A 41,050-nucleotide genomic window follows, 5' to 3' on the forward strand; every position below is an offset into this window, starting at 1 on the left:
TGAACAACTTGAGGCTTTTTTGTGTTTATGGATTTCGCTTTAGGTGAAGGCTGTAAGCTTTACGCTAACTCAAAACTATGTTTTATAAAACAAGAAGCTTCTAGTCAGTTAATAAGAAGCTTGCTTTCATCCAACAAGAAGCTTCTAATTAGTCAACGAGAAGCTTCTTCTTAATAAAAAGGAAGCTTCCTTTTTCAACTAACTTAAAATTTACTACTTATAACTCGAAAATACCCCTATTTCCCTCAAGTGGATATTTTAACTTCTACTTCTATTCCTGTAAGTCTTAAATCTTATGTCTTATAAATTATAACTTATCACTCAAAACTTACAACTTACAACCCGCGTTAGGGATAGTAGTGGAAATCCTTTTGTAGAAATTGGATTTTCCTGTAATCACTTCCAATTTATTCTACAAAAGATTGCAACGGATAGCCCGACCGAGCGATTTACATTAGTTGTGTTTGTATTCTTTTGATTATTCTATGAATAATATAAATGGAAGGCAAGGAGCGAGGAACGACCAAATTTATTATCTTTACTCAAAACCTATACATTATGGAGGAAAATCATTATGATAATCAATTGTTACCAAAGGAAAGTTGGTTTAAACGTAATTGGAAATGGATAGTGCCTATTGACTGTTTGTCGTTTGTGATTTTATTTTTTGGATTGTTAATTGGAGGCGCTTTTTGGGGTTTTAGCAAGTTAACTTCGGATAGTGATGTAACGAAACATGCAATCAATATTATTAATCAAAATCCTGAAGTTCAACAAAAATTGGGGACTGATATAAAAACGGATGGAATGTTTAGTGGAAATATTTCTGTTTCGAATAATACTGGAGAAGCCAATATTTTTGATCCGATAAAAGGTACAAAAGGTTCTGGTACTGCAATTATTGTAGGACAGAAAGAATTTGATAAATGGAATTATGAAAAGATCGCTGTTCAGGTTGATGATACTGGAGAGGTGATCGAAATAAATAGAGTAAAAGAATAAGCTAACGAATTAGTTAGCTTTTTTTTGTTTTACATTATTGATAAAGATTTAATTGTTTATTCAAAATAATAATTTTACTTTTGATTAACATTTGGTGCGAACTTAACCGTTCGGTAACAGGGAATCAGGTGAAAATCCTGAACAGACCCGCTGCTGTAAGCTCCATATTTTTTTTAGATATATATATCCACTTTTCGTAGAATGGGAAGGATTTCTAAAAAAGGAGTAAGTCAGAAGACCTACCAAAATGATAAATGTTGAATGCTTTCGGGGACTAAAGCATGAAGTTCAAATTTTGAATAGGTTCGTCCTTTCAATACTTCTTCATACACTCTCGTTAGCAACAATTGATTATTGCTAAATGAGAAATCTAAAAACTATAATTAGTTGTTGCAGCTTGATTTTGCTTTCATGTCGCATTGCCTCTGCGCAAATTATTCATGATAGTATTTTAGAGCTTCAGCAAGTTAATATTTTAAAAAATAATGTAAAAGCCGTTGTTCCTGTTCAGGAATTGAAAGGAGCGGAACTAGAGGCATTAAATAGCCATTCTGTGGCAGATGCTGTTCGTTTTTTTGCAGGAGTGCAAATTAAAGATTACGGTGGAGTTGGAGGTCTAAAAACTATTGATGTTCGTGGGATGGGATCTCAACATGTTGCAGTTTTTTATGATGGAATTCAACTTGGAAATGCGCAGAATGGAATTGTCGATTTAGGGAAATTTTCTTTAGATGACATGGAAGTGATTTCTTTATATAATGGTCAAAAAAGTAATATTTTTCAATCAGCGAAAGATTATGCTTCAGCTTCTGCTATTTATCTTCAAACCAAAAAACCTGTTTTCATTGGTGATAAAAAAACGAATGCTACACTTCGTTATAAGATAGGTTCGATTCAATTAATCAATCCTTCTATTCGTATTGAACAAAAAATTACCGATAGGTTATCAGCTGTTATGAGTGCTGAATATGTTAAAACGAATGGTGTATATAAATTCCGTTATCAACGCAAAAATTTGGATGGAACAACTGCATACGATACAGTTTTGAAACGTAGAGATGGACAAGTTGATGCAAAACGTTTGGAATTAGGATTTATCGGAAAAGGAAATCAATCGAATTGGAATGTAAAAGGATATTTGTATGATTCGGATCGAGGAATTCCTGCTGCAATTGTGCGTGGTCGATTTGATGGACGTGGACAAACTTTGGTTGATAGAAATTATTTTGTTCAAGGTAAATATGAGAAACGATTCAGAAATTTTCAATCGAAGATAAACGCAAAGTTTGCTTACGATTTCACCCATTATACAGATACAGTTTCGACAGTAAAAATAGAAAATAAGTACACACAACGCGAGTTTTATGTGTCTTGGGCGAATCTTTATTCGATTACAGATAATTGGGATGTGAATGTTGCAACAGATTATCAGTTTAATAATATGGGAGCAGATTTAAAGAATTTTTCTTTTCCTACTCGTCATACAAATCTTGTTGCGTTCGCGTCTACTTATCGTCTTGGACGTTTGAGTTTACAAGGAAGTTTATTTGGAACTTTTGTAAAAGAATCAGTAGAAATGAACACAAGTGCGCCTGATAAAAATATATGGACGCCAACGATTATCGCCAATTATCAACCATTCAAATCTCACGATTTTAATATCAGAGCGTTTTATAAACGTATTTTTAGAATGCCAACGTTCAATGATTTGTATTATACTAGTATTGGTTATTCTAATCTTCGACCAGAATATTCAACTCAATATAATGTTGGTTTTACTTATTCTAAATCAACTCCAAATTTCTTCAAAAATATTACGTTTCAAGCCGATGCTTTTTACAATGAAGTAACTGATAAAATTGTTGCTGCGCCTTCGGGAAGTTTGTTTCGTTTCACGATGCTCAATTTGGATGAAGTTAGAATAAAAGGGTTGGATGTTAAAATTCGATCAACATTTCAATTAGGAGAAATAGAGGTTTCGCCAATGCTTAACTATGGTTTTTTGCAAGCGTTAGATTATTCGAATCCGAAGAAAAGTTACTACAAAAATCAAATTCCATATACACCAAAACATAGTGGTTCTTTTGTTTTAGCGGCTTCTTATAAAACATGGAATTTTAATTACAGTTTTATTTATGTGGGAGAACGTTACAATGTTCATCAAGATAACATCAAAACAAATCGTCTTAATCCTTGGTTTACAAATGATTTAGGGATACATAAAGAGTTTAGGTTGAATCAAAGTCTATTCAAAGTTTCTTTTGAATTAAATAATATTTTGAATCAACAATATGATGTGGTTTTAAATTATCCAATGCCAGGAAGACAATTCAAGCTAATATTAAGCGCAAACTTATGAGAAATTTCAAACAATTATTCGTCTGTTTTTTAACAGCAATTACTTTTTATGCTTGTCAGCAAGATACTTATTTGATCGAGAAAGAGGAAGAAGGTGTAACCGATCCCGAAAAAACAGATGTCGTTGGTTTTTATTTACTAAACGAAGGAAAAATGGGAAGTAATATGGCTACGGTAGATTATATGGATTTTACAACAGGAACCTATAATAGAAATATATATGCAACCGTAAATCCTACTATGGTAAAGGAATTGGGAGATGTTGGGAATGATATCAAAATTTATGGAAATAAGTTATATGCGGTTATCAACGTATCAAATTTTATCGAAGTAATGGATGTAAGAACAGCCAAACATCTGGGAACAATTCCTTTAGAAAATGGTCGTTACATCACGTTTGCAAATGGGAAAGCTTATGCATCTTCGTATGCTGGTCCTGTTACAATCGATCCGAAAGCTCCTTTGGGAAAAGTGGTCGAAATAGATACGATTAATTTATCGGTTACGCGACAAGTGACCGTAGGTTATCAGCCAGAAGAATTAGAAGTTGTTGGGAATAATTTGTATGTAGCAAACTCAGGAGGATATCAAGTTCCTGAATATGATAAAACGATTTCTGTGATTGATTTATCAACGTTTAAAGAAACTAAAAAAATTGATGTTGAAGTAAACCTTCATCGTTTAAAAAAAGATGCAGATGGCGATTTATATGTGACTTCTCGTGGTGATTATTACAACGTTCCATCAAATCTATATGTGTTGGATAGTAAAACGCATCAAATCAAAAAGAAATTTGATATTCCTGTTTCTAACTTTACGATTGTTGATAACAAACTCTATTATTATTCAAACGAATTTAGTTACACAACTTTCGAATACACAAAAACTTATGGTGTAATTGATACCAAAACAGAAGAAGTTATTAACAAAACATTGGTCAATGATCCTGTTATTAATGAAATCGAAACGCCTTACGGAATTGCTGTAAATCCTCAAACCAAAGATCTTTTTCTAACCGATGTCGGAAATTATGTTTCGATGGGTTACATCTATTGTTTTGATAAAAATGGTGCTTTTAAATGGAAAACTGCTGCTGGAAATATTCCTGCTCACTTTGCTTTTGTCTATAAATAAAATTTACATATGAAATATTCTAAAATCTTACTAACCGCACTAAGTTTTGCTTTGATACAAAGCTGTAGTGATGATGAAAACATTATCGAGACAAATCCTGATAATGCTACTTTACAAGCATCTTATGATGCAATACGTTTAAAAATTGTTTCAATTGAACCAACTATTGCAGGTTTCGAGAATGCAACATATACATGGAAACTTGGCAATGAAATTATAGGAAATGAGAAAACTTTAGGTTTCGTTTCTGATAAAGTTGGTGCTTATGATTTGACATTAGAAATAAAATCAGGAACTACATCTAAAACAGTTAAAACGAAGGTTAATGTTACACAAGAATCAGCAACTTATAGTAAATACATTTCTCAAGTCTTTGATTTTTTACCTTCAGTTGGGCAATTTACCAATAAACTTCCTCTCTTTGAAGCAGGTAATACACAAGCAGAAATGACGACTAAAGCAGGCAAAGAATTGATAGGAAAAGAAACGGGTATGATTTCTTTAGGAGGATACGGAGGATATGTGGTATTTGGTTTTGACCATACAATTATGAACCAACCAAACAAACGCGATTTTAAAGTTTTAGGAAATGGTTTTGCTGGATCTTCTGAACCTGGAATTGTGATGGTAGCATATGATAAAAATAAAAATGGAAAACCAGATGACGATGAATGGTACGAAATCGCAGGAAGTGAGTACACGAATCCAAATACAATAAAAAATTATAGTATTTCTTATCAAAAACCAACTGAAGAAGATAAAATACCTAATCCTGAATATGTAAAATGGATAGATAATCAAGGAAATTCAGGTTATAAAACTAAAAATAGTTATCATAAGCAATCATATTATCCATTGTGGTTTGGTTCGGATCAGTTAAAATTTACAGGTACACTTTTACCTAATAATTATACCGAAAACAATGGAATTTGGAAAGGAAAACAATACTCATATGGTTATGTAGACAATGCACCAAATAACAGCGAAGATTCAAATATTGATATTGATTGGGCTGTTGATAAAAATGGTAATCCTGTTAAATTATTAGGAATCGATTTTATCAAAGTTTACACAGCAACTAATCAAGAAGCAGGTTGGTTAGGCGAAATTTCAACAGAAGTAATGGGTGCTTACGATTTACATCTATAATTAACACTAAATATTTTTTATAAACCGTCGAGTTGTTACGATGATGAGACGGTTTTTTTACAATTATTTCATCAATATGAAGACTATAAATTTACAATTTTCAAAAAAACTTTTTTTTAATCTATTAATCATCGGGTCATCTATCACATTTTTGTCATCATGTAATGATGATGATTATAAAAATGAGGTAGTTGAGTTAAAAAAATACCAAACGTTAGATGTTTCTAAGTTCGATCTTTCGAAAGGAATTTCAACTTCTGGAGGTAAAATTTGGGAAGGAACATATAAAGAAGATACAGATTTAATTTTAGGAATTTTCAAACTAAAGCATACTGCTTGGCCCGAATATTTAACATGGATGGGATTCACGGTTTCTAATAGTAATGATAATTCTGATCAAATAAAGAATGAAGGAGGTTGGTTAGATAATCAATGGGGAACAATGGCAAAAGGTGGTGCTGACGGACAAGGAACACCTTTTTTGGTTTCTTTTGCAGATCATAAACCATCAGAAAAAGTTTTGAAATATGGAGAAGAAGTTAAGATTGACAGATTTTCTAGTGTAGTAGAAATTTTGGATATGGCGAATAAATATAAAGCCAAAAGTGTAAAATTAGCGATTAGTCCTTGGTCTTACTATGGAATTATGAACGGGGATGCTTATGCAAGAAAATTTGAAAAAGGAGATTATTTCGCTATTCATATTTATGGAGTTTCGGCTAATAAGCAATTAACAACAGAAAAACCTGTGACACATTACTTTGTTGATTTCAGAAATGGAGTAAATAACATTTCAACAACTTGGCAAGATGTTGATCTTTCGTCTTTAGGAGAAGTCAAGTATTTAATGTTTTTCTTAGAAACAACCGATGTAGGAAATTGGGGAGCAAATACAGCATTATACTTTACAATGGATAAATTAAAAGTAGAAAAAATTCAATAGATCTCATTTCTAAATATTTTTATCCGAGGCTGTCATTTTTGGATGATGGTTTCGGATTTCTAAAAAACAAACAATACATGAGAAAATTTTTACTTTCGATTTTTACAATTGCTGCATTTCAAACAAGTTTTGCACAAACAAAAGAATATACAAATGGTGTTTTTATTCTGAATGAAGATTGGTTTGGTCATACAAATGGATCAATTAATTTTATGAATCTAGATTATTCTATCGATTATAATATTTACAAAACTGTGAATACCAATGAAGAATTAGGAGTTACGCCTCCTTTTGCAACAATTTATGGTGATAATTTTTACATTGTTTCGAAACAAGGAAATCGTTTAGTTGTTGCAGATTCGAAAACTTTACAGAAAAAAGCCAGTTTTGAAACAATTGGTGGAGACGGAAGAAGTTTTGTAGGTGTTGATGCTAAAACAGGATATGTAGGAACTTCAAGTGGACTTTATTTGTTTGATATTGAAAACTTGAAATTAGGATCTTTAATTGAAGGTGCTGATAAATTTGGTGCTTTAGCAAATATTATTCGAACTTCTACTTATGTTTTTGCCGTAACTCAAAAGGGTGGAATATTAGTAATTGATCCAAACACTCACAAAATTAAGCAAACGATTGCTGGAAGTTTTATTTCTGTAGTTCAATCTAAAGATGGAAATGTTTGGGGAGCATTGGCAAATAAATTGGTTAAAATAAATCCTGTGACTTTAGAAACAACAGAAATCTTGATTCCAACGAAAACAATTCCGAATACTTGGGGAGCGTGGAATGCAGGAAGTTTTTGTGCATCAACAAAAGAAAATATGATTTACTTTTTCCCAGGTTCTGGTTGGTCTGTTAGTCCTACAATTGTAAAATATGATGTGGATAAAAATGAATTCAATGAGAATTTTGCTACAATTCCTAGTCAAGATACAAATCCTAAACAAATGCCTTATGGAGCAGGTTTGCGTGTAGATCCACGAACAGATGAGTTAATCATCATAACTACAACATCTCAATATAATAAGCACTGGATTCATAAATTTGATAATAAAGGAAATTTAACGAAAACAATTCCTTTGACTGATTATTATTGGTTCCAATCTTTACCTGTTTTTCCAGATAATGCAGCACCAATTATTAATGATTTAGAAACAACTTATCATATCAATACAGCAACAACAATTGATTTGAAAGATAAAGTTTCTGATCAAGATAATTTATCAGCAGCGATTGTAAAAGATTTAGAAATCATTGAAAATGATGATGTAGCAGAAATTTCGATTAATGAAAAAGATGAATTAGTCATTAATCCATTAAAAAATGGAACAGCTAAAATTAAACTTTCTTTCAATTCGAATGGAAAAGTTGTTTCACAGAACATCACAATTTCATCAGCTGTTTTAGGAATAAGTGATCTGAATAAATCATCAATTAATGTTTATCCAAATCCTGTTAACAATGTATTGTTTATCGAAACAAATGAAGCTTCAAAAGCTGAAATTTTCGCTATTACAGGAACTAAATTGACAGAGAAAACACTTCAAAAAGGGAAAAATCAATTAGATGTTTCTTCTTTACCAAAAGGTGTTTACATCATAAAAGTTAACAATTCTACTTTCAAAGTAATCAAAAAGTAGTGTGTTATTTATTTGTGGAAAAAAGGTTGAGCATTGCTCAACCTTTTGTTTTTTATTAAATATTGATCCCGTACGTATTTTTTATTTCAGCCATCACAAAAGAACTGTGTGTACTTCCGATGCTTTCTAAAGCGCCCAATTTATTGAAAACAAAATCTTGATATTGCTTCATATCCAAAACTTGTACTTTTAAGATAAAATCATATTCACCCGAAATATTATAACATTCCACCACTTCATCAATCAACAAAATATCTTCCACAAGTTTATTCCCAATCGTGCGATCATGTTGTTTTAGCTTGATGCTGCAAAAAACCATAAAGCCTTTGTTCAGCTTTTCCGCATCTAAAACCGCTCTATAATTTTTGATATAACCTTGTTGTTCCAACCTTTTTATACGTTCAAAAACGGGCGAAGGAGATAAATTAACTAAAGCAGCAATTGCTTTTACTGTCAATTTTGAGTCTTTTTGTAGAATTCTTAATAATTCTAAATCGGTTTGATCTAATGTTTCCATCCAAATAATATTCTTTTCAACACAATATTTTATTGTTGTTTAAGTGTTTTGTTTTGTAAAATTAATCATAATAGGTTGTATAATCTTATTTTTTCAAGTTTTAGAATCGTTTATTTTGTCTTGTTACATTTGTAAAGAAATAAACAACAAATTATTGGGGAATCGTGTGAGAATCACGAGCTGTCGCGCAACTGTAAGTAATGCAAATTACAAGTCAGATTACCAATAGAAACAAAAGATGATACTTTCGCGATTTGAAGTCAGTCTGTCAAAATAGGTTACTATTTATCAACTCGCGTTTGTGTTTTTGAACATTAAAAAACAATCAAAATGCAAACACAAATTTTAGGTTATCCAAGAATTGGGGCTAACCGTGAACTAAAAAAAGCCTGCGAAAATTATTGGGCAGGTAAGATTGAACTACAAGCTTTATTGCAAACAAGCCGTATAATTACCAAACAAAATTGGGCATTGCAACAAGCTGCTGGAATTGATTTAATTCCGTGTAACGACTTTTCTTTTTATGATCAAGTTTTAGATTCTACGTTATCAGTTGGTGCAATTCCAGCGCGTTTCAATACGGTTGCGTTAAATAAAAAGAACACAGAATTAGACTTGTATTTTGCGATGGCAAGAGGTTATCAAAAAGATAATTTAGATATTACAGCGATGGAAATGACAAAATGGTTTGATACCAACTATCATTATATCGTTCCGGAATTTGTAAAAAATCAAGAATTTAAATATTTCTCAAACTCAATTGTAAACGAATTTATCGCTGCAAAAAAAGAAGGTTTTAATCCAAAAACTGTTTTAATTGGACCGATTACGTATTTATTATTAGGAAAAGAAAAAGAAGAGGGATTTGATCGAATTGATTTAATTCAGAATTTATTGCCAGTTTACTTTGAAATTATTCATGATTTAATCAATCATGGAGCAAATACAATTCAGTTCGACGAACCTTTTTTAGCTTTAGATTTAGACGAAAAATCGAAAACAGCTTATCAAGAAGTTTACAAAAAAATAAGAAAAGAATTTCCTCAACTTACAATTCAGGTCGCAACTTATTTTGATGGATTGAAAGATAATACAGCTTTAGCAATCAATTTACCAATTGATATTTTGCATCTTGATTTGGTTCGTGACGAAAATCAAATCGATGAAATATTGAATCTAATTCCTTCTCAATTAAAACTTTCTTTAGGTTTAGTTGATGGTCGAAATATTTGGAAAAATGATTTTCAAAAATCGCTTTCAACCATAGAAAAAGTTGTGAACAAAATTGGAGAAAAACGTGTTATTATTTCAACATCTTGTTCATTATTACATTCGCCTTGTGATTTAGATTTAGAAACAAACGAAAAAAATCTTCCGACAACAATCAAAGATTGGTTTGCATTTGCGAAGCAAAAATTAGAAGAAGTTGCTTTCTTAAAAAATTATTTTTCAAACCCGAATGACGAAAAATTGATTCAACAATATGAAGCGAATCAATTCTCTATTAATAATAGAAAAAATTCTCAATTAATTCATCAAACTCAAGTTAAAGAACGAGTAAATGCAATAAAAGATGAAGATTATAATCGTACAAATAGTTTTGGACAACGAAAAATTGTGCAACAAAATGTATTGAATCTTCCGCCTTTCCCAACGACAACAATCGGATCTTTTCCACAAACACAAGAGGTGAGAAGTTGGCGTGCGAAATATAAAAAAGGAGAATTATCTGCCGAAGAATATGATACTTTATTGAAACAAGAAACCAAGCGTACGATAGAGTGGCAAGAGGAAATTGGCATTGATGTTTTGGTGCATGGTGAATATGAGCGCAACGATATGGTGGAATATTTTGGTGAAAAATTAGCCGGATTTGTCTTCTCTAAAAATGGTTGGGTTCAGAGTTATGGAACGCGTTGTGTAAAACCGCCTATTATTTTTGGTGATGTTTATCGCCCAGTTCCAATGACGGTTTATTGGTCGAAATATGCGCAATCTATCACAGAACAAAAAGTAAAAGGAATGTTGACTGGTCCAGTTACGATTTTGCAATGGTCTTTTGTTCGCGATGATCAACCAAGATCTACGACGTGTAAACAAATTGCATTGGCGATTCGTGATGAAGTTTCAGATTTAGAAAAAGCTGGAATTAAAATTATTCAGATTGATGAACCTGCAATTCGAGAAGGTTTACCATTGAGAAAAGATGAATGGCAAAATTATTTGAAATGGACGGTTGATTCGTTCAAATTAGCTTCAAGTAATGTTGATGATTCTACTCAAATTCATACGCATATGTGTTATTCAGAATTCAACGATATTATTCAAAATATTGCTGATTTAGATGCGGATGTTATTACAATTGAATGTTCGAGAAGTCAAATGGAATTATTAAATGCTTTTTCAGATTTCAATTATCCAAATGATATCGGACCTGGAGTTTATGATATTCATTCGCCTCGAGTTCCGTCGAAAGAAGAAATGGTTGATTTGATAGAGAAAGCGGCAAAAGTTATTCCGGCAGATCAATTATGGGTGAATCCTGATTGTGGACTAAAAACGCGTCATTGGGAAGAAACCGAAAAAGCTTTGATTGAAATGGTTGCGGCGACAAAAGAATTAAGAAAAATATATACGCCAAAAGCGATTTAAGCTTAACATCCTACTTTTATGACTTAAGTAGTGTAGTGTTATTTATTTGTGAAGAAAGGTTGAGCAACGCTCAACCTTTTGTGTTTTAATAATAATTTATCGTTCGTTTTACAACATATTTCAATTCTCCATTAGTTGAAATAGAGGCTTTTATCCAATTATTTTTCGAATCATATTCATACGAAACTTGATAAGAAGTTAAAACTACTTGTCCATTTCGGAAGGATTGTTTTTTAAAGTTGACAATTTCATTTTTCGAATCAAAATCAGCTTGATAAGTCAACGTTTTATTGGTGTCAAATGATTGTAATTTCGAAATATTTCCATTCTCAAAAAACATTATTTTGCTCGAATTTCCAGCAATTTCTTCCTGAAAAATAGGTGTTTCTTTATCGTAAATGTAATACGATTTTCGTCCTTTTTTTCCATCAAAAGAAGTCATTTCGTCTAAAACCAATAAACCGTTTTTGTTATACGTTAAATTATTTTCACTAATCGTAGAACCTTCCACTTTTGTCGTGATTTTATCCAACTTGTTCGAATAATTAAAAATCGTTACATAACTCGATTTTGACGATTTTCCTTCTATCTTTTCTGTCAAGTTTATCAACCGATTTTTATTGTCATAAACAAAGTCTTTGTCAGAAGCAATTCGTTTTGGATCTTCACCATTGTTAATAACTGTATTCGTCTGTTTATCAATAAAATTAGAGTTATTGTAGTCGTAATTAACATAGTTATAAACAGCTAATTTTCCTTGATAATCTAAATAATTTGTTCGCTTTATTAACAATCCTTTTTGATTAAATTCTAACGAAATTTGATTGTAAAACTCATTCTCCAAAAAAGGTAAAGTTGTGGTATTTCCTTTTGCGTCCGTTGCAGTTGAAGTCACTTTTTCGACCTTTCCTTTCAGATTAAAATCAGCTAAAGTTGTTTTAACTTCATAATCATTCGTCGAAATTTTTTGTGCAAAACTACATGTCGAAACAAGAATTGTACATAAAAGTATAATAGGATGTTTCATGATTAATTATTTCTTCAATTCATACCAAAAGCAATCCAAATCCCACATGTCAAGATGAAAAGTTTCAGTGACTTCGAAACCTATTTTTTCCAAGACATTTCGAGAAGCTTTATTATCAACATGCGTTATTGCGTTTAGTTTAATATGTGACATATTTTTTCTGTAAAAGTCCATGCAAGCTTCGGCAGCTTCAGTTGCATAACCTTTTCCCCAAGTTTCTTTTCTGTAACGATATCCGATATCAATAAAATCGAATTTATTATTCATCGATTCGCTTTCTATAATATATTTAAAACCAGTCCAACCAATCATTTTACCTGTTTCTTTTTCAACAACAGCAAGACGACCATGTCCAAGTTCTTCATATTGTTTTTGGATATCTTCAATAATTTCTTTTGTTTCTTCAATGGTTTGAATAGGTTCTGCCTTTAGAAATTCATGAACTTCTGGTTGAGAATCCATCTCATAAAAATCTTGCAAATCATCCATCGTAATTGGACGTATGATTAAACGCTCCGTTTCGAGTGTTGGTAAATATTTCATTGAGTTATAGTTTTGATTAAATATAGTATAAAATATAAAATCCTCGTAATTGCGAGGATTTTATCTATATTCTCAATACTAAAATCTAGTTTCTAAAATCTTTTTTTATCCAACGATATTAATGATTTTTCCAGGAACAATAATGATGTTTTTTGGCGTACGATCACCCAATTGTTTGATGGTACGTTCGTCATTCATTACAATTTCTTGAATTTCATCTTTCGATAACGACAAAGGTAATTCTAACAAAAATTTCATTTTACCATTGAATGAAACTGGATATTCTTTAGCATCTGCAATCAACCATTTTTCTTCGAAAACAGGGAAGTCTGCATGCGCAACTGACGTTTCATGTCCTAATTTTGACCACAATTCTTCTGCAATATGCGGTGCATAAGGAGAAATAATAATTGCTAAAGGCTCTAAAATTGCACGTTTAGTTGTTTTTAATTTTCCTAATTCGTTTACCGCAATCATAAAAGTAGAAACCGATGTATTAAAAGAGAAATTGTTTACATCTTCGTCCACTTTTTTGATGGTTTGATGCAACACTTTCATTTCTTCTTTTGTTGATTTATCTTCCGAAACAAAAAATGTTTCTTCTGTTCCTGAATGATATAATCTCCAGAATTTTTTCAAGAATGAATAAACTCCAGATAAACCTTGTGTATTCCATGGTTTAGACTGTTCAACAGGACCTAAAAACATTTCGTATAAACGTAAAGAATCTGCTCCATATTGATTACAAATATCATCAGGATTTAAGACATTGAATTTAGATTTTGACATCTTTTCAACTTCGCGTTCTGTGATGTATTTACCATCTTCTAAAATAAATTCAGCTGTAGCATAATCTTCGCGCCACGCTTTGAATTTTTCTGTATCTAATTCATCTCCTCCATCTTTCAACATGTTAACATCGACGTGGATTGGAGTTGTTTCGTGTTGATCTTTTAAACCTTTCGAAACAAATGTATTTGTACCATTAATACGGTAAGCAAACGCACTCATTCCCAAAATCATTCCTTGGTTAATCAGTTTTTTTGCATATTCATCTGTAGGAACGAATCCTTTATCAAACAAGAATTTTTGCCAAAAACGAGAATATAATAAGTGACCAGTAGCATGCTCAGATCCACCAATGTATAAATCTACATTTTGCCAATAATCAACAGCTTCTTTAGATACAAAATCGTTGTCGTTTTTTGCATCCATATAACGTAACCAATACCAAGAAGAACCTGCCCAACCTGGCATTGTATTTAGTTCTATTGGGAAAATAGTTTCGTTGTTGATTAAAGTATTATCTACAACTTGATTAGTTGTTGTATCAAAAGCCCATTTTGTTGCACGCCCTAATGGTGGCTCACCTTCAGATGTTGGTAAATATTCGTCCACTTCAGGTAAAATAATTGGTAAAGCTTCTGTAGGAATTGTGTAAGGCATTCCATCTTTGAAATAAACCGGAACTGGTTCTCCCCAATATCTTTGACGAGAGAAAACAGCTTCGCGTAAACGGAAGTTTGTTTTTCCTTTTCCGAAACCTTTTTCTTCTAAAGCTTCAATTGCTTTTGCAACAGCTTGTTTATAATCTAATCCGTTTAAGAAATCAGAATCTTGTAATTCGAATCCACCTTTTTCTGTAAAAGCAGCTTCAGAAATATCTTGATCTTTGAAAATATTAATAATTGGTAAATTGAAATGATTTGCAAAAGCAAAATCACGTTCATCACCAGCAGGAACAGCCATTACAGCTCCAGTTCCATAAGAAGCCAATACGTAATCACCAATCCAAATCGGAATTTGTTTTCCTGTAAATGGATGAATGGCGTAAGCCCCGGTAAATTCTCCTGTAATATTTTTAGCATCCGCTAAACGATCACGTTCAGAACGTTTTGAAGTATAATCGACATAAGCATCAACTTTTGCTTTGTGCTCTGCTGTTGTAATTTGAGAAACTAAAGGATGCTCTGGCGCTAATGTTACATAAGAAACACCAAAAACAGTATCAGGACGAGTAGTAAAAACTTCAATTTTGTCATCGTTTCCTACAACATCAAAAAAGATTGATGCACCTTGCGATTTACCAATCCAGTTTTTTTGTGATTCTTTGATTGGATCTGGCCAATCTAATTTATCCAAACCAATTAATAAACGATCAGCGTAAGCCGTGATACGCATCATCCATTGTGTCATTTTTTTGCGCACAACAGGGAATCCTCCACGCTCAGATAATCCGTTAATTACTTCGTCATTCGCTAAAACAGTTCCTAAATCTGGACACCAGTTTACTTCTGCTTCTGCTAAGAAAGTTAAACGATATTTTAATAAAATTGTTTGTTGTTCTTTTTCAGAATAGGCATTCCATTGATCTGCCGTAAAGATTTCGATATCATCATCTGCCACAGCATTTACACTTGCATTACCCTCAGTTTTGAATGTTTCAACTAATTTTGAAATGGATTCAGCTTTATCGGTTGAATTATCATAATATGAATCAAATAATTGATTGAAAATCCATTGTGTCCATTTATAATATTCAGGTTCCGAAGTTCTGATTTCGCGATCCCAATCGTATCCCAAACCAATTTTTTTCATTTGGTTCTCGTAACCAGCAATCACATTTCCTTGTTTATCAATACCACCTTCGATATTCGTTGTTGTTGTAATCGCAGGATGTTGACCAGTTTGAATCGCATATTGTTCCGCAGGCAAACCAAAAGAATCGTAACCCATTGGGTGTAAAACGTTGAAACCCTTTAATTTTTTGTATCGAGAATAAATATCAGACGCAATGTATCCAAGTGGATGACCTACGTGTAATCCTGCTCCAGAAGGGTAAGGAAACATGTCTAATACGTAAAATTTAGGTTTTTCTGATTGATTTTCAGCTTTGAACGTCTTGTCTTCAATCCAAAATTTTTGCCATTTTGGTTCGATTTCATTCGGATTATATTGCATTATTGGAAGTTATATTAAAATTAAATGTATGCAAATTTACATTTTTTATGTATCTTTTAGAATAGAATGGCGATATTTGTACATTAACAATCAACAACTAAACCTAATCCATGAAAAAAGAATTGATATTATATTGGTATCCTTATTTTTTTTTACTGTCCTTATTTTTTCTGTTCGTCATTTTGTAAATACGACACGTATTTTTGTGGGGTACGAAGATGGTTTTAATCCTATTAATATCAAATGGAATTTTGATAAAAAGGATTCAACACTTCGTGTAAAAGATCCTATTTATGTCAGAAATGATTACTATTTGATTGATTACAAAGACAAAGCATTCTTAAAAAAAGATACTGTTCTTTATGCAGAACTTTTTGAGGATTCGTTAGCTGTAAAAGGAAATGTATTGAATTTGAAACCTCCTTATTTTTTGTGGAAAGAGGCAAAAAACGACACGTTGAAAGTTTTTAAACAAAACATTACCTTGAAGTTTACGAAGAAGCAAAAATAATATTAAGCTTTTTGTAAATAGAACGAAAAAGTAGAGCCTTTTCCTATTTTACTTGTCACATAAATTTTCTGTTTATGGGCTTCTAAAATATGTTTTACAATTGCCAAACCTAATCCAGACCCGCCATTATTACGATTTCGAGATTTATCAATTCGGTAAAAACGCTCAAAAATTCGGTCAATGTCTTCCTGTTTTATCCCAACTCCTTGATCTTTTATTGAGATTTGAATTTTATCATCATATTCTTCAAAATCGATGTCAATTTCTGTATTTGGATTTGAATAATTGATGGCATTTACAATCAAATTGATTAAAACTTGTTGTATTTTCTGAATATCACCTACTACTTTTATCGGTTGATGAATAGGATAATTTAGTGAAATTTTGATGTTATTTTTTTCAGCTTTAATTTCTAATAAATCGATCACATCTTGGACAAGTGCCGTCAAATTGAAAACTGTAAACTCAATATTAATTCGTCCACGTTCAAGTTCTGCAATCATGTCCAAATCTTTGACCAAATAAATCAATCGATCAACAGATTTATTGATTCGATTTAAGTATTTATCGCGAATAGATTCGTCTTCAACTCCACCTTCTATCAGCGTTAACAAATAACCTTGTACCGAAAAGAGAGGCGTTTTTAATTCATGTGAAATATTTCCAAGAAAATCTCTTCTGTAATTTTCTCGCTCATGCAAAACATCAATCTCTTTGGATTGATCTTCTGTAATGGTAGAAATTTTTTGAGAAAGTTCTTCAAAATCCATTGTACTGGATTGAAATTGTGGAATATTTTTCGAGATTTCAGTAAAATCTTTTCTTCGTTGATTTTTTAAAGAAAACCAATAAAATATTGATAATCCAATCAATAAAAGAAGCATTAAACTGATGAAAAACAGTTTTTCTTGGAGAATAAAATTAATATTTCCAAACCATAAAAAAGAGAACAAAACAAATCCTAAAGCCAAGAATAATGTACTGAGAAAGGCAAATAGAAAAATGTTTTGAACTTTGAAAGTTGAAGCCATTACGAGCTTTTAGTCATTTATTTTGTATCCAATTCCTTTGATTGTTGAGAAACGATCGTTCCCAAATTTTTCGCGTAATTTGCGCATATGTACGTCAATTGTACGTCCACCAACTACAACTTCATTTCCCCAAACTTTCTCCAAAATTTCTTCACGTTTGAAAACACGTTCTGGATTTGAAGCCAACAAAGCAATCAATTCAAATTCTTTTCGAGGTAACAAAAAGTCTTGTCCTTGGTAATTTACTTTATATGTTTCGCGGTTAATCTCGAAATTATTCAATTTGATGAATTCGTCTTTTGGCGCTTCGTTAGGTTGCTTTAATTTCAATAAAGCATTTAGTTTACTAATTAAAACTTTTGGTTTGATAGGCTTTAAGATATAATCATTTGCACCAGCATCATAGCCAGCTAATTGAGAAAAATCTTCGGCGCGAGCAGAAAGAAAAACGACCAAAGTATCTTGAAAAGAATCTAATTTTCTCAACTCTGCACACATTTCCATTCCGTCCATTTGTGGCATCATTACATCTAATAGAATCAAATCTGGGCGAAAAATTTTGGCTTGTTTCAAACCTTCTAGTCCGTTTTGAGCTGTTTCTACTTCAAAACCTTCTTTTTTTAAGTTGTAACCAATAAATTCTAAGATATCTGGTTCGTCGTCAACTAATAAAATTTTAATGTTCTTCATAATTGTTTGTAATAACTAAATAAAATTAGTCGATGTAAAATTAAGCTTAAATTTTAGGAGAAATTAGGTAAAAACATTTCTTAACATTCATTTAAAGTTACGATAATTTCATAACAATTACCTAACAAAATCTTTACAATTTCTAAAAATGTTTTTCATTGGATTGCAGCAACTTTGCCATCAAACAAACACGAATTATACAATCGCAATGAAACGCAATTTAACTTTACTTTTATTATTAGGTTCGGCAGCACTTTTTGCACAGACTAATATTAAATTAGAAGGAACTTTATTTGATCAAAAAACAAACCAACCACTTTCTGAAAAAACTTTTGTGGTTGAAGGATTAAATATTCAAGCAAAAACAGACGATAAAGGTCACTACGAAATTTCTGTTCCAGATGATACCTACCAATTAGACATTAAAGTAGACGGTTATCAATCTGTTTCTCAAAATTTATCAGATTCGAATACATTAAATATTTATTTGCAACCAGAAGATTTTAAAGATGGAAAAATTGATTTATCAACTGCTGTTGTAACAGGAGTAAGGAGTAAGGCAGCAGAGTCTAACTTGTTGAATATGCAAAAAAAGTCAACAGAGATTGTAGAACGTGTTGGTGCAGCGCAATTAGAGAAACAAGGTGTAGGAGATATTGCGACAGCGGTAACAAAAGCATCTGGAACTATTCGTCAAGAAGGAACTGGGATTATTTTTGTTCGTGGTTTAGGAGATCGTTTCAATTCAACAACTTTGAACGGATTTGCAATTCCGTCTGATGATCCTGAAAATAAGAATATTGATTTAGGTATTTTCAAAACAAATATGGTCGATTATATTTCACTTGAAAAATCATTCTATCCACGTATGGTTGGAGATTTTGCTGGTGCTAATATTGATATTGTATCCAAAGAATATACTGGTAAACCATATGTAAAAGTTGGTATGAGTACTTCGGTTAATTTGCAAACAATTGATAACAATAATTTCAAATTACAAGATGGACCTAATTTTTATGGATTCAAAAAAATTGAATTACCAACAAAAATAAATCCTGTAAAACAATATGCATTTGATACAAGTTGGGATTTTAAGAAAGGAAAAAATCCGTTTAATACTGGTATCGATTTAGAAGCTGGTGGAAATGTGAAAATTGGTAGAGAAGGACGTTTATCTATTTATGGATATGTAGGATTTGATAACAATTATATTTACAGAGAAGGTCAAGAAAATGTTGTTTCTGCTGTAGGGAGTTATATTAAACAATTGAATGTTGAACGCTCTACTTATTCTACAAATACAAATGGATTATTAAATTTAATTTACCGAGTTAATCCAAATCATAAATTGATGTTTACATCAAATGTGATTCATTCTTCTGATCAAGATTTCCGAATCTTCAATGGATATTTAATGGATACTGCTGAGAATGGTAAAGGATTAATTCATCGTGCAGATAATAAAGTCACAACAGTTTATGCAAATCAATTATTCGGAGAACATAAATTGAATAAAGATTGGAATGTGAATTGGGGAGGGTCAATCAATTATATAAGAAGTGATCGTCCTAATCGTATGCAAAATACAATGTTTTTTAACGAAAGAGTAGATGCATATACATTAACAATCAATTCTCCTGGTGATAACCATCGTTATTTTGATAAATTGACAGGTTACGATTATCAAGGAAAAATAGATGTTTCAAAAAAATGGGATCGTTTGAAAGTAAATGCAGGAGGTTACGGAATATTGAAACACCGAGATTTTAAAGCGAATCAAATTAACTTACGTGCAAAAAGTAGTATTCAAATAGTTGATCCAAATAATCTTGATGCCTTTTTTAATGTAACAAATTTCAATAATGGATTAATTGAATTGTCAACTTTACGTGGTTTAGGAACTTCAAATATATCAAATTTACTTCAACCTCTAAAATATACATCAGAACAAAGAATCTATTCTGGTTATATCAATGCAGAATATGAATTGTCGGATCGATTTTTAATTCAAATTGGTTTAAGAAATGATAATATCAATTTAAAAGTTGATTGGAACACAAATGTGGGACAATTAGTGGGGAATGTTGATAAAGATTACAATAAAATTTTACCAGCGGTTAATATGAAGTATGGTTTAACGGATAATCAAAATTTACGTTTTTCAGCCTCTAAGACTTATACTTTACCATTAGAAAAAGAAATGGCACCTTTTGCTTATGATGATGTTACAAACACAACATATGGTCAACCTAAAATATATCCAACAGATAATTACAATGCAGAATTGAAATGGGAAATGTTTCCTACTAAAGAAGAAGTGTTCTCTATAACTGCTTTTGGTAAATATATTCAGAATCCAATTTCAAGAGTTAACGTAGCTTCTGCCTCTGCAAGTGATTTAACTTATGTAAACACAGGTGATTATGGATATGTGTATGGTGCTGAATTAGAATTTAGAAAAAACCTTTTCAATTTTTCTAATGACTCAAAACTATATACAATCTTAAATGCTGCTGTTTTAGACTCTAAACAACAATTAGATTTTGATAAAGTAAGTAAAGAAACAGGTTTAGCTACTGCTTTTACAAATAAAGAAGAACAAATGATGGGAGCATCTCGTTTTTCTGGAAATGCGAGCCTTGGTTATTCTGCTAATTTAGGAGGTAAAAAGAAACTAGATGCAATGGTAGTCTACGGTTATGTTGGTAAAAATGTTTTTGCTGTAGGTACACAAGAAAGAGGTTCTCAAATACAGAAAGCGGTTAATTTATTAGATGTTAATCTACGATTTAATTTAAGCGATAAAACTTCAATCAATTTATACGGGAAAAATTTATTGAATCCAAATTATACAATTGAACAAGAAAATAAAGGAACAAACTACATTTTAAATAATTATAACAGAGGTATTCAAGTAGGTGTAGGATTCTCACATACTTTATAATCTATTACAAACAACAAAACAAACAACAAAACAAAATACAAATGAAAAAAGCAATTTTTAAAGCAATTTTTTGCGCTACTTTACTTTCGTCGACTGCGTTCGTAACTTCTTGTAGTAACAATGACGATGATGATACAGAAACTCAAGCACAAGAGTTAACTCCAGATAATTTTAAAGGAACAATTAAATCTGGTCAAAATTTAACATTAGATGCATCAAAAACATACTACTTAACAGGTATTGTAACAGTAGAAGAAGGTGCTACACTTACTATTCCTGCTGGTACTAAATTTACTGCAACAGGTGGTACATCTGCTTATATCATTGTTTATAGAGGAGGTAAAATTTATGCAAATGGTACAGCTTCTAATCCAGTTGTTTTTCAAGGAATTAATCATACTCCAGGAGAATGGGGAGGTTTAGTAATTTTGGGTAAAGCAACATCTAATCGTAGTGCATCAGGTGAGTCTACTTCAGAGTTAGGAGAAAAAATATATGGAGGAAAAGAGAATTCGGATAATTCAGGTTCTTTAACATATGTAATCATTAAAGATTCTGGAGCTAAATTCAATGATCAAAAAGAGTTTAATGGACTTTCTTTATTTGGTGTTGGTAGCGGAACTAAAATAGATAATATTTATATTGAAAATGGAGGTGATGATGGAATTGAGTTCTTTGGAGGTTCTGTAAATGCCTCTAATATTATTGTAAATGGAGTTGGAGACGATTCTTTTGACTGGACAGAAGGTTGGTCAGGTACAGGAACTAACTGGTATGCAAAAAGAAGACCAACTGCAATTGGTGGAGAGCCTGGTAATAGAGGAATAGAAGCAGATAATCAAGACACAAATCCAGATGCTACACCAATATCTAATCCAACATTAAAAAATATTACTGTAGTAGGTAGTAAAGATGGTGCAGAATCTCAAGGCGCAAAATTAAGAGCAGGTACTAATGGAAATATTGACAACTTAGTTATTGCAAATTTTGTTACAGGTTTAGATATCGAAACAGATCGATCAGTTAACTGGTTTAATGCTAAAGGTAAGTTAACAAATGTACGTTTCGTAAATGTAGATACTAAATCTAAAGGAAAAAATACTGCAGGAGCTACAGTTGATGTATCTGGAGCATTTACAGAAAATAATGCAGCAACTGGAGCAGGTAATGGTGCAGAAATTCCAACATGGGCTGCTTGGTCAGGAATTAAATAATCCATATAAAGAAAAAACTTTTCTTATAAAAAAGTTCTTCGTGTTTGTAAATCGCTTTTTTGGACTCTCCAAAGAAGCGATTTTCTTCTATTATAACTATTTTATTTTAAGTCATTAAAAATAGTTATTTAGAAAAATTCCACGTAAGCTAAACTATTTGTACATTTGCAGAACAATAACAGTTGATAACAATGGCATTAACAGAACAACAATTAGATTCGATTGGAGAAAAATTGGTTGAAAAATTCAAAACAGTTTACGATCCTGAGATTCCAGTTGATATATATGAATTGGGATTGGTTTACGATGCACAGGTGAATGCAGATGGTGAAGTAAAAGTTACCATGACCCTTACATCTCCAAACTGTCCTGTGGCTGAAAGTTTACCTGTAGAGGTAGAACAGCGCGTAGAAGAGATAGAATATGTAACGAAATGTTATGTAGAAATTACGTTCGATCCACCTTGGGATAGAGATATGATGAGCGAAGAAGCAAAATTCGAATTAGGAATGTTATAACTTAACATTCCTAATTTTTTTTGTATCTTAATCCAACAAATTCAAAACACTAAAATTTATGGGATATTTAGGCGTGATCGTTTTTCTTGGAATTATTTTCCTTTTTTTATTCGTCTTTACAGTAAAACAACAAACTTCAGTTGTAATCGAGCGTTTCGGGAAATTTAATAGTATTCGTAATCCAGGATTGCAATTCAAAATTCCGATTGTTGACAGAATTGCTGGAAAAATGTCTCTTAAAATTCAACAATTAGATGTTGTTGTCGAAACGAAGACAAAAGATGATGTATTTGTTCGATTGAAAGTTTCTGTTCAATATCAAGTCATCAAAACTCAAGTTTATGATGCATTTTACAAATTAGATAATCCTTATACACAAATAACTTCTTTCGTTTTTGATGTTGTTCGAGCTGAGGTTCCAAAACTTCGTTTGGATGATGTTTTCGAGAAGAAAGATGACATAGCAGTTGCTGTAAAAAGTGAATTGCAGGAAGCAATGAATTCGTATGGATATGAAATTGTTAAAACATTAGTTACAGATATTGATCCAGATGAGCAAGTAAAACATGCGATGAATCGTATTAATGCTGCCGAACGTGAAAAATTAGCAGCGCAATATGAAGGTGATGCTGCACGTATTTTGATTGTAGAAAAAGCAAGAGCGGAAGCAGAATCGAAGCGTTTGCAAGGACAAGGTATTGCGGATCAACGTCGTGAAATTGCAAAAGGTTTATTGGAATCTGTTGATGTGTTAAATGGAGCGGGAATTACGTCGCAAGAGGCTTCTGCGCTTATTGTAGTAACACAACATTATGATACCTTGCAAGCTATTGGAGAGAAATCTGGAAGCAAGTTAGTTTTATTACCAAATTCGCCAACTGCCGCTTCGGAAATGCTGAATACAATGGTTACTTCGTTTACAGCAGCACATGAATTGAATGAGCATCAAATAACAAAAGAAGACAATCCAACTCAACGAAAAAATAAACCAAGTCAAGGTGATTCGTTTACTTTTCCAGAACATCCTTAGAAAATTTTTTTAATGACAATTAACGATTTAAATAATCAATTTATAAGAATTGACGATTTTAATACGAATTATATCTCTTTAAATTTTGAGAATATTAATTATCGTTTTGATTTTCTTGGTAAAAAGGAAGCTTTCTTAAAAGAAAAAAATGAATGTAAGTTATTGTTGTTTTCTGATCATCCATTATTAATTGATTACAATGAAAGTTTTTTAGAAATTTTCTTAAATTCAAAACCACAAAACATAGATTTTTTTCTAGAAAATATAGAGAGGATTATTCATAATAGAGTTCTAGGCTTTCGAAAATTAAAAGATTATTTAAACAAATCAAATTTAGATTTTGAAACTTTTTTAAAGAATATAAATGAAGGAAATGGTAAATTTCTAAATGCTCCATTTTCAATAATTAATGAGATAGAGAAATTTTTTATTGAAAATAACATCAAATTTAAAACTTTTGGAGAGCCGAAAAAGTTTGAAAATCAGCTATTAATTTTAGATAATCAATATGTTATTGCAACTGAATTTAAACTAAAATAAAACAAAAGCCACTTCATCGAAGTGGCTTTCTAATATCTCAATACTTATATCTAAAATCTAAGTCTATCCAACTTGAACACCGTTTGGCGTTTCTTCTTCTGGATTTACAAATGTTAATTTTCCGTCTGCTTTATCAGCGAATAATAACATTCCGTTCGATTCGATTCCACGAATTTTACGAGGTACTAAATTAGCTAAAACCATCGCTTGTTTTCCTACGATTTCTTCTAACGTAAAATGTTCTGCAATACCAGAAACAATTGTACGAACGTCCATTCCTGTATCAACTTTTAGTTCGAATAATTTGTCTGCTTTTTCAACTTTTTTCGCTTCTAAAATAGTTCCGATACGGATATCCATTTTTTGGAAATCATCAAAAGAAATCAATTCTTTTTGAGGCTCTGCGTTTGGATTTGTCATATTATTTTTGACTTTACTTTCGTTTAATTTATTGATTTGTGCTTCGATTGCTTCGTCCTCAATTTTTGCAAAAATTAATTCAGACTGTCCCAATCGATGTCCAGCTTTTACAAATTCGTCAGTTGATTCTAAATCATCCCAACTCATTTTTTCTACGTTCATCATTGCTAATATTTTCTCAGAAGTGAATGGAATAAATGGTTCTCCTAATTGTCCTAATGCAGCAGCAATTTGCGTCGAAGCATACATAATTCCTTTTACAGCTTCTGGATCATCACCTTTTTTCCAAGGTTCTTTCGCTTGTAAAAATTGATTCCCAAGACGAGCTAAATTCATATATTCTGTTAAAGCAGCACGGAATTCATACTTTTCTAAATGATCACCAATGCGTTTTGCAAAATATTTGATTTCAGTTAATTCTTCAAATTCAATTGTTTTTGCAGGAACAATTCCTTCGTAATATTTGTGAGAAAGAACCATTACGCGGTTGATAAAGTTTCCTAAAATTCCAACTAATTCAGAATTATTTTTAGTTTGGAAATCTTTCCACGTAAAGTTATTGTCTTTATTTTCAGGCATATTCGCCGTCAACACATAACGTAATGTATCTTGTTGATTTGGAAAATCTTCTAAATATTCGTGTGCCCAAACTGCCCAATTACGAGAAGTTGATATTTTATCATCTTCTAAATTCAAGAATTCGTTTGCAGGAACATTGTCTGGCATAATGTAATCGCCATGCGCTTTCATCATAGTTGGGAAAATGATACAGTGGAAAACGATATTGTCCTTTCCGATGAAATGAACCAATTTCGTTTCTTCATTTTGCCAATAATCTTTCCAATTTTTACCGTTTTTCTCTGCCCATTCTTGCGTGAAAGAAATATAACCAATTGGCGCATCGAACCAAACATACATTACTTTTCCTTCAGCACCTTCAACTGGAACAGGAATTCCCCAGTTCAAATCGCGTGTCATTGCACGAGGTTTCAAACCATCGTCTAACCAAGATTTTACTTGACCATAAACACTCGATTTCCAATCATTTTTGTGACCTTCTAAAATCCATTTTGATAAGAAATCTTGGTACTGATCTAATGGCAAATACCAGTTTTTTGTTTCTTTTCTGATTGGCGTATTTCCAGATAAAGCAGAACGAGGATTAATCAATTCTTCTGGGCTTAATGTAGAGCCACATTTTTCACATTGATCGCCGTAAGCATCAGGATTTCCACATTTCGGACATTCACCACGAATGTATCGATCCGCTAAAAATTCGTGCGCATCTTCATCGTAAAATTGTTCCGTAACATCTTCTGTAAACTTGTTGTTATCATACAACGTTTTGAAGAAATCTTGAGCAACTTCTCTGTGTTTATCTGATGTTGTACGAGAATAAATATCGAACGTCACACCAAAATTAGTCAATGTATTTTTGATATTTTCGTGATAACGATCAACAATGTCTTGAGGCGTAACGCCTTCTTTTTTGGCTCGAATTGTAATTGGAATACCATGTTCGTCAGAACCTCCAATAAACGCTACATCTTTTCCTTTTCTTCGTAAAAAACGCGCATAAATATCAGAAGGAACGTAAACACCTGCCATGTGACCAATGTGCAATGGTCCGTTAGCATAAGGTAAAGCCGCTGTAATTGTATATCTTTTTGGTTGACTCATTTGCTTAAAATCTATAAGCGACAAAGATACGATTTGTTGTTTGTTTTGTTAAAACCTTTTTCTAATTTTATAAGGTTAATCAATTGATGAAGGAATGAATATAAGGAAAGAAGAGAAAAGTGATTATGAACAAGTTTTTAAATTGATTGAAAAGGCATTTGAAAATGAAGAATATAGTGATCATCGTGAACAATTTTTAGTTGAACGATTACGAAATTCTGATGGTTTTGTTCCTGATTTGTCTTTGGTATGTGAAATGAACGAAATGATTGTTGGTTATATTTTATTGACAAAGATTAAAATTAATCATTCAAATTTTTCTTACGATTCTTTAGCACTTGCTCCTGTAGCGGTTTTACCTAATTATCAAGGAAATGGAATTGGTGGTCATTTAATAGCATTTGCTCATAATAAAGCGAAAGAATTAGGTTTTGAATCTGTTATTTTATTAGGTCATCCAACTTATTATCCTAAATTTGGTTACAGAAAAGCATCTGATTTTGATATTCAGTTACCTTTTGATGTTCCAGATGAGAACTGCATGGCAATTGAGTTGATTGAAGAAGCTCTAAAAAATGTGAATGGAATGGTAGAATATCCGAAAGAATTCTATCAATAAAAAATATTTCCTATGGAAGAAAACGCTGTTGTAACGCCAGATGAGGTGGTAACTGATACAATTACGAACTTATTTACGTATGTTAATTATTTTTTAGTTGCAGCGCTTGTTGTGTTGTTAACCTATATGACGATTCGAGACTATAAGAAAAAACAACGCGAAAAGAAATTGGCACAAGAGCGTGAAGCGTACAACAATCAGTTTGATAACGAAGACGAAAAAGAGGAATTATAACTAATAAAAATAGCCACTCAATTTTGAGTGGCTATTTTGTTTATATCAATTTAATTATTGACCTTCTTCATCAGGAATTTCATAGTTTTCGCCTACGCTTTCACTACCACTTCCTTCGATAATTGGACCTGGATCATACATTTCATCATATTGATGGAATCCGTATGTATTCGAACAATCCCAATGTTTTTCAATGTCTTTAGGTTTGTCAAATTTATCTCCAACTGTTACCCCAAATTTACCTCCTTCTTTGTAAACGCCTTGCATATAATAAGCCCAAATTGGCATAGCTGTATTGGCTCCTTGCCCTGTGGCTGTACTCGCAAAGTGAGCAAATCGGTCTTCTGCACCAACCCAAACTCCAGTAACTAAATTTGGTGTTAATCCCATAAACCAACCATCAGAGTTTTCGTTTGTTGTACCTGTTTTACCAGCAATTTCGGCAGTCATTCCGTAGCGATTTCTTAATCTCGCACCAGAACCTCTGTCTATAACACCTTTCATCAAATCAATCATAGTGTACGCTACGTTTTCATTAACAACTTCTCGTGTTTGAGGTGTATAATCTTTGATAACTTTTCCTTGTTTATCTTCTATTCTTAAGATTAATTGGGGTTTAATGTAAATACCACCATTAGCAAAAGCACTCATCGCACCAACCATTTCATATAAAGATAAGTCAGCAGAACCTAATGCAATTGTAGGATCTTTTACGATAGGAGATTCAACTCCAAGGTCCCGAGCCATTTGAATTACAGGTTCTTCACCTGTTTGCATAATCAAACGGGCAGCGACAATATTTGTTGAATAAGCTAATGCAGTTCTTAAATCTTGAGATCCACCATATTTACCGTTAGCATTTCGAGGAGACCATTTTCCTGGTATTCTCTCATTAGAAACAGTATGACAAGGTGTTAATCCTAATTGATTAATTGCTGTTGCATAAACAAACGGTTTGAACGTAGAACCTACCTGACGACGCGCTTGTTTTACGTGGTCAAATTTGAAATAATTCCAATCGATTCCTCCAACCCAAGCTTTGATTGTTCCATCTTTTGGATCCATTGACATCAAACCAGCTTGTAAAATATGTTTGTGATATTCGATTGAATCCATCAATGTTTTCCCTTTTTTGTACTGAATTCCGTTCCATGTAAAGAACTGAACAGAGTCGCGAGGGGTATTGAAAACAGTTTCGATTTCAGCTTCAGATTTTCCTTCGGCTTTCATCTTTTTATACAAATCTGTACGAGCCATTGCTTGCTTAAAGATTTGTGTTCTTTTTGCAGCAGAAATATTATAGAATGGTGCTAAACTACGTCCGCGTTGCTCACCAAAGAATTGGTCTTGTAAAACTTTTAATTGTTTTTTAACCGCTTCTTCAGCTAAATTTTGCATTCTTGAGTCTAACGTTACATAGATTTTTAAACCATCTTTTTCAAGGTTATAAGATTTTCCTGTTTCTTTCTCATAATCAACCATCCATTGTTGAATTTCCTTTCTCAAAGCAGATTTGAAATATGCTGAATGTGATTCATCATGTTTCATAATATCTTGTTTATCTGTAACCAAAGGCGCATTTTGCGCGGCTTCTCCTTCAGCTTGAGAAATTTTGTTGTATTTCATCATTTGCTTTAAGACAAGATTTCTTTGCTTTTTAGAAACTTCAGGATATTTTACAGGATTATACGCAACAGGATTTTGAAACATCGAAACCAATGTTGCAGCTTCATCTAAATTTAATTCTTTCGTTGTTTTGTTGAAATAAACTTTAGAAGCAGATTCAATTCCTTTTGCATTATAAATAAAGTCGAACTTATTGAAATACATTGCAATAATTTCTTCTTTTGTGTACAATTTTTCTAACTGAACAGAAGTTACCCATTCTTTTAATTTCTGTAAAACACGTTTTACTTTATTAGAAGAAGGATCTTTTGTGTACAATTGTTTTGCTAACTGCTGTGTAATTGTAGAACCACCTCCAGATTCTCCTCCAGAAGTAATTGCACGAGCTGCTGCTTTTATGTCTACACCTGAGTGATCAAAGAAACGAACGTCCTCTTTTGCTAACAATGCGTCAACTAAATGTGGAGGTAAATCTTTGTAATCGACTGGTGTTCTGCGTTCTGCTTCGAAACGATCTAACAAAACACCATCAGAAGAAATAATTTCTGATGAAACATAAATATCAGGATTTTCTAAATCGCGTACATTGGGAATTTCACCTAACCATCCGTTAGATGTAGCCCAAAAGATTCCGAAAATTCCTAATACGGCACAAAAAAACAGTACCCAAATGGTAACGATTATTTTTTTGGCTAATGAAAAGCTATTGAACTTCTTTTTTGCTTTAGAAGTTGTGCTTGTTTTAGAATTTTTATTGTTTTCCATTCTGTATTATTCAGCTTTATCAACAATCAAACTAATGTCTTCGATTCCTTTCAAATTTTTTGTTCGCATACCTTGCCAAACTTTTAGTTGATAGCGACCAGAGTCTTTTATTGGTAAATTTTCGCGATAAACCAACATCATTTCTTTTGTTGTCATTCCTTTACCAATCCAGCTTCCATCGGGATTTGCAATATAATACTGTAAAGTATCAATCATTTCATTTCCTTTAGGATCGATGAATTTCGTGAACAAATATAAGTTACTATATTCATACGACGTATTATTTCTTAACACAAATCCAATGTTAACAGCCGAAGGTTTAGGATCTTTTACATCAAACGTAAAGGTTTGAGGTTGATTATTCTTCCATTCGTCTTTCACATCTTTTGTGTCTTGATAATAATGTTTAGCCTCGCAACTAAACAATAAAAAGACTAAAATAAAAAGCAAACTACTGTTGCGTATCATCTGGTTTTGGCCCACGATTAAATCTTTTTTTATTTCGATTCTTCGATTTATTTGGATTCGGTTGAGAATTATTTGCTTGATTCTCGTCCTTAGTTTTCGGTTTTTGCTCAGCATTTTGATTATTTTGCTGAGGTTGTTTTTTTGGTTGTTGAGTTGACTGATTAGCCTGATTTGTTTGATTATTTTGTTGGCTATTATTGCTCGGATTATTCGGTTTTCGCTTTTGTTGATTGCGATTGCGATTATTTCCTTGCGGCTTTTGCTGATCAGTATTTGGTTGAGCTTGTTGCTCTTTCGCTTGAGTTGGCTGTTGCTTCTCTTTTGGCTGATTTTGTTGTTGCTGATTCTGATTAGGATTCGAATTTTTGTTCGGTCTATTTTGATTATTCTTTTTAGACTGATTTGGATTCTTTCCTTGTTTATTTTCAGGACGATTTGCTTTATCTTTCGTCTCGTTAGGCTGTTTTTGTTTTGCCTTCTGAGGTTTCAGATTATTAGCATTCGCCGCAACTTTTTCGTTTCCAGAATTTTGATTATTCTTAATTCTTTTACGTTTTTTGTTCTGTTTTTCTTTACGTTCAAAACGTTCTAAAGAATCTTCACCAATTACATCTGTAAAATCTGGTTTCGATTCTTCTACATTTTTAGCTAAATCCTCTAAAGGTTCAGTTTTTTGACCTTTTGCAGTGATTGCTAAAAACTCTTGAATATCGTCTACCGAAAATTTGTACCAAACAATTCCGCCTTTGTCATAAGCAAACCACATTTCTTTCTTGAAAACGTCGATTTTAACACAATGTGCCCAACCTTTTTCAGTCTCGAAACGGCTTTCCATTGATGGAAAACTATTTAATGCATCTAAATATGAATCCAATTCAAAATTTAAACAACATTTTAATTTACCACATTGTCCAGCTAACTTTTGCGAGTTAATTGACAATTGTTGATAACGTGCTGCAGCAGTGCTCACAGAGCGGAAATCTGTTAACCAAGTAGAACAACATAATTCGCGTCCACAAGATCCAATTCCACCAACTTTTGCTGCTTCTTGACGATATCCGATTTGTTTCATTTCAATTCTTACGCCAAATTTCCCAGCGTATTCTTTGATTAGTTGTCTGAAATCTACACGTCCTTCTGCTGTATAATAAAATGTAACTTTCGCTCCATCTCCTTGGTACTCAACATCACAAATTTTCATTTCCAAATTAAGGTTTTTCGCCATAATTCGAGAATCAACCATTGTTTGTTTTTCTCTATCACGAAACTCTACCCAAGTTTCTATATCTTTTTGGTTCGCTTTGCGATAAACCTTCTTGACATCTTCCGCAGTCCACGAAAGATTCTTTTTTTTCATCTGGATTCTAACAAGCTCACCCGTAAGTGTAACAACCCCAATATCATGACCAGGTGTTCCTTCAACAGCGATTACATCGCCAATATTTAGAGATATGTTGTTTTCGTTTTTATAATAAAACTTTCGATCGTTTTTGAAACGAACTTCCACAAAATTGAACTTTTCTTGTCCATTTGGAAGTTGCATATTCGATAACCAATCAAAAACTGATAATTTTCCACAACCATCAGTGCCACAAGCACCATTATTGTTACATCCTTTCGGAAGGCCATTAGAAGTTCCACAAGATCCACATCCCATGCTTCTATAATTTTTTTAAATGACAACACAAAGGTATGAAAATATTTTTCTGAATTTGTGAAATCATTTCGGTTATGAAATTGATTTTAAATTGAATCAAAAACTTCTGAAAATGAATAGGTTTGATCTAATCTAACCCCTTTTTCTGTTAATTTTAACGTAGCTAATTCGTTGACATGGTCATGTTCAAAAAACAAAATATATTCATTTTCGACTGCTTTTTGTAAAAACGTTCCTTTTTCTTCAACTGTTATTAAAGGTCGTGTATCAAACCCAATTACATAAATTAATGGAATATGCCCTACAGTTGGGATTAAATCTGCGATATAAACTATTTTTTTGCTTTTATATGTAATGATTGGTAACATTTGCTTTTCGGTATGTCCATCCACAAATAAAATATCAAAACCAAGTGGAGAATTTTCTAAAATTGATCCATTTTGAGGCAAATCAATCAAATTAAGTTGTCCACTTTCTTGTAGAGGTAAAATATTTTCTTTCAGGAAAGACGCTTTTTCACGTGGATTTGGATTTACTGCCCAATCCCAATGATTCGCATTCGACCAAAATTTTGCGTTTTTGAATGAAGCTTCTAAATAATCTTTCTCTTTGTTGTATTGAATTGCGCCACCACAATGATCAAAATGCAAATGCGTCAAGAAAATATCTGTAATATCATCGCGATGAAAACCATGTTTGGCTAAAGAGTTATCTAAAGTAGCATCGCCCCATAAATAATAAAAACCAAAGAATTTTGCATCTTGTTTAGTTCCGATTCCTGTATCAATCAATATTAATCGTTTACCATCTTCGATTAATAGACATCTCATCGCAAGGTCGATTAAATTTCTATCATCAGCAGGATTGGTTTTATTCCAAATCGATTTTGGTACAATTCCGAACATGGCACCGCCATCTAATTTAAAATTTCCTGTTTCTATTGTATATAATTTCATTTTTATGTGGTTTTATTTTGTTGAATTTTCGTTTTACGAAGATAAAAAATAGAATATTATTTAAAATAAATATCTATTATAGAATTGAACGACTTAAATTTGCAAAAATTTTGATACAATGGCAAAAGAAGTTCGTGTAAGATTTGCGCCAAGTCCAACAGGTGCGTTACACATCGGAGGAGTCCGTACTGCGTTATACAATTATCTTTTCGCAAAACATAATAACGGAAAATTCTTATTAAGAATAGAGGATACAGACCAAACACGTTATGTGGAAGGTGCTGAACAATATATTATCGATTCGTTGAAATGGTTAGGCTTAACTCCTGATGAAGGTGTTGGTTTTGGTGGAGATTTAGGTTCTTACCGTCAATCAGAGCGTAAAGAAATCTACAAACAATATGTAGACGAATTATTAGCTTCTGGAAATGCATATTATGCGTTTGATACAGCAGAAGAATTAGATGCTGCGCGTGTAAAAGCAGAAGAAAATAAAGAAACATTTATTTATAACTGGTCGACAAGAGGAAAGTTAAAAAACTCTTTATCGTTGACGGAAGATGAAACAAAAGCTTTAATTGGGAATGGAACTCCTTATGTAATTCGTTTCAAAATTGATGATTCTCGTACAGTTTTATTGGATGATATGATTCGTGGAAAAATAACGATTGATGCATCAACTTTAGATGATAAAGTTTTGTTTAAATCTGATGGAATGCCAACGTATCACTTAGCAAATATTGTGGACGATCATTTGATGGGAATTTCTCACGTAATTCGTGGAGAAGAATGGTTACCATCAATGGCTTTGCACGAATTATTGTATGATGCATTTGGTTGGGAAGCACCTCGTTTCGCACATTTACCATTAATCTTAAAACCAGAAGGAAAAGGAAAATTAAGTAAACGTGATGGAGACAAACACGGATTTCCAGTTTTCCCAATGGAATGGAAAACAGAAGAAGGAATTGCAAAAGGATACAAACAAGAAGGTTATTTCCCAGATGCAGTATTGAATATGTTAGCTTTATTGGGATGGAATTCTGGAACTGATCAAGAGATTTTTACAATGGAAGAATTGATTCAATTATTTTCATTAGAAAAAGTTTCAAAATCGGGTGCACGTTTTTCTCCGGAAAAAGCAACTTGGTTCAATCATCAATATTTACAACAAAAATCTGTTGAAGAATTATTACCATCTTTCGAAGAAGTTTTAAAAGAAAATGGAATCGAAGCGAATCCAGCTTTAGATGCAAAAGTGGTTGAATTGTTAAAAGAAAGAGCAAACTTTGTAAAAGATATTTACGAACAAGGTCAATTCTTTTATATAGCTCCTTCTACTTACGATGAAAAAGCAGCTAAAAAAGCTTGGAAAGATGATTCTAAAGAGATTTTAGGAAAATTTGTTGAAGTTTTAAATTCATCAGAATTTACTTCAGAAGTTTTACACGATGCAATGGCAGAATTTGTTACAACGCAAGAAATTGGATTTGGAAAAATCGGAATGCCTTTACGTCTTAGTTTAGTTGGTGCTTTACAAGGACCAGATGTTCCTGTAATTATGGCAACTTTAGGAAAAGAGGAAACGATTGCACGTATCAACAAAGCGATTGAAGTTTTAGGATAAAATTATTTCTATCATAAATAAAAAAGCCATTTGCAATGCAAATGGCTTTTCTGTTATAAATTGATTTTGACTTCGTCTAATTGATTAAGTTCTTCTTGAGAGAATATTCGATAATTGACTTTAAATGTTTTGCCAAGCGGAACTTCTAACGAAAAACCTCCTGCGCCAATCGCATCAATAACATCTAATTCGAAATGAGCATGTTTCCAATATTCGAACAAATCTTTGTCAATCCAAAATTCAACTCCATCAATTTCTCCAATGCAAACATCTTTGTATCGAAGATAAAATTCTCCTTTTCTGAAACATTGCGGTTGCGTTCCTTCACAGCAACCTCCTGCTTGATAAAGCATTAAATCGCCATGTTTTGCTTTTAATTCATTCAATAAATTAATCGCTTTTTCTGTTGCATCAACACGTTTCATTTTTTGAGATTTTTAATTAATTATTGATTTAGAAGAAACCTAATTTCTTTTTGCTGTAAGAAACTAACATGTTTTTAGTTTGACGATAATGATCTAACATCATTTTGTGGTTTTCACGTCCGATACCAGATTGTTTATAACCTCCGAAAGGCGCTCCAGCAGGATAACTATGATATTGATTAACCCAAACACGACCAGCCTGAATAGCACGTGGAACTTGGTACAATTGATGTGCATCACGCGTCCAAACACCAGCTCCTAAGCCATAAATAGTGTCATTAGCAAGCTCAATAGCTTCTGCTTCATCTTTGAAAGTTGTCACAGCTAACACAGGTCCAAAAATCTCTTCTTGGAAGATACGCATCTTGTTATTTCCTTTAAATAAAGTTGGTTTGATGTAATAACCTGTTTCGCATTCACCTTGTAAATGATTAGCGTCACCACCAGTTAAAACTTCTGCACCTTCTTCTTTTCCTAATTTAATATAACTTAAAATTTTGTCATACTGAATTTGAGAAGCTTGCGCACCAATCATTGTTTCAGGATCAAGAGGATTTCCTGCTTTAATCATATTTACACGTTCTACAACTCGCGCAATAAACTTATCATAAATAGATTCTTGAATCAATAATCGCGAAGGACACGTACAAATTTCACCTTGATTTAAAGCAAATAATACAGCTCCTTCAATCGCTTTGTCTAAGAAATCATCATCATGATCCATTACAGATTCGAAGAATACGTTTGGCGATTTTCCACCTAATTCTAACGTAACTGGAATAATATTTTCTGTTGCATATTGCATCACGAAACGTCCTGTAGCTGTAGATCCTGTAAACGCAGCTTTCGATACTTTAGGATTTGTCACCAATGCGCGACCTAATTCTCCACCAAAACCATTTACAATGTTAACAACTCCTGGAGGTAATAAATCTCCAATTAATTCGAATAAATATAAAATCGAGATAGGAGTAGATTCAGCAGGTTTTAAAACCACACAGTTTCCAGCAGCCAAAGCTGGAGCTAATTTCCAAACCGCCATCAAAATTGGGAAGTTCCAAGGAATAATTTGCGCAACAACACCAATTGGCTCGTGGATAATAATTGAAACTGTATCTTTATCTAATTCGTTGATAGAACCTTCCTCAGCACGAATTACCGAAGCAAAATATCTGAAATGATCGATTGCTAAAGGAATATCAGCATTCAATGTTTCACGAACTGGTTTTCCGTTATCGTAGGTTTCTACAGCCGCAACATTTTGTAGATTTTCTTCGATTCTATCTGCAATTTTATTCAAAATAATGCTTCGTTGTGTTGGCGAAGTTTGACTCCAACTTTTGAAAGCTTCGTGAGCAGCATCTACCGCTTTTGCTAAATCTTCTTCTGAAGAATGCGCAGCTTTTGTAAAAACTTTTCCAGTAAGTGGTGTTACAACATCAAAGTATTTTCCGTTTGTAGGTGGCGTAAATTGACCATTGATGTAATTGTCATAATGATCTTTGAATGTAGGTACATTAACTAAGTTTCCCATTTTATTAAAATTTTTGTGAATTGAATTTTCTCTAATTTATTCAAATTTGTTCAATAATTATGTTTAGAAAAAGTTAATTCTATTTGGTATAAAATTTGTATATTTGGCATCCGTCAATTATTTATTGACAATTTACTTTATGGGGCTGACTGGTTTTGACAGCAGGGCCAATGGGTAAGTAAGCATGCAGTGATAGGTTGTGTACTCACTTTAATCAGGCACTTCAACTTTTTAACTGGCAACGAAGAGTACGCTTTAGCTGCATAATTCTGAATTTTAGTAAGAATACGCCACGTCTATACTAGGTATAGAAGCTGAATGTCCCTCAAAAGCCTTGACTTACGGCGTTTGATACAGGGACACGGGAAAGTAAGAATAGAAACCTTAGTGCATCGGATAGGTTTTGAGATTTTAGATGATAAGCGGATGACAGAGTGTTTATTCTCAGGATTTCGTCGAAAATTAATAATAAACTAAGCATGTAGAAAGCTTATTTGTTGCTTGTTTGGACGCGGGTTCGAATCCCGCCAGCTCCACTAGTTATTATTATAGGTTAAGACTGGTTATTATTAAAACTCACTATTTCAGTGAGTTTTTTTTATTACAATCCCCAAATGAACTTAAGTAATTTTAAATTCTATCAGAAAATTCATCCCCTTCTTTATCCCCTTTTAAATTTTTCATATTATATTTATTGTAAATTAATTTTATGAAGATTACTTTTTGTTTAAAAGAACCTAAGTCTAAAGAATCTACATTAATTTATATGATATGTAGATGGGACGGAAAACAATATAAAATATCATCTAAACAATTTATACTTCCTCTATATTGGGATAAGGATAAATGTAAAATAAAACAGACATCTAAAGTAAAAAATGTACATACGATAAATAATATTTTATATGATTTGGAGAATTCTGCAAGAGAATCATTTGAATTTTTCATCAATGAGTTTTATAGAAAACCGACAGGTGAAGAATTTAAAATGTTAGTTAAAAAGCATTATTTTGATGAAAAACCTTTGCATACTAAATCAGAATCGAAAACGGTTTCTGACTATTTTGATTTATATATTCAAACAATCAAGAATGATGTAACGGAATCAACTATTCAAAAGTATAAACAAGCTAAGTATAATTTTCAAGAGTTTGAAAGATTAAATAAGTCAATCTATAATGTTGATATGATTGATAATATGGTTAGAAATTCATTTGTAGATTATCTAGTAAATATAAAGTTATATAAACCCACAACAATTTATAGAAAAATGAAATTCCTTAAAACGGTTTTACTTTTTACTAAAAGTTTAGGCGTTGGTATTCATCCATTTATTGAGAATAGAAATTTCTTAACAAAGGATGTTGAAGTTGATAATTTAGCTTTAGGTGAAACTGAAATTAAAGAGTTAGAAGAAATTGATTTGAATGATAATAAGAAATTATGTCAAGTAAGAGATTTGTTCTTATTACTGTGTTATACAGGTCAAAGATTTTCTGATTTACAGAAGATTAATTACTCTAATATTATTGATGATCAATATTTGTCAATAAGACAACAAAAAACTAAAGAAGCGATAACAATTCCTATCACTATTAAGGTTAAACAGATATTAGATTCCTATAATGGAAAATTACCAAAAATATCAAACGTTAAGTTTAATGTTTATTTAAAAGAGTTAGCTCAGAAAATAGATTCATTAAATATGGAAGTTGGAAAAAACGTAGATGGATCAATTTTACATAAATATGATATAATAAAGAGCCATACAGCACGAAGAACTTTTGTGACTTTAAACTTTAGTAGAGGAGTGGAGCTTGATGTATTAAAAATAGGAACAGGCCATAAACAAACTAAAACATTACAATCTTACGTTAAAATGTCAGATAAACAAAAAGCAGATTTATTAAGAAGTAAATTAGAAATATGATAAAAAGAACAGTAAATATTTTTTTAATAACTATTGATAGGAGAAATGAATTAAAAGAAATAATAGAAAATTATTGTAATAAAAAATTATTTAATTTTCTAAATGATTTTAAAAATAAAGAAAAAATAAACATTAGTGATGAGAAATTTTATGAAAATTCAATTCTTTTTTTAGGTTTTGATGAGGTCACATTTGATATTTTGAAAGAATTAAAATTTAATAATACTAAAAATGAAGTAAAATTTAATTCATATGAGAATTTAGTAAATATATTAAATAAGTTAAAATACACTAGAAAAGTTGAAGATAAAGACAAATTACCAAATTTAAATCATTTTAGCTTATTGGGAACGGATGAAAATTATATTTATAATTCGGTAAAAGTAAATAGAATTGAAAGAAATTTTCTCTCTAAATTAAAATATTTTTCACCAAGTGAAAATTTGGAAAGATTAATAGGAGAATTCAAAAAAAATAACGAATATACTTTTTATGAAAATTATAATGGTGTAACTAATCCAACAAAGACAGATGAATCATTATTAAAATTTGAATATAAATCAGGATTATCAACATCATATTTTTTCTTTACTAATAGAATGGTAGTAGATTTTAATAAAAAATTGAATGAATATGAAAGAATATCGCATGGTCAATCTGGTTATAGTGTATATCCCTGTAAATCTTTCAATCAAAATAAAACATTCAAAGATTTATTTTTAGAAATATATAAAACTGAATTGGATGATTTAATGAAAATTATTTATTATGAATTTTTGTTAAAAGAAATTAATAATAAAAGAATTAATTTAATAGAAAATCAAAAGAATAAATTAAACAATGAAAACAATAAAATAATCAAATCAAATTTTAATGCTAAACTTTGGGGGGTATTTGGACGGTTAATCAAAATTCATGTTTTTGATAATAAAATAGTAAATAAAACTTTAGCTGAATCTATAAACTATATTAGTGGAGTTAGTATAAACCAATTAGAAAAGAAGCATTTGACTGGAACTAATTTTAAAGATGATATAACTATAGAAGATAAAAAAATAATAATTGAGGTATTAAATTCAATGATTAAAAATTTAAAATAAATTACACGGGGGGAATCCCCCTTTTTTATTTTAAACACTTTCTACATTTGCTACAAGAAAAAACAGAAAGAATGAAACAAAATTATTTAATTCAATTAACTCCTGAGGAGCTAGGAGTTATTATTAAGGAAGCATTAGTAGCTTCAATGGGACAATTTATTGAGAATATAAATCTTAATAAAAAAGATAAGTTATTGAATAGAGAACAAGTGGCTAATATTTTAGGAAAATCCGTTTCAACTATTGATAACTATAAGAGAAACGGACTTTTACCTTTTACAAAAATTGGTAGTGCAGTTTATTTTAAGGAGTCGGATGTTCTATCTTCTTTAATTCCTATTAAGTATTAGATTCTATAATACTTGAAGCGTTATACTTTTTACGCTTTAAAATTCAAAAAATAATTTTTACAAACAATGAGATCCAGATTCAATGTGAATACTGGACAGCCAAAACTATGTTTAAAAATGAAAAAATATTAAAACTAAATATCTACTTATAACCTGTGTGATAAACACTTTATTAGTTTGGTTATAGTATTAATATTTATTAGGAGAGACCTAATAATTATAATATTTTAAAAAAAATAATATGAAAATAAAAATTTCAAGATTATTAAATCCTGTATTATATACAATCGCAGTGGATTTATCAATAGACACAATAGAACAAGTAGTTGATTTAGATGATGTTTTAATTAATACAGAAGAGTATGAAAAGTATAATTCATACTATGATTTTATTCATTTAATGCTAAATATTTATGAATTTAATGATGATTATAAACATTTTCAAGATATAATTAATGATATCAAGAACAATAATATAGATTCTTATAATCAATATATATTTGAAGAATACTCTATATTTAAAAATTTAGATCTTAATGATAATAATCAAATTACTGATATTTTAATAACTGTTATTGATGATTTGTATTTATCAGTTGATAATGATGAAGAACGATTAATTTGTTTAATAAAAAATACAGCTTTATCAATTGAGTATTTTTCAAATAATAAAAAAGGGAGTACTATTTCCTCTAGATATGAGCCATTTGAAAGTTTTACTTATTTAAGTTTATTACAATTAAACAACTTTAACTCTTTAAAAATGGAAGTTGATGAAGAATCATTTGGTTCTGGTAATATTAATTTTCTAGTTACTGATTACTATAAAGAAGTGATATTGAAGATAACGAATATTATATCATCAATTGAAAAAAGCGATTTTTATTCATTTAGAAAAATAATCATGTTATTTGAAGAAGAGATAAATATTGCATTTGAAGAATATGATGACGAGAGAAATAATATAGATTACGATGATCATCAAAAATTTATTAATCTAATTGAAAAATATGGGTTAGACTTTATATATGATATATATAAAGTTGATTTAGATTTTGAAGAATTTGACTTCTATAATACAAATTTCTTTGAATATAGTTACTTAATAATTGATATATATAATCATATATATAAAATCAATTTAGCAGATAGTTTCTACTAACCAAGCTAATATGAACAATTAATTGGTTAAACTTTCCAGTTCATATTAAATTTCTAAAAAGGGTTAATTTCCAAGACACTGTACCAAAAACTG

33 protein-coding genes, 1 other RNA gene and 2 riboswitches are annotated in these 41,050 nt (G+C 31.5%); of the genes, 21 read left to right on the forward strand and 13 right to left on the reverse strand.

The window, feature by feature from the left end:
• The first annotated feature begins 558 nt into the window (after positions 1-558).
• The 6 genes from B4E59_RS06870 (at position 559) to B4E59_RS06895 (ending at position 8,226) form a co-directional block, all read left to right on the forward strand.
• Positions 559-1,002: a cytochrome c oxidase assembly factor Coa1 family protein gene (locus tag B4E59_RS06870; protein ID WP_291052221.1), complete on the forward strand. Its 444-nt coding sequence runs from the start codon at positions 559-561 to the stop codon at positions 1,000-1,002.
• 75 nt (positions 1,003-1,077) lie between these two features.
• Positions 1,078-1,264: riboswitch (cobalamin riboswitch) on the forward strand.
• Positions 1,265-1,363: 99 nt separating this feature from the next.
• A complete protein-coding gene (locus tag B4E59_RS06875) occupies positions 1,364-3,361 on the forward strand; it encodes a TonB-dependent receptor (RefSeq protein WP_291052224.1) in 1,998 nt (665 codons plus the stop codon).
• Positions 3,358-4,494 (forward strand): YncE family protein, encoded by a 1,137-nt coding sequence (locus B4E59_RS06880; RefSeq protein ID WP_291052227.1) that lies wholly within the window; start codon positions 3,358-3,360, stop codon positions 4,492-4,494. The genes B4E59_RS06875 and B4E59_RS06880 overlap by 4 nt, the downstream gene beginning before the upstream one ends.
• Positions 4,495-4,503: 9 nt before the next feature.
• Positions 4,504-5,643, forward strand: a complete 1,140-nt coding sequence (locus B4E59_RS06885; RefSeq protein ID WP_291052230.1) for a PKD-like domain-containing protein — start codon at positions 4,504-4,506, stop codon at positions 5,641-5,643.
• Between the two features lie 76 nt (positions 5,644-5,719).
• Positions 5,720-6,586, forward strand: a complete 867-nt coding sequence (locus B4E59_RS06890; RefSeq protein WP_291052233.1) for a DUF4465 domain-containing protein — start codon at positions 5,720-5,722, stop codon at positions 6,584-6,586.
• Positions 6,587-6,663: 77 nt separating this feature from the next.
• Complete coding sequence (locus tag B4E59_RS06895) at positions 6,664-8,226, forward strand: DUF5074 domain-containing protein (RefSeq protein ID WP_291052236.1); 1,563 nt, start codon at positions 6,664-6,666, stop codon at positions 8,224-8,226.
• Positions 8,227-8,281: 55 nt separating this feature from the next.
• Here B4E59_RS06895 and B4E59_RS06900 read toward each other — a convergent pair whose 3' ends face one another.
• Positions 8,282-8,743 (reverse strand): Lrp/AsnC family transcriptional regulator, encoded by a 462-nt coding sequence (locus tag B4E59_RS06900; RefSeq protein WP_038336827.1) that lies wholly within the window; start codon positions 8,741-8,743, stop codon positions 8,282-8,284.
• Positions 8,744-8,852: 109 nt separating this feature from the next.
• A riboswitch (cobalamin riboswitch) is annotated at positions 8,853-8,988 on the forward strand.
• Positions 8,989-9,073: 85 nt separating this feature from the next.
• On the opposite strand from B4E59_RS06900, the gene metE reads away from it, so the two are divergent.
• Entirely contained in the window at positions 9,074-11,395 is a 2,322-nt protein-coding gene (metE, locus tag B4E59_RS06905; protein ID WP_291052239.1) for a 5-methyltetrahydropteroyltriglutamate--homocysteine S-methyltransferase, read from the forward strand.
• 85 nt (positions 11,396-11,480) lie between these two features.
• Here metE and B4E59_RS06910 read toward each other — a convergent pair whose 3' ends face one another.
• The 3 genes from B4E59_RS06910 to leuS form a co-directional block, all read right to left on the reverse strand.
• Complete coding sequence (locus tag B4E59_RS06910) at positions 11,481-12,422, reverse strand: hypothetical protein (protein ID WP_291052241.1); 942 nt, start codon at positions 12,420-12,422, stop codon at positions 11,481-11,483.
• 6 nt (positions 12,423-12,428) lie between these two features.
• Positions 12,429-12,965 carry a GNAT family N-acetyltransferase gene (locus B4E59_RS06915; RefSeq protein WP_291052244.1) on the reverse strand — a complete coding sequence of 179 codons (537 nt, stop codon included), beginning with the start codon at positions 12,963-12,965 and terminating at the stop codon, positions 12,429-12,431.
• Between the two features lie 105 nt (positions 12,966-13,070).
• On the reverse strand, positions 13,071-15,926 hold the full coding sequence (gene leuS, locus B4E59_RS06920) for a leucine--tRNA ligase (protein ID WP_291052247.1): 2,856 nt from the start codon (positions 15,924-15,926) through the stop codon (positions 13,071-13,073).
• A gap of 28 nt (positions 15,927-15,954) precedes the next feature.
• Between leuS and B4E59_RS06925 the strand changes: the two genes are divergently transcribed.
• On the forward strand, positions 15,955-16,437 hold the full coding sequence (locus B4E59_RS06925; RefSeq protein ID WP_291052250.1) for a hypothetical protein: 483 nt from the start codon (positions 15,955-15,957) through the stop codon (positions 16,435-16,437).
• Positions 16,438-16,439: 2 nt separating this feature from the next.
• Here the strand turns inward: B4E59_RS06925 and B4E59_RS06930 are convergent, their stop codons facing one another.
• A complete protein-coding gene (locus tag B4E59_RS06930) occupies positions 16,440-17,468 on the reverse strand; it encodes a sensor histidine kinase (protein ID WP_291052253.1) in 1,029 nt (342 codons plus the stop codon).
• Between the two features lie 9 nt (positions 17,469-17,477).
• Positions 17,478-18,158 carry a response regulator transcription factor gene (locus tag B4E59_RS06935; RefSeq protein WP_280061925.1) on the reverse strand — a complete coding sequence of 227 codons (681 nt, stop codon included), beginning with the start codon at positions 18,156-18,158 and terminating at the stop codon, positions 17,478-17,480.
• A gap of 148 nt (positions 18,159-18,306) precedes the next feature.
• Here B4E59_RS06935 and B4E59_RS06940 point away from each other — a divergent pair, with 148 nt between their 5' ends.
• The 5 genes from B4E59_RS06940 (at position 18,307) to B4E59_RS06960 (ending at position 24,404) form a co-directional block, all read left to right on the forward strand.
• Positions 18,307-21,102, forward strand: coding sequence for a TonB-dependent receptor domain-containing protein (locus tag B4E59_RS06940; RefSeq protein ID WP_291052259.1), 2,796 nt, complete (start codon positions 18,307-18,309; stop codon positions 21,100-21,102).
• Positions 21,103-21,143: 41 nt separating this feature from the next.
• The gene (locus B4E59_RS06945; RefSeq protein WP_291052262.1) at positions 21,144-22,316 is read left to right on the forward strand and encodes a beta-helix domain-containing protein; all 1,173 of its coding nucleotides are present in this window, start codon (positions 21,144-21,146) and stop codon (positions 22,314-22,316) included.
• Positions 22,317-22,507: 191 nt separating this feature from the next.
• Positions 22,508-22,834: an iron-sulfur cluster assembly protein gene (locus B4E59_RS06950; protein WP_280038109.1), complete on the forward strand. Its 327-nt coding sequence runs from the start codon at positions 22,508-22,510 to the stop codon at positions 22,832-22,834.
• Between the two features lie 58 nt (positions 22,835-22,892).
• The gene (locus B4E59_RS06955; protein WP_291052265.1) at positions 22,893-23,864 is read left to right on the forward strand and encodes an SPFH domain-containing protein; all 972 of its coding nucleotides are present in this window, start codon (positions 22,893-22,895) and stop codon (positions 23,862-23,864) included.
• Positions 23,865-23,876: 12 nt separating this feature from the next.
• Positions 23,877-24,404 carry a hypothetical protein gene (locus B4E59_RS06960; RefSeq protein WP_291052268.1) on the forward strand — a complete coding sequence of 176 codons (528 nt, stop codon included), beginning with the start codon at positions 23,877-23,879 and terminating at the stop codon, positions 24,402-24,404.
• 63 nt (positions 24,405-24,467) lie between these two features.
• Here the strand turns inward: B4E59_RS06960 and metG are convergent, their stop codons facing one another.
• Positions 24,468-26,504, reverse strand: a complete 2,037-nt coding sequence (gene metG / locus B4E59_RS06965; protein ID WP_291052270.1) for a methionine--tRNA ligase — start codon at positions 26,502-26,504, stop codon at positions 24,468-24,470.
• Between the two features lie 94 nt (positions 26,505-26,598).
• On the opposite strand from metG, the gene B4E59_RS06970 reads away from it, so the two are divergent.
• Complete coding sequence (locus tag B4E59_RS06970; protein ID WP_291052273.1) at positions 26,599-27,123, forward strand: GNAT family N-acetyltransferase; 525 nt, start codon at positions 26,599-26,601, stop codon at positions 27,121-27,123.
• A 12-nt stretch (positions 27,124-27,135) separates the two neighbouring features.
• Entirely contained in the window at positions 27,136-27,357 is a 222-nt protein-coding gene (locus B4E59_RS06975) for a hypothetical protein (RefSeq protein WP_291046735.1), read from the forward strand.
• A gap of 54 nt (positions 27,358-27,411) precedes the next feature.
• On the opposite strand, the gene B4E59_RS06980 is transcribed toward B4E59_RS06975, so the two are convergent.
• The 4 genes from B4E59_RS06980 to B4E59_RS06995 all read right to left on the reverse strand — a co-directional run bounded on the left by B4E59_RS06980 (position 27,412) and on the right by B4E59_RS06995 (position 32,829).
• Positions 27,412-29,748 (reverse strand): transglycosylase domain-containing protein, encoded by a 2,337-nt coding sequence (locus tag B4E59_RS06980; protein WP_291046733.1) that lies wholly within the window; start codon positions 29,746-29,748, stop codon positions 27,412-27,414.
• A gap of 6 nt (positions 29,749-29,754) precedes the next feature.
• Positions 29,755-30,216: a gliding motility lipoprotein GldH gene (gene gldH / locus B4E59_RS06985; RefSeq protein WP_221854739.1), complete on the reverse strand. Its 462-nt coding sequence runs from the start codon at positions 30,214-30,216 to the stop codon at positions 29,755-29,757.
• On the reverse strand, positions 30,200-31,873 hold the full coding sequence (locus B4E59_RS06990) for a PSP1 domain-containing protein (RefSeq protein ID WP_221854738.1): 1,674 nt from the start codon (positions 31,871-31,873) through the stop codon (positions 30,200-30,202). Before B4E59_RS06990 ends, gldH begins: the two co-directional genes overlap by 17 nt.
• Before the next feature lie 86 nt (positions 31,874-31,959).
• Positions 31,960-32,829 carry an MBL fold metallo-hydrolase gene (locus B4E59_RS06995; protein ID WP_219034838.1) on the reverse strand — a complete coding sequence of 290 codons (870 nt, stop codon included), beginning with the start codon at positions 32,827-32,829 and terminating at the stop codon, positions 31,960-31,962.
• Positions 32,830-32,947: 118 nt separating this feature from the next.
• On the opposite strand from B4E59_RS06995, the gene gltX reads away from it, so the two are divergent.
• On the forward strand, positions 32,948-34,456 hold the full coding sequence (gene gltX / locus B4E59_RS07000) for a glutamate--tRNA ligase (protein WP_221854737.1): 1,509 nt from the start codon (positions 32,948-32,950) through the stop codon (positions 34,454-34,456).
• A gap of 53 nt (positions 34,457-34,509) precedes the next feature.
• Here gltX and B4E59_RS07005 read toward each other — a convergent pair whose 3' ends face one another.
• The gene (locus B4E59_RS07005; protein ID WP_180905490.1) at positions 34,510-34,881 is read right to left on the reverse strand and encodes a DUF779 domain-containing protein; all 372 of its coding nucleotides are present in this window, start codon (positions 34,879-34,881) and stop codon (positions 34,510-34,512) included.
• Positions 34,882-34,909: 28 nt separating this feature from the next.
• On the reverse strand, positions 34,910-36,415 hold the full coding sequence (locus B4E59_RS07010) for an aldehyde dehydrogenase family protein (protein ID WP_221854736.1): 1,506 nt from the start codon (positions 36,413-36,415) through the stop codon (positions 34,910-34,912).
• Between the two features lie 141 nt (positions 36,416-36,556).
• On the opposite strand from B4E59_RS07010, the gene ssrA reads away from it, so the two are divergent.
• From ssrA to B4E59_RS07035, 5 genes are all read left to right on the forward strand, one after another.
• Positions 36,557-36,954: a transfer-messenger RNA gene (ssrA, locus tag B4E59_RS07015) on the forward strand.
• A gap of 170 nt (positions 36,955-37,124) precedes the next feature.
• Complete coding sequence (locus tag B4E59_RS07020) at positions 37,125-38,345, forward strand: site-specific integrase (RefSeq protein WP_291052277.1); 1,221 nt, start codon at positions 37,125-37,127, stop codon at positions 38,343-38,345.
• The gene (locus B4E59_RS07025; protein ID WP_291052279.1) at positions 38,342-39,445 is read left to right on the forward strand and encodes a hypothetical protein; all 1,104 of its coding nucleotides are present in this window, start codon (positions 38,342-38,344) and stop codon (positions 39,443-39,445) included. Before B4E59_RS07020 ends, B4E59_RS07025 begins: the two co-directional genes overlap by 4 nt.
• A gap of 71 nt (positions 39,446-39,516) precedes the next feature.
• A complete protein-coding gene (locus B4E59_RS07030; protein ID WP_291052282.1) occupies positions 39,517-39,795 on the forward strand; it encodes a helix-turn-helix domain-containing protein in 279 nt (92 codons plus the stop codon).
• Positions 39,796-40,036: 241 nt separating this feature from the next.
• Complete coding sequence (locus B4E59_RS07035) at positions 40,037-40,957, forward strand: hypothetical protein (protein ID WP_291052285.1); 921 nt, start codon at positions 40,037-40,039, stop codon at positions 40,955-40,957.
• Positions 40,958-41,050 lie beyond the last annotated feature (93 nt).

Origin of the sequence: Empedobacter sp. UBA2044, from assembly GCF_002333005.1 — a bacterium.
GTDB lineage: Bacteria > Bacteroidota > Bacteroidia > Flavobacteriales > Weeksellaceae > Empedobacter > Empedobacter falsenii_B.

Excerpts from the sequence above, each read along its gene's own strand:
- leuS (WP_291052247.1), bottom strand. The coding sequence starts at position 15,926 with ATGCAATATAATCCGAATGAAATCGAACCAAAATGGCAAAAATTTTGG.
- gldH (WP_221854739.1), bottom strand. The coding sequence starts at position 30,216 with ATGATACGCAACAGTAGTTTGCTTTTTATTTTAGTCTTTTTATTGTTT.
- B4E59_RS07035 (WP_291052285.1), top strand. The coding sequence starts at position 40,037 with ATGAAAATAAAAATTTCAAGATTATTAAATCCTGTATTATATACAATC.
- B4E59_RS06980 (WP_291046733.1), bottom strand. The coding sequence starts at position 29,748 with ATGGAAAACAATAAAAATTCTAAAACAAGCACAACTTCTAAAGCAAAA.
- B4E59_RS06930 (WP_291052253.1), bottom strand. The coding sequence starts at position 17,468 with ATGGCTTCAACTTTCAAAGTTCAAAACATTTTTCTATTTGCCTTTCTC.
- B4E59_RS06975 (WP_291046735.1), top strand. The coding sequence starts at position 27,136 with ATGGAAGAAAACGCTGTTGTAACGCCAGATGAGGTGGTAACTGATACA.
- B4E59_RS06995 (WP_219034838.1), bottom strand. The coding sequence starts at position 32,829 with ATGAAATTATATACAATAGAAACAGGAAATTTTAAATTAGATGGCGGT.
- B4E59_RS06875 (WP_291052224.1), top strand. The coding sequence starts at position 1,364 with ATGAGAAATCTAAAAACTATAATTAGTTGTTGCAGCTTGATTTTGCTT.
- B4E59_RS06885 (WP_291052230.1), top strand. The coding sequence starts at position 4,504 with ATGAAATATTCTAAAATCTTACTAACCGCACTAAGTTTTGCTTTGATA.
- metG (WP_291052270.1), bottom strand. The coding sequence starts at position 26,504 with ATGAGTCAACCAAAAAGATATACAATTACAGCGGCTTTACCTTATGCT.
- B4E59_RS06910 (WP_291052241.1), bottom strand. The coding sequence starts at position 12,422 with ATGAAACATCCTATTATACTTTTATGTACAATTCTTGTTTCGACATGT.
- B4E59_RS06880 (WP_291052227.1), top strand. The coding sequence starts at position 3,358 with ATGAGAAATTTCAAACAATTATTCGTCTGTTTTTTAACAGCAATTACT.
- B4E59_RS06895 (WP_291052236.1), top strand. The coding sequence starts at position 6,664 with ATGAGAAAATTTTTACTTTCGATTTTTACAATTGCTGCATTTCAAACA.
- B4E59_RS06900 (WP_038336827.1), bottom strand. The coding sequence starts at position 8,743 with ATGGAAACATTAGATCAAACCGATTTAGAATTATTAAGAATTCTACAA.
- B4E59_RS06955 (WP_291052265.1), top strand. The coding sequence starts at position 22,893 with ATGGGATATTTAGGCGTGATCGTTTTTCTTGGAATTATTTTCCTTTTT.
- metE (WP_291052239.1), top strand. The coding sequence starts at position 9,074 with ATGCAAACACAAATTTTAGGTTATCCAAGAATTGGGGCTAACCGTGAA.
- B4E59_RS07020 (WP_291052277.1), top strand. The coding sequence starts at position 37,125 with ATGAAGATTACTTTTTGTTTAAAAGAACCTAAGTCTAAAGAATCTACA.
- B4E59_RS06940 (WP_291052259.1), top strand. The coding sequence starts at position 18,307 with ATGTTTTTCATTGGATTGCAGCAACTTTGCCATCAAACAAACACGAAT.
- B4E59_RS06990 (WP_221854738.1), bottom strand. The coding sequence starts at position 31,873 with ATGGGATGTGGATCTTGTGGAACTTCTAATGGCCTTCCGAAAGGATGT.
- B4E59_RS06950 (WP_280038109.1), top strand. The coding sequence starts at position 22,508 with ATGGCATTAACAGAACAACAATTAGATTCGATTGGAGAAAAATTGGTT.
- B4E59_RS06915 (WP_291052244.1), bottom strand. The coding sequence starts at position 12,965 with ATGAAATATTTACCAACACTCGAAACGGAGCGTTTAATCATACGTCCA.
- B4E59_RS06935 (WP_280061925.1), bottom strand. The coding sequence starts at position 18,158 with ATGAAGAACATTAAAATTTTATTAGTTGACGACGAACCAGATATCTTA.
- B4E59_RS06925 (WP_291052250.1), top strand. The coding sequence starts at position 15,955 with ATGCAAATTTACATTTTTTATGTATCTTTTAGAATAGAATGGCGATAT.
- B4E59_RS06970 (WP_291052273.1), top strand. The coding sequence starts at position 26,599 with ATGAATATAAGGAAAGAAGAGAAAAGTGATTATGAACAAGTTTTTAAA.
- B4E59_RS07030 (WP_291052282.1), top strand. The coding sequence starts at position 39,517 with ATGAAACAAAATTATTTAATTCAATTAACTCCTGAGGAGCTAGGAGTT.
- B4E59_RS06945 (WP_291052262.1), top strand. The coding sequence starts at position 21,144 with ATGAAAAAAGCAATTTTTAAAGCAATTTTTTGCGCTACTTTACTTTCG.
- gltX (WP_221854737.1), top strand. The coding sequence starts at position 32,948 with ATGGCAAAAGAAGTTCGTGTAAGATTTGCGCCAAGTCCAACAGGTGCG.
- B4E59_RS07010 (WP_221854736.1), bottom strand. The coding sequence starts at position 36,415 with ATGGGAAACTTAGTTAATGTACCTACATTCAAAGATCATTATGACAAT.
- B4E59_RS07005 (WP_180905490.1), bottom strand. The coding sequence starts at position 34,881 with ATGAAACGTGTTGATGCAACAGAAAAAGCGATTAATTTATTGAATGAA.
- B4E59_RS06890 (WP_291052233.1), top strand. The coding sequence starts at position 5,720 with ATGAAGACTATAAATTTACAATTTTCAAAAAAACTTTTTTTTAATCTA.
- B4E59_RS06960 (WP_291052268.1), top strand. The coding sequence starts at position 23,877 with ATGACAATTAACGATTTAAATAATCAATTTATAAGAATTGACGATTTT.
- B4E59_RS07025 (WP_291052279.1), top strand. The coding sequence starts at position 38,342 with ATGATAAAAAGAACAGTAAATATTTTTTTAATAACTATTGATAGGAGA.
- B4E59_RS06870 (WP_291052221.1), top strand. The coding sequence starts at position 559 with ATGGAGGAAAATCATTATGATAATCAATTGTTACCAAAGGAAAGTTGG.